At 69.6% G+C, this 57,671-nt stretch carries 42 protein-coding genes, 2 pseudogenes and 1 riboswitch (1 of these 45 only partly in view); of the genes and pseudogenes, 17 read left to right on the top strand and 27 right to left on the bottom strand.

The features are described from left to right. The first annotated feature begins 272 nt into the window (after positions 1-272). Positions 273-3,059 (top strand): LuxR family transcriptional regulator, encoded by a 2,787-nt coding sequence (locus LCL61_RS30915; protein ID WP_340683036.1) that lies wholly within the window; start codon positions 273-275, stop codon positions 3,057-3,059. Positions 3,060-3,066: 7 nt separating this feature from the next. On the opposite strand, the gene LCL61_RS30920 is transcribed toward LCL61_RS30915, so the two are convergent. The 7 genes from LCL61_RS30920 to LCL61_RS30950 all read right to left on the bottom strand — a co-directional run bounded on the left by LCL61_RS30920 (position 3,067) and on the right by LCL61_RS30950 (position 15,150). After that, positions 3,067-5,790 (bottom strand): AAA family ATPase, encoded by a 2,724-nt coding sequence (locus LCL61_RS30920; protein WP_340683037.1) that lies wholly within the window; start codon positions 5,788-5,790, stop codon positions 3,067-3,069. 9 nt (positions 5,791-5,799) lie between these two features. Then, positions 5,800-8,538, bottom strand: a complete 2,739-nt coding sequence (locus LCL61_RS30925) for an AAA family ATPase (protein WP_340683038.1) — start codon at positions 8,536-8,538, stop codon at positions 5,800-5,802. After that, positions 8,535-11,231, bottom strand: coding sequence for an AAA family ATPase (locus tag LCL61_RS30930; RefSeq protein ID WP_340683039.1), 2,697 nt, complete (start codon positions 11,229-11,231; stop codon positions 8,535-8,537). The genes LCL61_RS30925 and LCL61_RS30930 overlap by 4 nt, the downstream gene beginning before the upstream one ends. 472 nt (positions 11,232-11,703) lie before the next feature. After that, positions 11,704-12,369: a helix-turn-helix transcriptional regulator gene (locus LCL61_RS30935; RefSeq protein ID WP_340683040.1), complete on the bottom strand. Its 666-nt coding sequence runs from the start codon at positions 12,367-12,369 to the stop codon at positions 11,704-11,706. Positions 12,370-12,869: 500 nt separating this feature from the next. Continuing rightward, a complete protein-coding gene (locus tag LCL61_RS30940) occupies positions 12,870-13,205 on the bottom strand; it encodes a hypothetical protein (RefSeq protein ID WP_340683041.1) in 336 nt (111 codons plus the stop codon). Between the two features lie 410 nt (positions 13,206-13,615). Continuing rightward, positions 13,616-14,401 (bottom strand): SDR family oxidoreductase, encoded by a 786-nt coding sequence (locus LCL61_RS30945; protein WP_340683042.1) that lies wholly within the window; start codon positions 14,399-14,401, stop codon positions 13,616-13,618. Next, a complete protein-coding gene (locus tag LCL61_RS30950) occupies positions 14,398-15,150 on the bottom strand; it encodes an SDR family oxidoreductase (RefSeq protein ID WP_340683043.1) in 753 nt (250 codons plus the stop codon). The genes LCL61_RS30945 and LCL61_RS30950 overlap by 4 nt, the downstream gene beginning before the upstream one ends. Before the next feature lie 124 nt (positions 15,151-15,274). On the opposite strand from LCL61_RS30950, the gene LCL61_RS30955 reads away from it, so the two are divergent. Together LCL61_RS30955 and LCL61_RS30960 are read left to right on the top strand one after the other, a co-directional pair. Then, positions 15,275-15,889, top strand: coding sequence for a TetR/AcrR family transcriptional regulator (locus tag LCL61_RS30955; protein WP_340683044.1), 615 nt, complete (start codon positions 15,275-15,277; stop codon positions 15,887-15,889). A gap of 158 nt (positions 15,890-16,047) precedes the next feature. Further along, entirely contained in the window at positions 16,048-17,421 is a 1,374-nt protein-coding gene (locus tag LCL61_RS30960; protein WP_340683045.1) for an MFS transporter, read from the top strand. On the opposite strand, the gene LCL61_RS30965 is transcribed toward LCL61_RS30960, so the two are convergent. Beyond that, positions 17,380-18,339 (bottom strand): YafY family protein, encoded by a 960-nt coding sequence (locus tag LCL61_RS30965; RefSeq protein WP_340683046.1) that lies wholly within the window; start codon positions 18,337-18,339, stop codon positions 17,380-17,382. The two genes, LCL61_RS30960 and LCL61_RS30965, sit on opposite strands and share 42 nt — an antisense overlap. A 139-nt stretch (positions 18,340-18,478) precedes the next feature. On the opposite strand from LCL61_RS30965, the gene LCL61_RS30970 reads away from it, so the two are divergent. Next, a complete protein-coding gene (locus LCL61_RS30970) occupies positions 18,479-18,916 on the top strand; it encodes a nucleoside deaminase (protein WP_340688717.1) in 438 nt (145 codons plus the stop codon). Here LCL61_RS30970 and LCL61_RS30975 read toward each other — a convergent pair. Beyond that, positions 18,913-20,172, bottom strand: a complete 1,260-nt coding sequence (locus tag LCL61_RS30975) for a GGDEF domain-containing protein (RefSeq protein WP_340683047.1) — start codon at positions 20,170-20,172, stop codon at positions 18,913-18,915. The genes LCL61_RS30970 and LCL61_RS30975 overlap by 4 nt on opposite strands. A gap of 223 nt (positions 20,173-20,395) precedes the next feature. Here LCL61_RS30975 and LCL61_RS30980 point away from each other — a divergent pair, with 223 nt between their 5' ends. Beyond that, positions 20,396-21,346 carry a chitinase gene (locus tag LCL61_RS30980; protein ID WP_340683048.1) on the top strand — a complete coding sequence of 317 codons (951 nt, stop codon included), beginning with the start codon at positions 20,396-20,398 and terminating at the stop codon, positions 21,344-21,346. 504 nt (positions 21,347-21,850) lie between these two features. On the opposite strand, the gene LCL61_RS30985 is transcribed toward LCL61_RS30980, so the two are convergent. From LCL61_RS30985 to LCL61_RS31045, 13 genes and pseudogenes are all read right to left on the bottom strand, one after another. Beyond that, on the bottom strand, positions 21,851-23,389 hold the full coding sequence (locus LCL61_RS30985) for an amino acid ABC transporter substrate-binding protein (RefSeq protein ID WP_340683049.1): 1,539 nt from the start codon (positions 23,387-23,389) through the stop codon (positions 21,851-21,853). Between the two features lie 49 nt (positions 23,390-23,438). Beyond that, positions 23,439-25,463 (bottom strand): hypothetical protein, encoded by a 2,025-nt coding sequence (locus tag LCL61_RS30990; RefSeq protein ID WP_340683050.1) that lies wholly within the window; start codon positions 25,461-25,463, stop codon positions 23,439-23,441. A gap of 182 nt (positions 25,464-25,645) precedes the next feature. Beyond that, complete coding sequence (locus tag LCL61_RS30995) at positions 25,646-26,161, bottom strand: hypothetical protein (RefSeq protein WP_340683051.1); 516 nt, start codon at positions 26,159-26,161, stop codon at positions 25,646-25,648. 123 nt (positions 26,162-26,284) lie between these two features. Continuing rightward, positions 26,285-26,554 (bottom strand): hypothetical protein, encoded by a 270-nt coding sequence (locus tag LCL61_RS31000; RefSeq protein WP_126731876.1) that lies wholly within the window; start codon positions 26,552-26,554, stop codon positions 26,285-26,287. An 87-nt stretch (positions 26,555-26,641) separates the two neighbouring features. Next, positions 26,642-27,274 (bottom strand): TetR/AcrR family transcriptional regulator, encoded by a 633-nt coding sequence (locus LCL61_RS31005; RefSeq protein ID WP_340683052.1) that lies wholly within the window; start codon positions 27,272-27,274, stop codon positions 26,642-26,644. Beyond that, positions 27,271-28,122 (bottom strand): NAD(P)-dependent oxidoreductase, encoded by an 852-nt coding sequence (locus tag LCL61_RS31010; RefSeq protein WP_340683053.1) that lies wholly within the window; start codon positions 28,120-28,122, stop codon positions 27,271-27,273. The genes LCL61_RS31005 and LCL61_RS31010 overlap by 4 nt, the downstream gene beginning before the upstream one ends. Positions 28,123-28,190: 68 nt before the next feature. Continuing rightward, entirely contained in the window at positions 28,191-29,357 is a 1,167-nt protein-coding gene (locus tag LCL61_RS31015) for an acyl-CoA dehydrogenase (protein ID WP_340683054.1), read from the bottom strand. Continuing rightward, positions 29,354-31,306: a biotin carboxylase N-terminal domain-containing protein gene (locus tag LCL61_RS31020; RefSeq protein ID WP_340683055.1), complete on the bottom strand. Its 1,953-nt coding sequence runs from the start codon at positions 31,304-31,306 to the stop codon at positions 29,354-29,356. Before LCL61_RS31020 ends, LCL61_RS31015 begins: the two co-directional genes overlap by 4 nt. A gap of 5 nt (positions 31,307-31,311) precedes the next feature. After that, a complete protein-coding gene (locus tag LCL61_RS31025) occupies positions 31,312-32,910 on the bottom strand; it encodes an acyl-CoA carboxylase subunit beta (protein ID WP_340683056.1) in 1,599 nt (532 codons plus the stop codon). Beyond that, positions 32,907-34,055 carry an acyl-CoA dehydrogenase family protein gene (locus tag LCL61_RS31030; protein ID WP_340683057.1) on the bottom strand — a complete coding sequence of 383 codons (1,149 nt, stop codon included), beginning with the start codon at positions 34,053-34,055 and terminating at the stop codon, positions 32,907-32,909. The genes LCL61_RS31025 and LCL61_RS31030 overlap by 4 nt, the downstream gene beginning before the upstream one ends. Continuing rightward, on the bottom strand, positions 34,052-35,743 hold the full coding sequence (locus LCL61_RS31035) for an acyclic terpene utilization AtuA family protein (RefSeq protein WP_340683058.1): 1,692 nt from the start codon (positions 35,741-35,743) through the stop codon (positions 34,052-34,054). Before LCL61_RS31035 ends, LCL61_RS31030 begins: the two co-directional genes overlap by 4 nt. Next, the gene (locus LCL61_RS31040; protein ID WP_340683059.1) at positions 35,740-36,534 is read right to left on the bottom strand and encodes a TIGR03084 family metal-binding protein; all 795 of its coding nucleotides are present in this window, start codon (positions 36,532-36,534) and stop codon (positions 35,740-35,742) included. The genes LCL61_RS31035 and LCL61_RS31040 overlap by 4 nt, the downstream gene beginning before the upstream one ends. A 281-nt stretch (positions 36,535-36,815) precedes the next feature. Beyond that, positions 36,816-37,670 (bottom strand): annotated as a pseudogene (locus LCL61_RS31045) (NAD(P)-dependent oxidoreductase). A gap of 50 nt (positions 37,671-37,720) precedes the next feature. Between LCL61_RS31045 and LCL61_RS31050 the strand changes: the two are divergent. The 10 genes from LCL61_RS31050 to LCL61_RS31095 all read left to right on the top strand — a co-directional run bounded on the left by LCL61_RS31050 (position 37,721) and on the right by LCL61_RS31095 (position 51,299). Next, positions 37,721-38,113: a MerR family transcriptional regulator gene (locus LCL61_RS31050; RefSeq protein ID WP_340688718.1), complete on the top strand. Its 393-nt coding sequence runs from the start codon at positions 37,721-37,723 to the stop codon at positions 38,111-38,113. After that, positions 38,110-38,589: a tetratricopeptide repeat protein gene (locus tag LCL61_RS31055; protein WP_340683060.1), complete on the top strand. Its 480-nt coding sequence runs from the start codon at positions 38,110-38,112 to the stop codon at positions 38,587-38,589. Before LCL61_RS31050 ends, LCL61_RS31055 begins: the two co-directional genes overlap by 4 nt. Before the next feature lie 41 nt (positions 38,590-38,630). Continuing rightward, positions 38,631-39,470 carry an enoyl-CoA hydratase-related protein gene (locus tag LCL61_RS31060; RefSeq protein WP_340683061.1) on the top strand — a complete coding sequence of 280 codons (840 nt, stop codon included), beginning with the start codon at positions 38,631-38,633 and terminating at the stop codon, positions 39,468-39,470. Then, on the top strand, positions 39,467-40,075 hold the full coding sequence (locus LCL61_RS31065; RefSeq protein WP_340688719.1) for an acetoacetate decarboxylase family protein: 609 nt from the start codon (positions 39,467-39,469) through the stop codon (positions 40,073-40,075). The genes LCL61_RS31060 and LCL61_RS31065 overlap by 4 nt, the downstream gene beginning before the upstream one ends. A gap of 222 nt (positions 40,076-40,297) precedes the next feature. Continuing rightward, positions 40,298-43,282, top strand: a complete 2,985-nt coding sequence (locus tag LCL61_RS31070; protein ID WP_340683062.1) for a ribonucleoside-diphosphate reductase subunit alpha — start codon at positions 40,298-40,300, stop codon at positions 43,280-43,282. A gap of 74 nt (positions 43,283-43,356) precedes the next feature. Continuing rightward, positions 43,357-44,433, top strand: coding sequence for a ribonucleotide-diphosphate reductase subunit beta (locus LCL61_RS31075; RefSeq protein WP_340683063.1), 1,077 nt, complete (start codon positions 43,357-43,359; stop codon positions 44,431-44,433). A gap of 147 nt (positions 44,434-44,580) precedes the next feature. Continuing rightward, a riboswitch (cobalamin riboswitch) is annotated at positions 44,581-44,803 on the top strand. Positions 44,804-44,902: 99 nt separating this feature from the next. Next, positions 44,903-47,176, top strand: coding sequence for a 5-methyltetrahydropteroyltriglutamate--homocysteine S-methyltransferase (gene metE, locus LCL61_RS31080; protein ID WP_340683064.1), 2,274 nt, complete (start codon positions 44,903-44,905; stop codon positions 47,174-47,176). A 138-nt stretch (positions 47,177-47,314) separates the two neighbouring features. Beyond that, positions 47,315-48,760 carry a cytochrome P450 gene (locus tag LCL61_RS31085; RefSeq protein ID WP_340683065.1) on the top strand — a complete coding sequence of 482 codons (1,446 nt, stop codon included), beginning with the start codon at positions 47,315-47,317 and terminating at the stop codon, positions 48,758-48,760. Between the two features lie 209 nt (positions 48,761-48,969). Further along, complete coding sequence (locus LCL61_RS31090; RefSeq protein ID WP_340683066.1) at positions 48,970-50,817, top strand: putative bifunctional diguanylate cyclase/phosphodiesterase; 1,848 nt, start codon at positions 48,970-48,972, stop codon at positions 50,815-50,817. 17 nt (positions 50,818-50,834) lie between these two features. Further along, on the top strand, positions 50,835-51,299 hold the full coding sequence (locus LCL61_RS31095; RefSeq protein WP_034311845.1) for a peroxiredoxin: 465 nt from the start codon (positions 50,835-50,837) through the stop codon (positions 51,297-51,299). On the opposite strand, the gene LCL61_RS31100 is transcribed toward LCL61_RS31095, so the two are convergent. The 4 genes from LCL61_RS31100 to LCL61_RS31115 form a co-directional block, all read right to left on the bottom strand. Further along, entirely contained in the window at positions 51,286-51,816 is a 531-nt protein-coding gene (locus LCL61_RS31100) for a GNAT family N-acetyltransferase (RefSeq protein WP_340683067.1), read from the bottom strand. The two genes, LCL61_RS31095 and LCL61_RS31100, sit on opposite strands and share 14 nt — an antisense overlap. Before the next feature lie 61 nt (positions 51,817-51,877). Continuing rightward, a complete protein-coding gene (locus LCL61_RS31105) occupies positions 51,878-53,092 on the bottom strand; it encodes an LCP family protein (protein ID WP_340683068.1) in 1,215 nt (404 codons plus the stop codon). A 94-nt stretch (positions 53,093-53,186) separates the two neighbouring features. Next, a complete protein-coding gene (locus LCL61_RS31110; protein WP_340683069.1) occupies positions 53,187-54,449 on the bottom strand; it encodes a cyclopropane-fatty-acyl-phospholipid synthase family protein in 1,263 nt (420 codons plus the stop codon). Positions 54,450-54,470: 21 nt separating this feature from the next. Then, complete coding sequence (locus LCL61_RS31115; RefSeq protein ID WP_340683070.1) at positions 54,471-55,166, bottom strand: alpha/beta hydrolase; 696 nt, start codon at positions 55,164-55,166, stop codon at positions 54,471-54,473. A gap of 131 nt (positions 55,167-55,297) precedes the next feature. Between LCL61_RS31115 and LCL61_RS31120 the strand changes: the two genes are divergently transcribed. After that, positions 55,298-56,026 (top strand): SIS domain-containing protein, encoded by a 729-nt coding sequence (locus LCL61_RS31120; RefSeq protein WP_340683071.1) that lies wholly within the window; start codon positions 55,298-55,300, stop codon positions 56,024-56,026. A 92-nt stretch (positions 56,027-56,118) separates the two neighbouring features. After that, positions 56,119-56,588: pseudogene (locus LCL61_RS31125) on the top strand (serine hydrolase domain-containing protein); the annotation flags it as partial. A 207-nt stretch (positions 56,589-56,795) separates the two neighbouring features. Here LCL61_RS31125 and LCL61_RS31130 read toward each other — a convergent pair. Beyond that, positions 56,796-57,671, bottom strand: the 3' end of a protein-coding gene (locus tag LCL61_RS31130) for an ABC transporter ATP-binding protein (RefSeq protein ID WP_340683073.1). Its footprint extends 990 nt past the window's final position; the window shows 876 of its 1,866 coding nt (coding positions 991-1,866); its start codon lies beyond the right edge, outside the window; it ends in the stop codon at positions 56,796-56,798.

A 57,671-nucleotide genomic window follows, 5' to 3' on the forward strand; every position in this document is an offset into this window, starting at 1 on the left:
TCTCTTCCCTACTCTCAAGGTAGGGAAGGAGGCCTTCACGGACCTGGCTGCGACCTCCGCAGTACACCCAGCCCCCTCATGACGAAGTGACGTTCCCTTCCGCACTGCCACGGACCGTCCCGAAGAGCGGCCGACCGTGGTCCGCCGGGGCAACTATGCTGGCCGAAGGTGCCCCGGCCGCTTGACCTCCCGACCGAACGGTCCTCCTTGCGCCATGCTCGGAGCGACCGTCGCCCGGCCGCGCCGTGGTCCCGCGACGGCCGAGGAGGGAAATGGGAGCGACGGCCGTCACGAGCGCCGGACCGGAGGACGCGCAGGCCGCGTTGGACCGGGTGCTCACCGGGCCCGGCGCGATCTGGGTGGTGCACGGGCCTTCGGGCAGTGGCCGCAGCACCGTTCTCTCCGGTCTCGCCCAGCGCGGCCGCCGCTCCGGTGCCGCCGTGCTGGCCGTGCCCGCCGGCCTTGAGCCCAGGACCGTCCTCCTCCGGCTGACGACCCAGCTGGCCGAGCTGATCACCGTCCTCGACCGCCCCGAGCTGGTCAGCATGCTCAGCGCGGTCGCCTGGCTGCGAACCCGGCTCGAATCGGGTTCCGGCGCCGGACCGCAGACGACGGCCCACGATCTGGTCACCGTCCTCGCCACGCTCGCCCCGCGCGGCCGCATCGTGCTGCTGTTCGACGACTTCGACCTGCTGCCGCCGGAGCTCGCCACCGTGCTCACCCTGGTCGCCGAGGGCGCCCGCGCCACCGGGGCGGTCACCGTCGCGACCGTGACCGGCCGGGGCAGGCGGGACGGTCCGGTCGGCAAGGTGTTCGCCGTGGCCGACTGCACGATCGGTCTCCGGCCGCTGACCGCCGCGGAGACGACGGCACTGCTGCCCGGCTGGACGACCCGTGCCGGGCGGATCGCGAGCGATCCCGCGCTCGTCACGGCGGTGCGCGCCGCGCTCGGACCGCTGTTCGGCAATCCCGGCACGGTCGGCGCGACGGTCGCGGGCCTGCGCGCCACCGGCAGGCTGGCGGTCATCGACGAGCACGTGTGCCTGATCGGCGCGGGAACGCCGATCGTGCTGCCCGGCGGGCATCCCGAGACGCTCCGCCTGCGACGGCTCGGGCCGCGCGCCCGGCGGCTGGCCGCCATCATCGCGGTGCTGGGCGAACAAAGCGCCGTCACCCTCGAAAGACTGCCTTGGCTGGCCTCCGCGGCGGGAATGACGCCGTCCATCGTGGGACAGGCCCTCGACGATCTGGTCCGGGCCGGGATCCTTCGCACCGGCACCGGCACCGGCAGCGGCACCGGTACCGGTACCGACAGCGCGATCGAGTTCGCCGTCCCCGCCCTGGCCGACAGGCTCCGGCTGGAGCACGGCGCGCGCTGGCGCACCGTGCTGCACCGGCGGATCGTCCGGGAGCGGCGATCCGCCGAGATCGCCCCGCATCTCGCGGAGCTTCCGCCGTCGCCGCCGGATCCCGAGGCCGCGAGCCCGCTGCTGGAAGCTGCGGCGAACGCCGACCTGCCAACGGCCCGCCGTTACCGGAGGGCGGCGCTGCGGCTGCTCGCGCCGGCCGACGCCCGCTTCCCCGAAACGCTCCGTGCGCTGCTCGCGGACAGCCTCGCGGCCGGTGAGTACGGCACGCTGGCCGACGACCTCGCCACCGTCGTCGCACCGCGACTCGCCGACGCCGAGCCGTCCGCACGGCTGTCCGTCACCGCGCTGCTGTGCTGGCTGGGTGCTCTCGCCCACGATCAGCGGCTCGCCGAACTCGACGTCGTACGATCGCTGGCCGTCGAGGTCGCCCGCGCCCTCGGCTCGGCTCACGAATGCCACCGCCTGCTGGACGCGGTCAACCGGGCCGACCGGCCGGTGGCCGCCGAGGCGGTCCGGGCGCTCGCGCGTGCCTGCGGCGCCGAGGACGACCGTCTGTTCGCCCTCGGCGCCGGGATCCTGCTCGGCTCGTTGCCCGGCGACGGTGGCAGGCCTGCCGAAGAATGGCTGGTATCGACGGAGATGCCGCCGCACGAGGACGTCGCCGAGGCCGCCGAGGTCCTCGACACGGTCAGCGTGCTGAAGGTCCTGCTGCGCGGCCGGTACCAGCCGCCCTCGACCGGGTTCTCGTGCGACTGGCACGCCGTCCGGCAGGCCTACCGCGAAGGCGAGTGGGACACGGCGCTGTCGCTGGCGCGGCGACTCGAAGGCGACCGCCTGTGGTGGGATCCACCCCGTCGCCACCGGTTCGCGAGTGTGTTCGCCGCGGAGATCTGCGCCCAGCGCGATCAGCCGGAACGAGCGGCGGATTGGTTGCGCCGCTTGCCTTTCCGGACGTCCGTCGACGCCTGTGCCGCCTGGGTCCGCTGCCGGCTGCGCCAAACCGAAGGACGGCACGACGAGGCGGTGGAGCGCGGCTGGCGGGATTACCTCGACTGCCGCGAACGCGGCGTGCGCGCGGGTATGGAACGGCTTCTCGCGCGGCTCCTGTACGGCGCGCGGCGTCAAGGTGACACCGAGACCGTGACCCGTCTGCTGGCCGAATTGGAGAACCTCGCGACCCGATGCCCGACCGCGTCGGTCCAGGAGGCGGCCCTGGTGTGCGGCGGTCTCGTGCGCGGGGACAGGGAATCGGTGCACGCGGGGGTCAAACTGGCCCGGCAGTCCGGCGACGTGTTCCGGATCGCCGAGGCGTGCACGGCGTTCGGCGAGGTGAGCCCGGTTCCCGCGCCGTCGCTGCTGGAAGCGCGCCGGACGCTGGAGCGGCTCGGCGCGGTCGCCGAGCTGGCGTCCGTTTCGGCGCTGCTCGACCGGCACCGCATCGCCGTCTCGCCGGAGCAGGCGGACCGGACCGACCGGGCGGCGCTGGATCCCTTGGAGCGCCACATCGTCGGCCTGATCGCGAGCGGCCACACGAACCGGCAGATCGCGGCCGCGCTGCAGGTCAGCGAGAAACGCGTCGAAGCGCGGCTGACGTCGCTGTTCGAGCGCACCGGCAGTCATTCCCGTGTGGAGCTGGCCGCGGCGTGGCTGCAGGGCCGCCTCGACACGGCGGCGCCCACCGGATCCTGACCGGCATTCACCCCGCCCGGTGGCCCCGCATCGCCGCGGCCAGCTGGGCGCGGCCGGTGATGCCCAGCTTGCGGTACGAACTGGTGAGGTGCTTCTCCACCGCGCGCACCGTGACCTCCAGCAGTTCCGCGATGTCGCGGTTGCGGCGCCCGGACACCGCCAGTTCCACGACGCGCTGCTCGGTCGCGGTCAGCAGGCCGTCCGCCTGATCCGGCGGCTCCCCGGATCCGGTCAGCCAGCTCGCGCCGCATCCGGCCGCCAGGCTCCGGCCCTCCCGCAGCCATTCGCGGGCGTCGGGCCCGGTGGCCCGTTCGCCGAGCAGGACCAGGGTGCGGGCGAGTTCGAGACGATCTCCCGAGCGGGACAGGGTTTCCGCGGCTTCGCGCAGCACCGGGACGGCGTCCTCGTCCCGATCGAGCAGCGTCGCGCGGATCCGCAACGCCCGGCCGACCGAAGACGGCGCGCCCCACGACAACGCCCGCTCGACCTCGCCCTGCGCGACGGCTTCGGCCCGCTTCGGGTCGTCTGTCGCCGCGAGCAGCAGCGCGATCTGGCCGCGCAGCGGCAGCAGCACCCGGTTCCCGAACCGTTCCAGCTGGTGCACGCAGTCGAGGAAGTACTCGGCGGCCGCGGTGTGATTGGCCTCGGTCAGCGCCAGGGTGCCGTAGGCCAAGGACCGCAGCCACGGATCGTGGTCGGCCTCCAGGTTGTCGACGAGCAGCCGCGCGAGCGCCGGATCTCGTTGCTCCATCGCGATTTCGGCCAGCACCCGCATCGCCGTCATGGTGATCCCGACCCGGCTGGGGCCCGCCGAGGCGAGCACCGCCTGCGCGCGGTCGCGGGCGACGCCGAGCAGCCCCGTGGCGGAGGCCACCAGCGCCTGCCCCGCCCAGGCGACCAGCGTCGGGAGGTCGGGGTCGGCGGCGGGGCCGCACGCCGCCGCGAGCCAGGAGTCCACTCCCTCCAGCGAATCCGCCGCCGCCAGCACCAGCACGGTGAGCGGGAACGTGGTGTACATCTGGTCCGGTGAACCGGGTTCCCGCGCCAGCACCTGCCTGGCGAGGTCCACAATGGACTCCCGGGGCGCGACACCCGCGACGGTCATCAGGTACAGCAGGACCGCGACCAGTTCCCGCTGGGCCGAAGACTCCTGCGCGGGTGCGGGACCGAGTTCGGCCAGCCGGTCCGCCGCCGCGTCCCCGGCACCGGGCACTCCTCGTTCGAGGTAGCGAAGCCGGGCTTCCATGCGCAACGCCGCTTCGGCCGCGGCCGGGCCCGGGACCTCCCGCAGTTCCACGAGCACCTGCCGGAGGCGGCGGACATCCGCGGCGAAACGGAGTCCGGCCACCACCGGGAGCAGGCCGAGCGCGAAGGCGCGATCGACCGGATCCCGCATCAGGCCCAATGCCTGATGCAGATGCCGGTGGGCGGCGGGCAGGTCGTAGCCGCGTTCGACGGCGGCGAGATCGACGAGCAGTTCCGCGCGATCGGCGCCCGGATGCGCCAGCGCGTGCCGCAGGTACTGGGCGGCCGTCCGGGGCGACGAGTTCGCCAGCGCGGCACTGGCCGCGGTCCGCAGGACGTCCGCGGCCCACGGCTCGGGTTCGGCGACCGTCGCGAGCAGCTGGCGGCCGATCTGCTCGACCGGCCTTCCGTTGCGGTACAGGACGTTCGCGGCCCGCAGGTGCAACCGGTCCTGTTCATCGGCGCTCAGCTGATCGGCGACGAGATCACCGGCCATCCCGCCGGCGAACCGCAGCAGCCCGTCGGCGGGGGTCTCGACGATGCCCAGCCTCCGCAGCGCCCGCAGCGCCGCGTCGAAGTCCGGGGAATCGAGTCCCGCGAGTTCGGCGAGGACGCCGGCCTCGGTCTCCTCGCCGAGCGCGGCCATCGCCTTGGCCACCGCGCGGACGTCGTCCGGCTGGGCGCGCAGGCAGCGGGTCAGCCGGGCCGCCGCGGGCGAAGGGCGCAACGCGGCGAGTTCGGCCGCGGCCGAGACGACCGGACGCAGACCGTGCCCGAGCATCGTGTTGACCAGCGCGTCCAGCAACATCGGCGAACCACCCGTGCGGGCGAGGCAGGCGTCCGCGAACTCGGCGTCGGGTTCGGCTCCGCAGCGGGCGGTCAGGTAGGCCCGGACGCCGGCGGCCGAGAGCGGGGTGGCGTGGATCGTGCGCGCCGCGGTGCGGGCGATGTCCTTGACCACGATGTCGTCCGCGGAGTCGTCGCCCTCCAGCAGAGTCGCGACGACGAGGACCCGCAGCCTGCTCATCCGTTTGGCCAGATAGGCGAGCCAGCGCGCCGACGCCGCGTCCGCCCATTGGAGATCGTCCACGAGCAGGGCCACCGGGCCGGTGTCGCGCACCATTTCGGTGAACAGTTCCAGCAGTTCGTGCAGCACGAGATGGACGCGGCGCGCGTCGGGCGGGCCGTCGGGGAATTCGCTGTCGGCCCGGACCGCGGTGAGCAGTTCCCCGCGACGGCCCGCCTCCAGCAAGGGTTCCAGCAGCAGCCAGACGACGCCGTGGGCGACTCCGCGCTCCAGCGGTGTCGCCGCCGCCCGGACCACGCGCACTCCCCGCGCGGCGGCCTCCTCCCCCGCCGCGTGCAGCAGGGCGGACCGACCCGCCCCCAGGCCGCCGCGGACGACGACGAACTCGCCCGCCCCGGCACGGGCCTCGGCGACCGCCCCGGCGATCGCGGCCAGCTGATCCGCTCGCTCGATCATCATGACGGCGGCTCAGAGCTCCTTGTCCAGCGCGTCGAACAGCTCGCGCAACTCGGCCCGCCCGGTCACCTCGAGCTGCCGGTAGATCGCGGTGAGCCGCAGCTCGACGGCGCGTTTGCTCACGCCCAGTTCTTCAGCCAGTTCGGCGTTGGAGGCATTCGCGAGCACGCGGCGGACGAGGTCGGTCGCACCGGGCGAGAGCGCCCGCCAGCGCCGGGACGCCGTGCGGTAGGACCGCCGCGGCCGGTCGGACAGCCGTTTCCCGAGGTCCGCGATCCGGGACGTGGCCCACGCGAGCTGATACGCGGTGGCCAGCCGTTCGGCTTCGCGCAGCAGCCGCGGCACGCCGCTGGTCTGGCCGCGGTTGAGCTGGGCGGCCGCGAGCAGCAGGACCGCCTCGACGTAGAGCACCCTGGCCGGCGACTGCTGGAGCGCGTTGACCGCCTGGGTCAGCCGGAACACCGCGTCCTCGGAGCGGACCGCGACACCCGCCCCCAGATGGGTCCGCCCGATCGCGGTGCGCGTGCCCCAGTTCTGCGCCAGCCGCCATTCCTCGCTGATCATCGCGGCCGCGGTGTGCTCGTCGCCGAGCGCCTGCGCCGCGATGGCGACATGCGAACGCCACGGCACCAGGCCCGGGTTCAGCCAGCCCGCCGCGTTCATCCGCCTGCCGCATTCCTGGAACAGGCCCAGCGCCCGGCGGTGGCGTTTCAGGTCCAGTTCCAGGAGCCCGCGCGTGAAAAGCAGATAGGGCGCGGAGTACAGCGGCCCGCCGTCGCCCGCGGCGTCGACGGCGCGCTGGGCGGCTTCGAGATCCCCGCGGGTGAGGGCCGCCGCGATCTGGATCGTGCTCAGCGACGTGGCGACCGTCGATGGCCAGCCGTCCGGTGGGCCGGCGGCGGCGGCTTCGGCGAGCGCGTCCTCGGCGGCCTGCACGCGACCGCGCTGCAGATGGATCCAGGCCTTGCCGGTGAGCCCGAGGGCCACCGGCACGCCCGCCCCGGCCGCGCTCGCGTCCGCGATCATCTCCTCGTACACCGAAAGCGCTTCCAGGACGTCGTCGGTCTGGGTGAAGGTGATGGCCAGCGCCAGCCGCGGCGAGTAGAGGGTGATGGGTTCGCGGGACGGATCCGCCGCGCGCCGGGCCAGCCGCCGGGCGGCTTTGCCGTCGCGGCAGGCGATCGTGGCCAGCCAGGACGCGGCGGCCGCCTGCGCGGGGGTCAGTGCCGCCGGGTCGAGATCCGGCAGTGCGGGGATGCCGAGATGGACGGCGCCCGCGCCGCTCCCGTCGGCCAGCCAGTACAACGCCGCCAGATCCGCGCGGTCCCGATCGACGACCGCGGCCTCGCTCAGGAGGGCCAGCTCGCGCAAGGCGTCTTCCCTGGCGCCTCGCTGCATCATCAGGTCCACAGCGGACAGTCGCGTTCGGACGGTGTCGTCACCGGAAACCCTGGTCGCCCTCGCCAGCCGCAGCCCTCCGGTGAACGGGCACGACGACGCCTCGACGGTCTCGAGTTCCAGCCGCAGCCGCGCCGACATCCCCGGCGGCGCCGGTTCGGCCAGCGCTCTCCGGTAGTAGCGCGCCGCTTCGGCGTGATCCCCGGCTTCGCGGCGGCGCAACGCCGCGGCGTGCAGCGTCTCCAAGGCCCAGGCCTCGCCGACCGGTTGCGAGCCGAGCAGCAGCCCGGCGACGACCTCCTCCGGGGCGGCCCGGCGATGCCCGAGTTCGGCGGCCCGGCGGCGCGTCCCCGCCCGCTCGTCCGCTTCGGTCTCGGCGAGCACCCAGGTGGCCACCTGCGGGTTCATCGGCTCGGCGGGATCGGTCCCGATCAGGCCGGAGTCCGCCAGCACCCGCAGCGCCCGGCCCAGCGGCATCCCGAGCGGCCCGGCGAGCGGCCGCAGGTATGCCTCGTCGAGGGTGCCGATCGCGGCGATCGTCCGGACCAGCGCGGCGAGATCGGACGGCAGCCGGGCGAGCAGGTCGAGCACGGTGTCGCGGCGCACGTCCGCGGTGACGGCGGTGATCTCCGGACCGGCGGACGACCGGGCGAGCACCTCCGCGAGCAGGGCGGGATTCCCCCGCGTGGCCGCGTAGACCTCGGCCACCGGCGGCCGCGGCGCGGGGACCGCGTGCACCAGCCGCCGGACCGCCGCCTCACTCAAGGGCCGTAACCGGACGACATGCCGGTTCTCCCACGGAAGACCGCCGAGCGACAAGGGATCCGCTTCGTCGGCGTCCTGCGGGCCGGAGTGCGCGGCGATGAGCAGCACGGGGGCGTTGCCCCGGCGTCGCTGCAAGGCGGCCAGCCAGGCTTCGGACTGCTCGTCGGCCAGGATGAGATCGTCGACGACCAGCAGGACCGGGCAGCGCCGGGCCGACTCCAGCAGCCGCTGGCAGAGCAGTTCGTGCAGGACCTGCACGTCGGTGCCGTCCGAGAGCGCGGCATGCAGCCACGGGACGTCCGCGAGTTCCGGGATCGGTGCCAGCAACTGGGAAAGGAGCCCGTACGGCAGCTGCGCCTCGGTGGCCGAGCCGCACGCGGTGAACACCTGCAGTCCCCGCTCGGCGGCCAGGGACGCGACCTGGTCCAGCAGCGCCGTGCGCCCGCTGCCCGCCGGGCCGAGCACGGCCGCGGAGCCGCCGTGGCCGTGCTCGAGATCCCCGATCAGGCGAGTGAGCAGACGCAGTTCGGTCTCGCGTTCGACGAGTTCGTCCGCACCGTCGGCTTCGAGCCGCCGGACGGCGCTCACCGGGCACCTTCGAGGACGGCCGGACGCTCTTCGGTCTCCTCCAGCACCACGGCCAGTTCGGTCCGCCCGCTGATCCGCAGCTTCCGGTACACGCTCGTCAGATGTGTCTCGATGGTCCGGACGGTGACGAAGAGCCGTTCCGCGATGACCCGGTTGCTGATCCCGCGTCCGGCGAGCCGGGCGATATGCCGTTCCGCGGGACTCAGTGAGGCGAACGGGGACATCTCGCCCGGGATCCCCGCGTCGGCGGCGGTCCGCTGGGCGCGGCGGAGCAGGAACCGGTCCCCTGTCCGCAGGCTCAGCTCGGCGCAGCGCCGCAACCGGGTGCGCGCGGCGACGGTGTCCCCCGCTTCGACGAGCGCACGGCCGAGGTGGTACTCCGCCAGCGCCTCCTCCAGCCGGGCGGGTGAACCGGCCAGGATGCCCGCCGCCTCTTCGATCAACGCGATCCGGTCGGGGCCGCGGGTGGCGACCGCGGTCGCGAGCCGGGCCATCCCGACCGCCCTCGGGGTGCCCCACCGCAGTGCCGGTCCGGTTCCTTCGGCCGCGAGGTCCGCGGCGGCCTCGAAACGTCCCTCGTCGGCCAGCATGCAGGCGGCCTCGAACCACCACGGCGCCAGCAGGGGGTTGGCGATGCCGACGTCCGCGAGGCTCTCCCCGCAGCGGTTGAAGAGCTTCAGCGCGGCCTCGCGGTCTCCCGCCGCCCAATGCACCCGCGCGTCGACGAGCTGGAACCACGGGCGCATCACCGTGTGCTCCCACAATTGCGGAGAATCCGCTTCCCGCAACAACTTCATCGCCTTCGCGGTCTCGCCCTGCTGCGCCGCGACGGTCGCGTACGCGATCCGCGGGACGACACCGCCGGTCCGGCCTTCGGCGCGACGGCTGAGCGCGTAGGCCTGTCCGGCGTCGGCCGACGCGGTGGCGAGGTCACCGCACCAGTGCCCGAGCAGGCCGCGGAAGGCGAGATATTCGCTGCGCTGGGCCGGCACGAGTTCGATGGCCCTGGTCAGTTCGTCCCTCGCGACGTCGATCTCGTCCGCGAGCAGCAGGGCCAGCACGGCGGAGCTGACGGCCGAATCGTCGGTGGTCGGGGTGTACCCGCGGATCGCGCGCATCGCCCATTCGGCTGCTTCACGCGGCCGGGTGCCGTCGAGTGCGGCGACGACGGCACAGACGGCCAGATGCCTGGCGTCGACGACCGCGTTGTTCGACCGCGGCTGGATCCGGGTGTCGAGTTTCGCCAGGCTGTCGCGGTCTTCGATGCCCACCAGGCACAACAGTCCTTCGAGCTGCCCGCGCAGCTGCTGGTCCATCTCGCCGCCGAGCACGGTCAGCACCCGGTCCAGCACGGTGACGGCGGTCCCGCAGCGGCGGGCGACGAGCGCCGCGCGGCCCAGTTTCACCGCGGCCCTGGCCTGGTCCACCGGATCCTGTTGCAGTTCGAGCGCGCGGCGCAGGAGGTCGAATCCGCTGTCCGGTTCCAGCAGCGCGACCGTCTCGGCGAGTTGAACGGCCAGCCCGGCGTCGGAAGGCCGGGCGGCCGCGGCGGGCCGGAGATAGCGCAGCGCGTCCCAGGGCGCGCCCCGGTCGCAGGCGCAGGTCGCGGCGTCACGCAGCAGGTCGACCATCCAGGTGTCGAGCTCGGCGAGTTCGAGCAGGTGTTCCGCCACCTCCTCCGGTGATCCGGCCGCGTCGCTCAGCAGGATCGCCGCGGTCCGCCGCCACCGGCCCAGTTCGGCGGGTTCGAGAGCGTCGAGCAGTCCTTCCCGCACCGGATCGTGCCGGAAGGAAAGCCCTTCCGCGGCGAGGATGTGCCTGCCCCGGAGCAGCTCGACGGCGGTGCCGGCGGTGCGGGCGGGCACTTTGGCCAGACGGGCGACCAGTGACAGGTCCTGCCCGCCGAGCACCGCGATGGCGGTGGCGACCGCCTTGGCGTAGTCGGGGACGCCGGCGAACAGGGAGCGGATCAGCGCCGCCCCCGCCGCGGCCCCGGCCACGGGAGCGATCCCGGACGCCACCTTGCCCAGTTCGTCGAGCATCTCCCGCAGGAGCAACGGATTCCCGCCGGACTGCTCGACGCAGTGCCGTACGAACGGCTCACCCGGGTCCGACCCGACGGCCTCGCGCGCGAGCGAGGCGACCGCCTCGGCGGGCAGCGGGCCGAGGTCGAGCGCTTCGGTGCCGTACCAGGATTCGAGATCCGCCAGGCGTTCCGCCGCGCCGTCCGGCCCGTCGGCGGCCGACCGGACCAGGATCATCCGCACCGGCAGCCTGGTGGAATGCCGGGCGATCAGGCTCAGCCACCGCACGACCGCTTCGTCACACCAGTGCACGTCGTCGACGGCGAACACGATCGCGGGCCGTCCGGCCGCCCATTCGGCGAAAGCCTCGTACCAGGCGGCGAAGTCGTCCGGGTCCGGGACGCGGGCGCCCGCGCGGCGCAGCTCCGCGAGTAGTTCCCCCGCGACCGCGGCCCCGTCACCCGGAACACCGGTGCCCCGGCAGACGACGGTGTCCGTGAGAGCCGCCAGCGCGGTGTCCAGCAGGCTGGACTTGCCGATACCCGCTTGCCCCCGCACGACGATGACGGAGCCTTCACCGGGCGCACCGGGACTCAGCCGAGCGGCGAGCCAACGGAGCTCGTCGTCACGTCCGGCCAGCGCGCGTCCGGGTCTGTTGGCGTCCCTCATCTCCCGCCTCCCTATCGTCCCATCGGGGCCGTTGCCGTCACACAGAGCGAACAATCGCTTACGTGCTTCCATCTCATCGTGTGATCGTCTTACCGAATAGAGCGTGCAACCTCGATAAGGGTTATCCCTCACTACGGGGACGGCGGGCGCTCAAATGAGCATGACACCCATCAACGGCGGGATTTCGAGCGCGAAGCGGCGCGGGTCGGCGCGCGGACCCGGGGCGATCAAGACCGACAGAAGTCACGACAGAGGGAAACAAGGCATGAACCAGCGACACCATCAAAGTGACCGCCCGGCTGCCAGCTGACTCGCTCGACAGGCTGTCATCCGCTCAAACGAGCGAAATCACCGCGCGGGTCATTACGAATTCTGCCGAAATACGTGCAAACGAAGTGGCCGTTCACTGGGACCGCACCGTGATCGCACGAGCACGTCACGCGATGGCCACCCGCGCGCCAGATCCCGGCGATCAGCTCGCGCGCCGGGACTCCGGCACCCGCGGCGGCCAGGCCGTCGAGTCCAGCAGGCCGGTGGCGAAGGCGCGCGAAACCAGTTCGACCCGGTTGCGCGCCTTGAACTTCCGCTGGAGGCGGGCGACGTGATAGTCGATGCCCTGCCGGCTCAGGTAGAACTTGTCGGCCATCTCCAGACTGGACAGGCCGCTGGCGATCCCCTGAAGGATCTTCGCCTCGATGTCGGTGACCGAGCCGAGGTGTTCGGCGCGGGCGACGGCGGGCGCCGCCTCCGGGAGCATGGTCAGCAGGATCGCCGTACCCGGCGCCCGCATCCGGCCCGCCATGATGGTCAGCCTGTCGGAGCCGCCGGAACCGAGCCCGGTGACACTGCCGCGGAACCGCTGTTCCCAGCCTTCGGCAACCCGGTTCAGCCGGTCGCGTAAATGGTCCGGACCAGTGGTGACCAGCTCGGGGAACGATTCGCCGAGCACGTCGGCGGGACGGCGGCCGAGCAGGCGGAAGAACGCGGCGTTGCCGCTGCCGAGTCGCAAGCCGGCACTGAGCGCCGCGAGCGGCATGTCGGCGACTTCCACGAATTCGCTGATGGTTCCGGGTCGTACGGTACGACCCGCGTCGAAAGCGCGCGTGCCGATCGGGGAAATCGTTCGGATGCCGGCCATGGAAAGCCCCCTTCTGCCTGAGCCAAATGTGTCCACCAAAGCCGTCCCTGCCCAAGACTCGGCAAACACTACGAAGCGGCGATCCACGGGGTCAACGAATTCCGGAGCAGTTCGTGGCCACCGAACCCACCGTGCGGACGGGCCGCACCGAAGGTTCGGTATCGGGGCCTCAGCTGGAGGATCCTCAGCTCAGCGGCCGGTTCGGTGACCGAACCTCGCACCGAGGGGGAGGCGAAGCGAATTCCACGTGAAGAAACTCTCGCGTTTTCGCTCCGTCACGATAGCACCGAATCCGCCGATCCTTAACATTGATTTAAGGTGGGCCCGGATCGCGATTCGCGAAGCGGGTGGCCCGATGATCGGTACACGGCCGTGGCCGCCTGTCGATCGACCGAATGGCCTTCAGCGAAGAAAACGATCGGCCGACCGGAACCGTCTATCCATTGTAGACACAGAGCCGCCACGGGCGTGGTGACACCCGGGGCGGCTCCGCTGGAGAATCAGACGGTTTCGCGCGTGGTCACCGCGTCCTTCTCGGCGGCCAGCGCGGTGCAGGTGCGCACCCAAAGTTCCCAGCCACGCAGCGCCTGGTTGCAGTTCCAGCCGGTCCAGCGGCCCGCCTGCGCGCCCTCGTTGCCGGCGCGGTTGCAGGCGGTTTTGCTGCTCCAGCCCTCACTCACCTTGCGATACGGCGTGCAGGAAGCCGCCGCGACGCCACCCGGCGCCCCGGCCGCGCACGGTTCCGCGGTGCTCGCCATCGCCGATCCCGCGGTCAGCACCGACCCGGCGAGGGTGGCGGCGAGAACGGCACCACGGAGCACGAAGCGTTTGTTCATCGAGTATTCCTTACCGCGAGCAAGACCCCTGCCCACAGTGGCCGATCCGCCGACGAAGATCAACCGCCTTGTGCCGGGCGAGTCACCGTGGTCGTGAGTGGCGATTCGGGTTCTCTTGAAGGGAAGGGCAAACGTGGCGTGATCGACTCCCTGTCACGCGGGCCGTCTTCGCCGACTTCGTGATGAGATCGCCGCCCTGGACGACAGGGTTCCGGACTGACTTGCCGGGGTCGTGAGTGGCAAAGACGGTCAGAGGGGTGTCTTTGTGTCCCTTGAGACAGCGGGGTCACGATCAGCCCGGCAGGCCGGGCCTCCAGCACGCAGCACGCCACATCCGACCTTCCCCTCAAAGAACCCGAATCGCCACTCACGACCACCCGGACCTGCGCAGCTTCCGCAGCCGGGAGAGGTCATTCGCCGGTGACCTGCTCCACCTTGCGCTGCAGCTTGTTCATCCCGCCGAGCCAGCGGTCGGTCTGCGTGGCCCGCGCGGCGTAGTAGTCCGCGACCTCGGGGTGCGGCAGCACCAGGAACCGGTCGGCGGCGATGGCTTCGAACAGCGCGTCCGCTACCTGCTCAGGATGGATCGCCGACGCGCCCATCAGCAGTTCGCCCGCCGGGCCGGTGTTCTCCAGCATCGCCGTCCGCACGCCCTGCGGGCAAATGGCCTGCACGGTGAGCCCGCGGTGCCGATAGGTCGCCGACAGCCATTCGGCGAAGGCGAGCGCGCCGTGTTTGGTCACCGAGTAGGACGCCGAACCGAGACTGGTCAGCAATCCCGCCGCCGACACCGTCGAGATGAAGTGGCCGCGGCCGCGTTCGAGCCACGGCGGCAGGAGCAGCCGCGCCGCGCGCACGTGTGCCATGACGTTGACGTCCCAGATCCGCGCCCAGTCCTCCTCGGGCGCGTCCACGCCGCCCATCGGCGCGATCCCGGCGTTGGCGCAGAAGACGTCGATCTCGCCGAGGGTTTCGCGCGCCGCTTCGATCAGGGACGCGACACCCGCTTCGCTCGCGGCGTCACCGGCGACGGCGGTCCCGCCGATCTCCTTCGCGACCTCGGCCGCGGCCTCCCCGTTCAGATCACCGACGACGACCCGGGCGCCCTCGGCGGCGAACCGGCGGGCGAGGACGGCCCCGATGCCGCCGCCCCCGCCGGTGACGACGACCCCGGAACCGGTGAACGACGCGGTCACAGGCCACCCGCCAGCGTGACGCCGCCATCGAGGACCACCGTCTGCCCGGTGATCCAGCCCGCCTCTTCCGACAGCAGGAACGACACGGCGCTCGCGATGTCCGCCGGAACTCCGAGGCGCTTCATCGGGTACGACTCGGAGACCTCTTCTTCGCGGCCTTCGTACAGCGCGGTCGCGAACTTGGTCTTGACCACGGCCGGCGCGACGGCGTTCACGCGGATCTTCGGGCCCAGTTCGAAGCCGAGCTCCTTGGTGAGCCGGATCAGCGCGGCCTTGCTGACGCCGTACATGCCGATCCCTGGTGAAGCGCCGAGCCCGGCGATGGACGCGACGTTCACCACCGCGCCGCCGTGCTCCCCCATCCACGCGTCCCGTGCCCGGCGGGTCCACGAAAGCGGCGCGAGCACGTTGACGGCGAAGATCTTCGCGGCTGCCCCGGGGTCGATGTCCAGGGTCGGCCCGAACACCGGGTTGATACCGGTGTTGTTGACCAGCATGTCGAGCCTGCCGAAGGTTTCGATGGTCTTGGCGACGGCCTCGTCCTGGTGCGCCTCGTCGTCGGCTTTCCCCGGAACGGCGATGGCGACCGCCTCGCCGCCCAGTTCGGCCACCGCTTCGGCCAGCGGCTCCGGCTTGCGCGCGGTGATGCACACCTTCGCGCCACGCTCGACCAGTTCCTTGGCGATTCCGAGGCCGATCCCCCGGCTGGCGCCGGTGACGATCGCGACGCGATCCTTGAACGAGTTCACTCTTCGATCTCCTCTGTGTTCACTGGCGCGACGCAATCACTAAGCGAGCGCTCACTTACAATGGGAAGGTCCGGAGACGGTGTCAAGCCCGCCATCCGGAACGAGCGTCTGGGAGGATCTGCGGATGACCATGTCGCTGTCGGCCGAGTTGTGGCCCGACGTCCAGCCGGAGACGGCACGGCGGCTGATGCTGGCGGGGGTCGAATCCTTCGCGCGCCGCGGCTATCACGCGACCACCACCCGGGACATCGCCTCGGCGGCGGGGATGAGCCCCGCGGCGCTGTACGTGCACTTCCCGTCCAAGGCCGCCCTGCTGTTCGCGATCTCGAAGTACGGCCACGAGCAAACGCTCTCCCTGGTCGAGAGTGTCGTGGCTCGGGAGACCGACCCGGTCGTGCGGATCCGGCTGCTGGTCGAGGACTTCGTGGCATGGCACGCGCGGAGGCATACCGTGGCCCGCGTCGTGCAGTACGAACTGCACGCGCTGCCCGACGAGGAGTTCGAGATCGTCGCGAAACTGCGCCGCCGCATCGAGCAGGTCGTGCGCGAGGTCATCACCGAAGGCGCCGCGGCGGGCGTGTTCACCGTCGGCGACCCGCACACCGCCGCCCGCGCCGTGCTCTCGCTCGGCGTCGACGTCTCCCGCTGGTACAGCGAGCGAACGCGCCAGACCCCCAAGAAGCTGGGCCAGGAGTACAGCGAGCTGGTGCTGCGCATGCTCGGCACGAAACTCTCCTGACCAGTACTGATCGACCCTTCCCGGCGATACCGCCACCAGAGTGACATACCAACTGGTCGGTATCTAGAATTACCCGTTGAGACGTTGACCACATACTAAGCGGTTGTTAACTTGCCCGGACTGCATCGCCGCAGCAGCGCCGAGCGAAGGGCATCCAGATGGCCGACACCGCACCGAACGCCCCTGAAACCGCCGCCGAACCGACGATCACCGTGTCCCAGCGCAGGAGGGCCGCGACCGCGGCGGCACTCGCCTCCTCGGTCGAGTGGTACGACTACTTCGTCTTCGGGATCGCGGCCGCCCTGGTCTTCGGGAAGACCTTCTTCCCCACCAGCAACGCGGCGGCCGGCGTCCTCGCCTCGTTCGCGACCTTCGCGGTCGGCTTCCTCGCCCGGCCGCTCGGCGGGATCATCGCGGGCAGCCTCGGCGACAAACGCGGCCGGAAACCCGTGCTGGTACTGGCGATCGCGCTGATGGGCGCGGCGACCACGCTGATCGGCCTGCTGCCGACCTACGACACGATCGGCATCGCCGCACCGATCCTCCTGGTCCTGCTCCGGCTCGTGCAGGGGGTCGCCGTCGGCGCCCAGTGGGGTGGCGCGATGCTGCTCGCCACCGAGTACGCGCCGCCCGGCAAACGCGGTCTCTACGGCAGCCTCGTGCAGCTCGGCGTCCCGATCGGGGTGGTGCTGGCGAACACGGTGTTCCTGGTCGCCGCCCAGGTCGCGCCGCCGTCGGATTTCCTCGTCTGGGCGTGGCGGATCCCGTTCCTGGTGGGTGTCCTCGTGCTCGGGCTGGCCTGGTACATGCACGTCAAGATCGACGAAACCCCCGAATACCGTCGTGCGGAAGCGAAACTCGCCGCCGAGGAACGCGGCCGCGCCAAGTCGCCGCTGCGCGACATCCTGCGCGACCACAAGGGCACGGTGCTGCTGGCGGGCGGCTCGTTCATGGTCAACACCGCCACCTTCTACATCCTGCTGAACGGTGTCCTCGACTACGCCACCCGTCACCTGGGGATGTCGCGGACCACCGTGCTCGTCGCGACCCTGCTGATCAGCACGCTGCAGCTGGCGATCATCCCGCTGGCGGCGAAACTGTCCGACCGGATCGGCAGGCTCAAGATCTACACCTTCGGCGCGGTGGGGGTCGCGCTCTGGGCGATCCCGATGTTCCTGTTGATCGACACGGCCTCGCTGCCGCTGTTCGTCGTCGCCTCGTTCGTCGGGTCGCTGTTCCTCGGCATCATGTACGGCCCGCAGGCGGCGCTGTTCGCCGAGCTGTTCACGGCCGAGATGCGCTACACCGGCGCCTCGCTCGGCTACCAGATCAGCGCGGTCGTCGGCGGCGGGCTGGCGCCGTTCATCATGGTGCTGCTGCTGGAATCCACCGGGACCTCGATGTCGGTCTCGCTCTACATCATCGTGCTGGCCCTGATCTCGCTCGGCTCGATCGGTCTGCTCGCCAAACGCGCACGGTCCACTTCGGACTCAGACGACCGCGCGCGCGAAGCGGTCGGCGACCAGCCGTAGCCGCTCCTTGACCTCGTCCGGCGCCTCCTCCACAACGAAGTCGACGTCCCAATGGGCGAGGTAGTAGGGCATCACGGAAAGGTCGTTGGAACCGACCCGGACCCGGCAGGTGCGCTCGTCGATGGCCTCGATCGTCCCGGTGGTCGGGGACACGTATTCGGCGAGCGCGTCCGCCGAGGCGTTCACCCGCAGCACCATCTGGTGCGGATACGGCGAAGACGTGATCCCGCGGGAGACGTACGCCGCGAGGTCCTCGGCGGGCGGTTCCCTCGGCGTGAACCGGAAACTCGTGTCCGGGACGCCGTCGATGCGGTCGACACGGAAGGTCCGCCAGTCGTCCCGGTCGAGGTCGAACGCGACCAGGTACCACCGGCGCCCGGTGTGCACCAGGCGCAACGGCTCGATGTAACGCTCGCTGACGTCACCGTTGTGGCTGCGGTAGCCGAACCGCAGCCGCTGATGGTCACGGCACGCGGACGCGATGACCGTCAGCGCCGCCGCGTCGATGACCGGGACGACGCCGCCGAGCGGGATCATCGCCGTGTTCAGCGCGGTGATCCGATGCCGCAGCCGCGCGGGCAGCACCTGCTCCAGTTTCGTGAGCGCGCGCACCGAGGTCTCCTCGATCCCCGAGACCGTCCCGTTCGCGGCCGTGCGGAGCCCGACGGCGACCGCGACGGCCTCGTCGTCGTCCAGCAGCAGCGGCGGCAACGCGGCCCCCGCGCCGAGCCGGTAGCCGCCCGCGACGCCGGGAGTGGCGTGCACCGGGTAGCCCAGTTCGCGCAGCCGCTCGACGTCGCGCCGGACCGTTCGGACGTCCACCTGCAGCCGGTCGGCCAGATCGGCGCCCGGCCAGTCGCGGCGCGCCTGCAACAAGGAGAGCAGCCTCAGCAGCCGTGCCGACGTGCCCGTGGTCATCGGTTCGCTCGCTTCATGGGAGGAGTGTCGCAGATATTCAGGACAGTTCCGGTCCGCATTGGGCTCGTGAGTGGTAATGACGGTTAGAACCTAGCCACTCACGAGCCGTAAGGTGACCCAGGTGATCGATCCCGCGCGAATGCTGTCCGTCGCCCGTGAAGAGGCCGAACTCGGCAAGTCCGAGGGCGGGGTCCCGATCGGTGCCGCCCTCTTCGACACCGGCGGCGTCCTGCTCGGCCGCGGCCACAACCGCCGGGTCCAGGACGGCGACCCGTCGATGCACGCCGAGACCTCGGCCTTCCGGAACGCGGGCAGGCGGCCGCACTACCGGGACACGATCATGGTCACCACGCTGTCCCCCTGCTGGTACTGCAGCGGGCTGGTGCGCCAGTTCGGCATCGGCCGGGTCGTCATCGGCGAGGCCACCACGTTCGAAGGCGGCCACGGCTGGCTCGAGGAACACGGCGTCGAGATCACCCTGCTCGACGATCCGGCGTGCACCGCGCTGATGACCGAGTTCATCCGGGATCACCCGGACCTGTGGTTCGAAGACATCGGCGTCCCGGCCGAGGACTAGGTTTCGGCCTCGAAGACGACGGTCCGGTTGCGCCCGGCTCCCTTCGCCGCGCGCAGCGCCTGGTCCGCCGCGCCGACGAGCCGGTCGAGCGTCTCGCCGCAGGTGGGATGCGACGACACTCCGATCGAGACGGTCGTCCCCGCGAACGTCCCACCCAGTGAGACGAACGTCGAGGAGATCCGCAGCCGGATGCGTTCGGCGATCGCGTGCGCGTCGAACCGGCTCGTGCCGGGCAGCAGGACCACGAATTCCTCGCCGCCGAACCGGCCGACCAGGTCAGCGGCACGGACCTCGGCGCGCAAGGTGTCCGCCACGGCCCGCAGGACGTCGTCCCCGACGTGCCTGCCGTGCCGGTCGTTGAGCCGGGCGAAATGGTCGAGATCGAGCATCAGCAGCGAAAGATCGGCGCCACGGCCGCGAAGCAGCTCGAACTGGGTGCGGGCACCGTCCAACCAGGACGACGCGGTGAGCAGTCCCGTGCCGGAGTCCGTGCCCGCGTGACCACGCAGCGCACGCATCGTCCCCGCCCGGTGAAGTACCACGAGCGCGCCCGCGAGTACCACGGTGACGAACGGCCAGTCCGCCGCCGACCACGCGAGCAACAGTCCGAACGCGACCATCGCCGCGTCGAAGGCGAATCCCGACGGTTCCGCCCCGAATTCGGCCGCCGGTGCGGCCAAGGCCGCGTCGACGGACAGGAAAACCAGACCGGTCGCGAAGACCAGGGCGAAACTTTCGAAATCCCTTGCCGCGCCGATGAACGGCGGCGCACCCAGCAGTACCGGGGTGATCGAGGCGCCGAGCGCCGAAAGCATGGTCGCGGACGCCGCGAACACCTGCCGGTGCGGGATCCCGCGCCGGATCCGGAACCAGCGATATCCCGCCGAGGCGACGACGAGCACCGCCGCCAGAGCGGGCGGCAGCAGGAGCGCACCCGCGAAAATCCACGCCGCGTCCAGTCCGGCGCCGAGCCGGGTGTCCGCGCGGGACCGCTCGACGGGGCGCGAAAGCTCCGCGCTGAGGACCATTCCGGTTAACAGAGCGGAAAACGGAAGAAACGACGACGGCGCGGGCGGCCGCAGGACGAAGAGGTAGGTGGTGGCGGCGATGGCGGCGAAGTCGACGAGGAGCAGGTACCCGATCAGGCCTCGCCTGGGTAATTCCCACAGGCTCCACGACCCCAGTACCCGCCGCGGCGCGGCGAGCCGGTCTCTCCGGTCGCGGCTTCCGGTCGCCATCAGCGAGTCCCCCACCATTTCGGCAAACTAGCCGGTAATCGCGATGGTGTCGATCCGCTTTCCGGGTCATGCCCCCCTACTAAGGTCGGTCGTTTCCGGCGGGTATTCCGGTGAATTCTTGACAGTCCTCAATGGTCTAGTCCACCGTGAGTAGGCGCACCCTCCCGGTTGATACGCCGCGTCAAGACGGAGGTGCTCCACACCTGCGCGCCTCGCCGCGCGCGTACCAGTTGGAGGACCGATGAAATCCTTACGACGCTGGGCAACACTGGCCACCACCGTCGGCGCCGCTCTCGCCACGGCCGCCGGCCTCGCCCCCGTCGCCTCGGCGGCCCCGGATCCGGTGCTCGCCTCGCCCTATCTGTACCAGTGGTCGGGACAGACGGACCCGATCGCCGCCATGAACGCCACCGGCGTCAAGGCCTTCACCCTCGCGTTCATCCTCTCCGACGGCGGATGCAATCCGAAATGGGACGGCAGCCGTTCCCTCACCGGCTCCGACGTCACGATGATCAACAACATCCGGGCCAACGGCGGTGACGTCATCCCGTCGTTCGGTGGCTGGTCGGGCACGAAGCTCGGCCCGAAGTGCGGCACTCCCGCGGCACTCGCCGGTGCGTATCAGAAGGTCATCGACGCCTACAAACTCAAGGCGATCGACCTCGACGTCGAGAACACCGACGAGTTCGAGAACTACACCGTCCAGGATCGGATCCTGAACGCCGTCAAGATCACGAAGCAGAAGAACCCCGGCCTGCGCGTGGTCATCACCATCCCGACCGAGGTCGGCGGCCCCAACGCGCACGGCAAGCGGCTGATCAACCAGTCGAAAGTGCTCGGCGCGGGGGTCGACGCGTGGTCGGTCATGCCGTTCGACTTCTCCAGCGGCGGTGACATGGCCGGCAAGACACGCAGTGCCGTGGACGGGCTGAAGAATGTCGTGAAGTCCACTTTCGGCCTGAGTGACGACGCGGCCTACCGGCGCAGCGGGCTTTCGTCGATGAACGGGAAGACCGATGTGGCGGGCGAGACCGTCAGCGTCGCCGACTTCCGCGCGATCCGCGACTACGCGGCGAGCAAACACCTCGCCCGGCTGTCGTTCTGGGCCGTGAATCGCGACTGCGACAACTGCGCGGGAATCTCGCAGGGCAAGTACGACTACACCAAGATCGTGGCGGGTTACACCGGCTGACTTCCGTTCCCCACCGGTGTCAGTCCGTGAAGGCCTCCTTCCCTACCTTGAGAGTCCGGGTCCCGGCGAAGTCGCACAAACGCTGGCCGGTGCCGTTCTTGGTGATTCGAGGTGGACCTCCCGAACGGGGCCGATGACAGAGCCCTGAACGGACGATGTCCACAAAGGACACCAGAAGACAGATAAATGTCCGTTTGATGCCTATCTGTGCGATTTTGGCCGGGGTCGTGAGTGATAAAGACGGTTCTAACCCTCCTCATCACTCACGACCCCTTCGCAAAACGCCCGAATCAGGCACAGTCACCCCGAAAGCGCCCCTGCGGACAGTCGAGAAGTGTCAGGCCACCGTGACGGGCCCTCCGCCACCCACTTGGGCAGCGTGAACACGACTTTGCCTGGACCCTGACCCTGAAAGCAGGGAAGGAGGCCTCCACTACGCGTGGCGTAACGCCAGTACGCGTCGCGAAGGCCCTACCCCTCAAGAGAACTCGGAACCGGAGCGAGTCAGCGACCGCAGTCCGGCGCCGTGTTCAGCGGCCGTCCGCGCGACCACACGAGGTCGACCGGATGCACCGAACCGTCCGGATCGATCGACAGGATCGGCAACGCCTTGTCGAGCTGGTTCCCCGTCGCCTGGTCGAACGCGATGAAGCCGGTCGCGCCGGGCACCGGGGAGTTGCAGTCGATGCTGCGCAACACGTTCGCCACCGAGACCGGATCCGCCGACACGTTCTGCACGGCCGCTTCGACGGCCGCGGCGACCGCGTCGTGTTCGATCATCGCGGCGCCGTCCCACAATTCCCCCTTGGGAAAACCGTGGGTACCGGTGAATTCCGCGACGAAGTTGTCGTAGTTCTTCTTGTACGTGGGATGCGCCGGATCGACGGTGAACATATCCCACTGGTCGGGATAAGCGAGCGCCGTGTAGCGGAGCCGGACACTGATGTCCTTGTTCAGCTCCAAGGGTTTCCCGGCTAGCGTGCTCGCGTCGTCCCCGGTCATCACGGTCACCGTGTCGAGGCCCTCGCAGGCGCCGTCGCCCGCCAGCGCCGCCACGAGGGCGCCGAGATCGAGCCCGCGGCCGGCGAAGTAGATCAAATCGGGTTTCGCACCGCAGATGTCGTTGTGCCATCTGCTGAACAGCCCCCGCAGGTACGCCTCGCGCGAAGTGTCGGCGAGCGGTTTGACGTCATAGGTCTTGGTGAACACGACCGGGACCTTCGACGAGTTCTGGAACGCCTCGGCGAGCGTGGTCGCGTAGGTGTCCTCCTTGCTGACTCCCTGGATCATCATCACGCGCCGGAATCCGTGCGCGGCGATGTATCCGGCCGCGGCGCGGGCCTCGTCGGTGTTGGTCGGGCCCACGCGGAAGAAGTTGTCGATCCGCGCGCCCTTCGGGTCGGTGTTCATGTTGTCCGCGGTGACGGTCGCGCCGATCGTGGCGATACCGTGCCTGGACAGTTCGGCCACCAGCGCCCGGCTGTTCTCCGAGCTGGTACCGACGTCGGTGACCGCCACGATGCGCTGGGCGGCGGCCGCGGCGACGATCTCCTCGGCGACGACGCGCCAGTGATCGGCGTTGCTCCCGTAATTGGCCAGCAGGAGCTTGATCCCCGGCGGCCCGTTCTTCGGCCACGCCGCGGTGATCGCACCCTGGACCTCCCGCCGCACGAACGGGAACGGCTGGCTGTCGACCTTCGGATCGGGCGCGAGGTTCTCCAGCACCACGATGGTCTTGAAGTTGTCCCCCGCCATCTCGTTGCGGCTCTTGATGAACTTCTCCAGCGGGTCGAGCGGATCGTCGTCCCGCATCGGGCCGGAGTCGAGGTTCAGCCCGACGCAGACGTAAGACGACCCGACCGACTCCTCGTCCGCGTCCACCGCCCGCAGCCCGGAACCGCAGGACTCCCACGGTCTGAACCCCGCCAGCAACGCCCCTGCCAGCACGACCACGGCCAGGATCAGCAGCAGCCGATGGCGGCGCGCCCAGCCGCGTGGCCGGACCGGCGGTCCCGTCACCGCACGTTCACGGGCCTCGGACATGCGTGTTCTCAACGAATCGAGCCAGGACATCACAGAGTTCCGTTCCGGGTCAGGGGAATTCGCCGCGGCGGGCGGCTTCCTTCGCCGACACGAGCGCGCCGACGTCGGGCTGATGCGAGGTGGTGGCCAGCGCGGCGAAGGCGTTCGCGATCACCTGGTGCTGGTCCTGCCCGCGCACGGCGAACGGGTTGGCGGTCAGCCAGCCCGCCGCGATGAGCCGGGCGACGTTGTTCCGGATCTCGGACCGGTCGTTCGGGCACCGCGCGTTGTCCAGATTGACGAGTTCTTCGTACAGCTCCGCGTGATCCCGCTCGGGCGGCAGATCGTCCGGCGCGTTCAGGACCAGCTCGAGTTTCGCGATCCACTCCGCGTGCGGGATCCGGTTGAACTCGCGTTCGAAGAAGGTGACCACCTCGCCGATGTCGCCCAGCGCGAGGTTGCAGTAGGCCAGGCGCACCGGATCCTGCGCGGTGTCCGGATCGTCGCGCAGGGCCTTGAACTGGTCGGTGTAGGTCGGCCCGTCGCCGTCACCGCGCCGGGCCAGCGCGGACACCAGGTTCGCGGCGATCCAGGGATGCAGGGCCGCCTGGTCGTCCGTGGAACCCGGCGAGTTCCGCGCCCTCACCCACAACGAGGTGCGCAGTTCGGTCAGGATCCGCCCGACGTGCGGCTGGTCGATCCGGCTCTGCGCGGCGTCCGGGATCAGCCAGGGCGCGGTCGCGAACGGGGCCGCGGTCACGAAGTCGTCGACGTGGACGTCGTCGAGGTGCTCGGTCAAAGCGAGCTCGGTCAGCCTGCGGTAGCAGGGATCCTGTTCGTCACGAGGATCGGTGGTGAGCAGATCGCGGTCGCCTTCGCGCGCGTCGCTCGCCCGCAACCGCCCCGCGAGCTGTTCGACCGCCGACGGCAGTCCGCCGGTCGCCCGGTGCGCGAGCGTGACCTTGGGCGTGCGCGCGCCGGAATCGAGGATACGCGCGATCCGCCCGATCGACTGGGGCGAGATCCGGACCGGGTAGTAGGGCGAGTCGAGCGCCCCGTTGGCCGGGTTCGCCCAGTCGTCGTACGAGGCCTCCTCGCAGTCCGCGATCGTCCGGACGGCGGGCGGGGCGCCGGACGCGGGTTTCCACGGCGCCAACCAGGCGGTTCCCCAGTCGTCGTGCCACCGCCCGCTGGTGGCGATCACCAGCAGCGCGTCGTGGGCTTCGCGGTCGTTCGGATGCTGGACGGCGTAGCGCTCTCGCGCGGCGATGAGGTCGGCGAGGAACTCGGTGCCGCCGGCGTGGTCGACGTCGTCCAGCACCACCACCCAGTTGTGCCAGTGCCTGCGCTGCGGCGAGATGTCGCAGGTGCAGGGGCTCTTCTCCTCCGGCTTGGCCATCCGCGGATGGTTCTCCCGGACGTCGCCGAGGAACGCCGCCATCAGCCACTCGTTGACCGCCTTGGCGTCGCGGGCGCTGCCGTGCGCGAGCCGGTTGAGTTCGAGCAGCGCGTCGAACGGCGATCTCCCCTCGGCGTTGGGGAAGTCCGCGAGCGACCGCAGCGCTTTGCCGAGCCGCGGCCGGATGTTCCGGACCAGATGCGGGAACGTCTGGCGGAACAAGTCCGCATACGGGGGCTCGACGAGGCCGGTCGCCTTCGCCGTCTCGGTCAGCGTGTCGAGCGCTCTGTCCAGCGCCGGTGTCCAGATGATTCCGTGAAAACTGTTGAGCAGCGATTTCAGTTGCACGAGGTCTTCGTCGCGATTTCGGCCGGAAAGCTCCGCCTGAACTGCGATCAACGCGATCGTGAACCGAACGAACTGCGGTTTCGGCCGATTTCGCCATTTACTCGACAATCCATAGGCCAGTTTCGTGAGCACGTCGATGGTGCCCGCCCTGCCGCCCTGCCCGAAATCGAATCCGGCGTGCACGACACCCCAGCCCAGGTCACGGCGGATCGCTTCCAGTGCTGTGGTCTTCCCCGAACCGACCGGCCCGAGGAGCAGCGTCACCGGCTGCGGGCGGGACGGATTCCCCGTCTCGCGGTTGAGCAGCATTCTCCGGGCGAGCTGCACCGCGGGAGAATGTCGGTCCACACTCATTTTTCCTGTTCAGCCCCTAGTCATGCTCCGGGAGGAATGGAGAGTGCGAACCATCGTAGGTACCCGGCCGGAGCCGGGACACCGGAAAAGGGGCACCGGACACGAACGGACGAAATCAGGGATGAATCGTAATTCTTGTTCGACAGCGCGCGACGCCGTCGATCACCCGATCGGCGCTATCTACCCCATTGCGGCCAGCGGCCGCCGCCGGGGTATCCGCCGTGATTCCAGTCGTAATACCACTCGCGGTGACCGGCACGCGGATCCGGCCGTTCCTCGGGCCGCGGCGTGGGCGTCGGGGACGGCGTCTCCGAGCCGTGCATCGACGCGGTCATCGGCGGCGGAGGGGCGACACTGCCACCCGACGGCCCCGACGGGACAGGTGAGGACACCGCGTCGTCCGGGACCTCGACGGCCTGCGGGGCGATGGTCAGCGACGGCGGCGAGAGCGGCATCCCGGGGACGACCTCGGCCTGGTCGCTCGGGGTGAGCAGCGCGGCCAGCAGCCCGCCGACGACGAGACCGCCCGCCGAAAGCGCCGAGATCCGCCGGATCCTCCCGCTCCCGGGAGCGGCGTCCGGAGCCCGGTGCTTCGGCCCGCGCGGCTCCCGGCGACGAGGTGCAGCGCCGGCTTTCCGCATCAACTCGCTGAGGGCGTCCCCGCCGGAATCGTGGCGAGCCGTGCGTGCCATCGGCACCTCCCTACCCGGTCCGCCGCTCGACGGCGACGGCCTCATCCCGGGGTGGATCCTAGGAACGCGGGAGGTGGTTGTAAACGGTCGTCGTCCACTGCGGACAGACGATGCGGTGAAAGGTCAGGCTGCCGCGGTGACCGCGATGGCGGCTTCGCCCGCCTCGGTCAGCTCGGCGGGCACCCGGCCGGTGACCGCGGCGGGGCCGGTGGACTCGCCGGGGCGGATGTACCCGCCGCGGGCGAGCGCGTGCGCGGTCATCTGATCGCAACAGGCGAACCCGTCGATGAAGAGATCCGGCTCGCAGCTGCACGACATCTGGGCACGGCGCGCCGCGACCGCTCGCAGCATCGCCATCGCGCGATGGGACAGTTCGACCTCTGAACCGGACACCGGACTGGACCTCTCTCGATCAGCCACCTGAATCAGCAGCACTCACACCGTGTTATCGGCCGCTGCTCCATCAGTGTTAACAAGATCTCAGACGTTGTCGGTGACTTCTCGGTTCCGTGAGATCTTCGCCGACGCCAGTGGTGGCTCCAGTACCCGTGCCCACTGGGCGACGATCTGCTTGCGCCGCTTCGTGTCGTCGGTCAGCAGGTTCGCCAGCCCCAGGCCGCGGGCAAGATCGAGAGTGGCCTGGACCAGCTCGCGAACGCCCTGGTGGGACTCGTCGACGCCGAGCAGCTCGACGGTCACCCGGTGCGCTTCCCGCCCGACCCGCGCCTCCAGCGGCACCAGGGTCGCGCGCAGGGACTCGTCGGTCGACGCCGCGACCCAGAGGTGGAGCGCGGCGCGGAACAGCGGCCCGCTGTAGAGGTTGAGCACCATGTCGACGGCCCGCTCGATCCGCGACCGCCCCGACGGCAGTTCCGCGGCGCGGGCGCGCAGTTCCACGATCTGGATCTCGCCGACATGCTCGACCGCGGCCGCGACCAGGTCCTCCCTGGTCGGGAAGTGGTGCTGGGCGGCGCCGCGCGAGACACCGGCGCGTTCGGCGATCAGCGCGACGGTGGTCCCGTGCCAGCCCAGCTCCCCGATCGTCTCGACGGCGGCCTCGACCAGCCGCCGCCGGGTCGTCCGGCTGCGCTCTTGCTGTGGTTCGCGGATCATGGCCCTGATTCTGGGGTACGGCTTTCGACCCAGAAATCGAGCTGCAGGTCTTCCTCGCGTCCGCCGACGCGGTACTTCGAGAAGTCCGTGACCCCTGCGGCGGCCAGCACCTCGTCGTCGAGGTAGAAGTTCCCCGTCGCCTCGGTGCTCGGCTTGGTCAGGATCGCGTGCGCCGCGTCCGCCATGATCTCCGGCGTCCGCGACTTCGCCGCCAGTTCCGCGCCGACGACGTTGCGGATCGCCGCGGTGTCGATCGTCGTCCGCGGCCACAGCGAGTTCGCCGCGATCCCGTACCGCCGCAGTTCCGCGGCGAGCCCGACCGTCACCAGGCTCATCGAGTACTTCGCGATGCTGTACGCGAGGTGCCCGGCGCGGAACCACTTCTCGTCGAGGCTGATCGGTGGGGACAGCGTCAGGATGTGCGCGTTCTCCGCCTGCTTCAGGTGCGGGATGGCGAGTTTCGACAGCAGGAAAGACCCGCGCGCATTGATGTCCTGCATCAGGTCGTAGCGCTTCATGCTGACCGACTCGGTCGGGGTCAGGTCGATCGCGCTGGCGTTGTTCAGCACGATGTCGATCCCGCCGAACTGCTCAGCCGTCCGCGCGATCGCGGCCTCGACCGACGTGTCGTCGCGGACGTCGCCGACGATCGGCAGTGCCTGCCCGCCGGCGTCCTCGATCGCCTTGGCGGCGGTGTAGAGCGTGCCCGGCAGCTTCGGATGCGGCTCGGCGGTCTTCGCGAGCAGGGCGATGTTCGCTCCGTCGCGGGCGGCGCGCACCGCGATGGCCTCGCCGATCCCGCGGCTGCCGCCGGAGATGATGATCGTCTTGCCGTGGAGAGTGGGCATGGAGCTCGCCTTCCGTAGTGGGCTCGTGAGTGGTTAGGACGGTTAGAACCGTCCTAACCACTCACGAGTCAGTAGGACCGGGGCAGGCCCAGGCTGTGCTGGCCGACGAAGTTGAGCACCATCTCGCGGCTCACCGGCGCGATCCGGCCCAGCCGGACGGCCGTGACCAGCGTGCCCAGCCCGTATTCGCTGGCGAGACCGTTGCCGCCGTGGGTCTGCACGGCCTGGTCGACCGCGCGGATGGCGACCTCGGCGGCGGCGTACTTCGCCATGTTCGCCGACTCGCCCGCGCCGAAGTCGTCACCGGAGTCGTAGAGCGACGCGGCCTTCTGCGTCATGAGCTTCGCCAGTTCCAGCTCGATCTTGATCTCGGCCAGCGGATGCGCGAGCCCCTGGTGGGTGCCGATCGGCGCGCCCCACACCTTGCGCTCGTTGGCGTAGGCGACGGCCTTGCCCAGCGCGTACCTCGCGATGCCGAGCGAGAACGACGCGCCCATGATGCGTTCGGGGTTGAGCCCGGCGAAGAGCTGCGCGATCGCCGCGTCCTCCTCGCCGACCAGCGCGTCGGCCGGCAGGTGGACGTCGTCGAGGAACAGGCCGAACTGCTTCTCCGGCGAGACGATGTCCATCTCGATCTGTTTGTACTCGAAACCGGGTGTGTCGGTCGGGACGGTGAACAGCGCGGGCTTGAGCTTGCCGGTCTTCGCGTCTTCGGTGCGGCCGACGACCAGGACGGCGTCCGCCTCGTCGACACCGGAGATGTAGACCTTCCGTCCACTGAGGACCCAGCCGTCGCCGTCGCGTTTCGCGGTGGTGGTGATCTTGTGCGAGTTCGACCCGGCGTCCGGTTCGGTGATCGCGAAGACCATCCGCCCGCTGCCGTCGGCGATGCCGGGCAGCCAGCGCTTCTTCTGTTCCTCGGTGCCGAACCGCGAGATCACCGTGCCGCAGATCGCCGGCGAGACGACCATGAGCAGCAGCGGGCAGCCCGCCGCGGCGAGTTCTTCGAGCACCGCGGCGAGATCCGCGATCCCCGCTCCCCCGCCGCCGTACTCCTCGGGCAGGTTCACGCCGAGGTAGCCGAGCCGTCCGGCCTCGGCCCACAGCTCGTCGGTCTTGAGCCCGGCACGGGCCTGTTTCGCGTAGTACTCGTGCCCGTACTTCTTGCCGAGTTCGGCGACCGCGGCCCGCAGCGCGACGCGCTCCTCGGGCTCGGTGAAGTTCATCGCGTTCATTCGTCGTCTCCTACCACCGCGAGGATCGTGCCCACTTCGACCTGTTGTCCGACCACCACCGGGAGTTCCGTCACGACGCCGTCGGCCGGCGCCGCGATCCGGTGTTCCATCTTCATCGCTTCGAGCCACAGCAACGGATCGCCGGTCTTGACGGTGTCGCCCGCCTCGACCGCGAGCCGGACCACCGTGCCCGGCATCGGCGCCACCAGCGATCCGGCGGCGAGCGCCGCGTCGGGATCCGTGTACCTCGGCACCACACCCAGTTCGACGGCGCCTTCCGGCGAATCGACGTACACCGTGTCGCCGTACCGGGCGACGGCGAACTTCCGCCGCACCCCGGAGACCTCCAGGACCACGTCGCCGCTCTCGGCGGAAACCAGTTCGACACCTTCGAAACCGTCGGCGCGCAGACCGTCCCGGCCGAGGCTGTAGCCGACTTCGATCTCGACGTCGCCGTGACGGAAACGTTTGCGCTGTCCCTGGGACCGGACGTTGCGCCAGCCGCTCGGCAGCCGACTCTGGACCCGGGCCTCCGAGCGGTTCGTGGCAGCACCGGCCAAAGCCGCGGCCAGCGCGGAAATCCGTACGGTGTCCACAGTGGCCAGTGGACGGGCCAGGGCTTCGAGTCCGTGCCGGTCGAAGAACGCCGTGTCGGTCTCGCCGGCGAGGAAGGCCTCGTGGCGCAGGACGTTCACCAGCAGATCGCGGTTGGTCACCACGCCGTGGATCTGGGCCCCGGCCAAGGCGCCGGCCAGTGCCCGCGCCGCGCTCCGGCGATCCGGGGCGTAGGCGATGACCTTGGCGAGCATCGGGTCGTAGTGCACGCCGACGGTCTGGCCGCTGACGAAACCGGAGTCCAGCCGGACACCCGGACCGACTTCGAACTCCCGCTGCGCGGCGGGCAGCTCGAAGCGGTGCAAGGTGCCGCTCTGTGGCTGCCAGCCCGCGGCCGGGTCCTCGGCGTAGAGCCGGACCTCGATCGCGTGGCCCCTGGTCTCCGGCTCCTCGATCGGGAGATGCTCGCCCTCGGCGATCCGCAGTTGCAGTGAGACGAGGTCGAGTCCGGTCGTGGCCTCGGTGACCGGATGCTCCACCTGGAGCCGGGTGTTCATCTCCAGGAAGTAGAAGCGCCCGTCCGGTCCGGCGAGGAACTCGACCGTCCCGGCGCCGACGTAATCGATCGCCTGCGCGGCTTTGCGCGCGGCGTCGAACAACGCCTCCCGCATGGCTTCGTCGACGAACGGCGACGGCGCCTCTTCGACGACCTTCTGGTGACGGCGCTGGATCGAGCACTCCCGCTCCCCCACCGCCCACACCGTGCCGTGGGTGTCGGCGAGCACCTGGACCTCGATGTGACGGCCGGTTTCCAGGTACCGCTCGCAGAACACGGTCGGGTCGCCGAACGCCGACGCGGCCTCCGCGCTCGCGCCTTCGACGGCCTCGGCGAGTTCGCCGAGCGTGCGCACGACACGCATACCGCGTCCGCCACCCCCGGCAGAAGCCTTGACCAGCAACGGAAGGTCGGCTTCGGTGACCTCGGCCGGGTCCAATTCGGACAGGATCGGGACCCCGGCCTCGGCCATCATCCGCTTGGACTCGACCTTGGAGCCCATGCTCTCGATGGCCTCCGGCGGCGGGCCGACCCAGGTGAGCCCGGCGTCGATCACGGCGCGGGCGAAGGCGGCGTTCTCGGACAGGAACCCGTAGCCGGGGTGGATCGCGTCGGCACCGGTCTCCACGGCTGCCTTGATCAGCAGCTCGGCCCGCAGGTACGTGTCGGCGGGCGCGTTGCCCGGAAGACGGACGGCGATATCCGCCTCGGCCGTGTGCGGCGCGTCGGCGTCCGCGTCAGAGAACACCGCGACCGTGCCGATCCCGGCGTCGCGGCAGGTGCGGAACACGCGGCGGGCGATCTCACCGCGGTTGGCGACCAGAAGTTTCTCGATCATGCCGCTCACATCCTGAAGACGCCGAAGCCCTCGGCGCCCTTCACTGGTCCATTGTGGATCACGGACAGGCTGAGCCCGAGCACCGTTCGGGTGTCGCGGGGATCGATGATCCCGTCGTCGTAGAGCATCCCGGAGAGGAACATCGGCATCGACTCCGCCTCGATCTGCCCCTCCACCATGGCGCGCATGGCGGCGTCGTGCTCCTCGTTGTACTCCTGACCGCGCGACGCGGCGGCGGCACGGGCCACGATGGACAGCACACCCGCCAGCTGCTGCGGCCCCATGACCGCGGATTTCGCGCTGGGCCAAGCGAAAAGGAACCGGGGATCGTAAGCCCGGCCGCACATGCCGTAGTGCCCGGCGCCGTACGAGGCACCCATGAGCACCGACAGATGCGGGACCTTCGAGTTCGACACGGCGTTGATCATCATCGCGCCGTGTTTGATGATGCCGCTTTGCTCGTACTCCTTGCCGACCATGTAGCCGGTGGTGTTGTGCAGGAAGACCAGCGGCGTGTCGATCTGGTTGGCCAGCTGGATGAACTGCGCGGCCTTCTGCGACTCCTCGCCGAACAGCACACCTTGCGCGTTGGCCAGGATACCGACCGGGTAGCCGTGGATACTCGCCCAGCCGGTGGCGAGACTGCTGCCGTACAAGGGTTTGAACTCGTCGAAGTCCGAACCGTCGGCGACCCTGGCGATCACCTCGCGCGGGTCGAACGGCACCTTGAGGTCCGTGGGCACGATGCCGAGCAGGTCTTCCGCGGAGTACAACGGCTCCGCGTAGTCCGGCTTGGGCGTCGGGCCCTGTTTGGTCCAGTTGAGCCGTTTGACGATGCTGCGGCCGAGCCGGATCGCGTCCTCTTCGTCGGCCGCGAGATAGTCGGCGAGACCGGAGGTGCGGGCGTGCATCTCGGCGCCGCCGAGCGATTCGTCGTCGGAGTCCTCGCCGGTGGCCATCTTGACCAGCGGCGGCCCGCCGAGGAACACCTTCGCCCGTTCCTTGACCATCACGACGTAGTCCGACATGCCGGGCAGGTACGCGCCACCCGCGGTCGAGTTGCCGAACACCAGCGCGATCGTGGGCACCTTCGCCGCCGAAGACCGCGTGAGGTCACGGAAGATCCGGCCGCCGGGGATGAAGATCTCCTTCTGCGTCGGCAGATCGGCCCCGCCGGACTCGACGAGGTTGATCACCGGCAGCCGGTTCTGCGCGGCGATGTCCGCGGCGCGGTAGCTCTTCTTGGCCGTCCACGGGTTGCTCGCCCCGCCTTTGACCGTCGGGTCGCTCGCCGAGATCATGCACTCGACGCCTTCGACCACGCCGATGCCGGTGATCACGCTGGCGCCGACCTGGTAGTCCGAACCCCAGGCCGCCAGCGGCGACAGCTCCAGGAACGGCGAATCCTCGTCGAGGAGGAGCTCGATCCGCTCACGGGCCAGCAGCTTGCCGCGTTTGCGGTGCCGGGCGACGTACTTCTCGCCGCCGCCCGCGATCGCCTTGGCGTGCTCGCCGTCGATCTCGGCGAGTTTGCCGAGCATGGATTCGCGGTTCTCCGCGAACTCCTCGCTCCGCGTGTCCACAGTGGACCTGATCGTGCTCATGCGGTGTATCCCAATCGCTTCGCGGCCAAGCCGGTGAGGATCTCGTTGGTCCCGCCGCCGATACCGAGGATGCGCACGTCACGGTAGTGACGCTCCACTTCGGACTCCCGCATGTAGCCGAGTCCGCCGTGCAGCTGCACGGCCTCGTTGACCACCCATTCGGCGGTCTCGACGGCGGTGTTCTTCGCGAAACAGGCTTCGGCGATGACCTCTTCGCCCGCGACGTGCCGCTGGGCGACCTGCCGGGTGTAGGTACGGGCGACGTCGATCTTGCGGGCCATCTCGGTCAGCTTGTGCTGCACCAGCTGGCGGGAGATCAGTGGACGGCCGAAGGTCTCGCGCAGGCGGCACCAGTCCAGCGTCAGGTCCAGAGCCCGCTGCGCGTGCGCGTAACCCTGCACCGCCAGCGAGACCCGCTCGGTGACGAACTGGGTGGCGACCTGCGCGAACCCGCTGTTCTCGGCGCCGATCAGGTTCTCCGCGGGCACCCGGACATCCACATAGGACAGCTCGGCGGTGTCCGAGCAGAGCCAGCCCATCTTCTCCAGCTTGCGGGAGACGGTGAAGCCCGGCGTGCCGCGTTCGACCACGATGAGCGAGATCCCGTGGGCGCCGGCTTCGCCGGTGCGGACCACGGTGGTCACGAAGTCGGCGCGGCAGCCCGAGGTGATGAAGGTCTTGGCCCCGTTGATGACGTACTCGTCGCCCTCGCGCACCGCAGTGGTGCGAATCCCGGCGACGTCGGAGCCGCCGTCGGGCTCGGTGACCGCGAGCGAGCCGATCTTGTGGCCTTCCAGGGTCGGCCGGACCCAGCGTTCGATCTGCACCGGATCCCCGGCCGCCGCGATATGCGGGACGGCGATGCCGCAAGTGAACAGCGAAGCGAACAGCCCACCGGAACCGCCCGCGTAGTGCAGTTCCTCGGCGATGACGACGGCGTCGAGATAGTCACCACCCCCGCCGCCGACCTCCTCGGGGAAGCCGACACCGAGCAGCCCGAGTTCCCCGGCCTTGCGGTGCAGGTCGCGGGGCAGTTCGCCCTCGCGTTCCCACTCTTCGAGGTGGGGCAGGATCTCGGTTTCGGCGAACCGCCGCACGGTCTTGCGCAGTTCGGCGCGTTCCGGCGTGGAGAAGGGGTCGGTCACAGGAGGGCCTCCGGGATGTCGATCTCGCGGGAGCGCAGCCATTCCCCGAGCGCCTTCGCCTGCGGGTCGAACCGCGCCTGCGACGCGACGCCCTCGCCGAGGATGCCTTCGACGACGAAGTTGAGCGCCCGCAGGTTCGGCAGGAGATGCCGCCGGACCTCGAGGTCCGCGGTCTCCGGGAGCAGCAGTTTGAACTCGGTGACGGTGAGCCGGTGCGCGAGCCAGCGCCACGCCTCGTCGGAGCGTGCCCAGACACCGACGTTCGCGTTGCCGCCCTTGTCGCCGCTGCGGGCGCCGACCACCTTGCCGAGCGGTGCCCGCCGGACCTGCGCCTGGGTGAACGGCGCCGGCAGCCGGTCCTCGTCCACATCGGACAGTGGCAGGGTTTCGGCGGCGGGCGCGATGTCGCGACGCGTCCCGTCCGGCAGGACGGCCACGTGCGGGACTTCGTGCGCGTCGACGAAAGCGGGCCGGTACACGCCGTAGGGCGAGGCGGCCGCGGGCGGCGCGGTGACGTGGAAGCCCGGGTAGCTCGCCAACGCGAGTTCGATCGCCGCGCCGCTGAACGCGCGCCCGGCGACCTCCGGGTCGGCGTCCTTCACCGCGACGTGCAGCAGCGCGCTCGCCTGCTGCTCGGTTTCGGCGTCGGGCCGGTCGGTGCGGGCCAAGGTCCACTGGACGTCTGCCGGCGGCTTGGCCTTGAGCGCGCCTTCGAGTTGTTCCTTGACCAGAGCGGCTTTCGCCTCGATGTCGAGTCCGGTGAGGACGAACGTCGTCTCGTTCCGGAAACCGCCGAGCCCGTTCAGGCAGACCTTGAGCGCCGGAGGCGGCGGCTCGCCTGTCACGCCGCTGATCCGGACGCGGTCCGGGCCGTCCTCGGTCAGCGTCAGCGTGTCGAACCGCGCGGTGACGTCCGGCCCGGCATAGCGGGCGCCGGTGATCTCGTAGAGCAGTTGCGCGGTCACGGTTCCGGCGTTCACGACACCGCCGGTGCCGGGGTGTTTGGTGATCACGCTGGAGCCGTCGGCGGAGATCTCGGCGATCGGGAACCCGGGAACGCCGATCTCGTGCTCGGTGAAGAAGGCGTAGTTGCCGCCGGTGGCCTGCGTGCCGCATTCGATCACGTGCCCGGCGGCGACCGCGCCCGCCAGCGCGTCGTAGTCGTCGCGGGCCCAGCCGAAGTGCGCGGCGGCCGGGCCGACGATCACCGACGCGTCGGTGACGCGGCCGGTCACCACGATGTCGGCGCCCGCGTTCAGGCATTCCGCGATCCCCCACGCGCCGAGATACGCGTTGGCGGTCAGGGTCTTGCCGAAGCCGAGTTCTTCCGCGCGCTGGATGAGGTCGTCGCCCTCGACGTGCGCGATCGCGACGTCGACGCCGAGTTTCACGGCCAGTTCGCGAAGGGCCTCCGCGAGACCCGCGGAATTGAGCCCGCCGGCGTTGGCGACGATCTTGACGCCCTTTTCCTTCGCCAGCGCGAGATTCTGCTCCATCTGGCGCAGGAAGGTCTTGGCGTACCCGCGGTTCGGGTCCTTCATCCGGTCCCGGCCGAGGATGAGCATGGTCAGCTCGGCGAGGTAGTCGCCGGTCAGCACGTCGAGCGGGCCGCCGGTGAGCATCTCGTGGACCGCGGAGAACCGGTCGCCGTAGAACCCGGACGCGTTGCCGATCCTGATCGGGGTCATGCGAACTGCCCCGGTTTCCGCCCGGCACCGGGCGGCCCGGCGAAGGCCTGCGCGATCCCGAGCCATTCTTCGACGTCCTTGCCGGTGGCGACCAGGTCGGTGTCGGCGGGGTGACGGCGCTGGGTGATGACGAGGCAGAAGCCGACGGCGCTGCCGGTGAGCCGCTGCCCCGCGTCCTCGGGGCCGAACGCCCAAGTGGTGCCGTCGGGCGCGGTCAGCTCGACGCGGAATTCCTCGCTGGGCGGGGACAGCGAGTTGAGCTTGTAGGCGAAGTCGCGAGTGCGGGTGCCGAAGCGGGCGATGTGCCAGATCCGCGCGGTGTTCTCCCGCTCGACGCCGAGCGCGTCGTAGATGTCCTGGCCATGTGCCCAGGTCTCCATGAGGCGCGCCGTCACCATGGACGCGGCGCTCATCGGCGGGCCGTACCACGGGACCTTCTGCCCGTCGGGGACCGCGGCGAGCGCGTCAGCGAGTTTCGCGCGGCCGGCGCGCCACTCCGCCAGCAGCTCACGCGGCGGCGTCTTCGCGCCCTCCGCCGCGCCGTCGTCGACGTAGGATTCGCCCGTCGCGAGCAGCCCTTCGATCTCGGCCTGCCACTCGGCCTCGGATCCGCGCGCCGCGATCAGCGCCTTCTTGTCCGTCCAGGCCAGATGAGCGATCTGATGGGCGATCGTCCAGCCTTCGGCCGGGGTCCGCCGCGCCCAGTCCGACGCGGGCAGATCCGCCACCACGTCGTCGATGGCCTGCGATTCCGCCGCGAGATCCCCAAGGATCACGCCCAGGTCAGCCATGCCCGCCTCCTCGCGTCTCCCTCAGGCTGGCACCCCGCGCCGGAAAAATCAAGCACGCCTGATTGTTTTGTGGAGACGAACGGAACCGCGAGGTCAACCGGAGATGATGTCCAGCGCGACGGAACGGCCCCGGCCAGCGAACGGATTCCCTCGTCCGCCGCCGCCTTCACCTGCTTCGACGTCGCCCGTTCAGGACCGAGGAGCGCCGTGACGGAGTGAAGGCCTCCTTCCCTACCGTCAGGGTAGGCAAGGAGGCCTTCACGGACCGGCGTGCGAGCCGCCTACTTCCCCGCCCGCTCGAATTCCCGGATCAGCACCGGGTACTGCTCCCCGCCGTGCCCGCCGGCGATCGCCCGGTCGGCCATCGCCTTGAACAGCTTCGGCAGTTCTGCGTTCACCCCCAGCGCTTCGCATTCCTCGACCAGATGCGCCATTGCCCGTGCATCGGTTTCCAAGGCCGACACCTCCGCGGGGAAGGAATCCTTGTCGACCTGTTCGGCGTACCCGGGCAGCCAGCCCGCGACCCCGACGGCGATCTGCTGCGCGAAGGGCGCGTACGTCGCGGCGTCGACACCGGCCGTCTTGAGCATCGCCGTGCCCTGAAGCCACGCGTTCAGGACGCTCCACATCATCGTCAGGCCGGCGACGTCGTACAGGGACGCGAGTCCGGGGTCCTCGCCGAGGTGGCTGATCGTGCCGAGAGCGCCGAGCCCGAAGTCCGGCCGCGGCCCGCTCAGCAGGATCACCGCGTCGGCGGTCCCGATCGTCGACGGGATGGCCATGATCGCGCCGTCCACGTACCGGGCGCCCTGTTTTTCCACCCAGGCGGCGGTTTCCCGCGCCTAGGCGGAGTCGCCCGAGGTCAGGTTGACCAGTGTCGTGCCCGCCAGTGCGGCGTCGCCGAGCAGCGCACGCACGGCGGAGTAGTCGGTGAGGCACAGGATCGTCACGGTGCCGAGCGCGTCGCCGATCGTGGGCGCGAGCCGGGCGCCTTCGGCCACGAGCGCGTCCGCCTTGGCGGCCGTCCGGTTCCACACGGTCGTGGGATGCCCCGCCTTCAGGAACGCGCGGGCGAGCGCGGTGCCCATGAGACCGAGGCCGACGACCGATACCGGGGTGTTCTCGTTGTCTGTCATGGCACGATCGTCAACGTTGATACCGGTATGAAGGTCAAGTGGGGAAAGCGATGAAGATCGGTGAACTGAGTCACCGGACGGGCGTCAACGCCCACCAGTTGCGCTACTACGAGGCACAAGGCCTCCTGGAGGCGAGCCGCGGCGCGAACGGTTACCGCGAATACGACGAGACGGCTTTGCTGCGGGTGAAGCAGATCCGCCATCTGCTCGCCGCCGGCCTGTCGTCCGAAGACATCGCGTACCTGCTCCCCTGCGCGATCGGCGAGGAACCCGAGCTGATCGGCTGCCCCGAGTTGCTGGCCGCGATGCGCGAGCGGCTCGGACGCCTGGACGAGCAGCTGGCCAAGCTGACGCGATCGCGCGACGCGCTGGCCGAGTACATCTTGGTGGCCGAGCGGGTCGGCGGCGAGACCTATCCGCCTTTCGACGGCGCCGCCGCGTGAACGAGGCACACGAAGCGACCCGGCTGCGGGAGCAAGGCACCGACGAGGCGCGCCTGCGGCTGATCGAGCTGGCCGGGCGGCACCCGCGGGACGCCGTGATCGCCTACCAGACGGCCTGGGCCCACGATTCCGCCGGACTGGAGGCCGAAGCGGCCCCGTTCTACGAAGAGGCGCTCGCGGGCGACGGTCTGTCCACAGAGGACAGACACGGCGTGTTCGTCGGGCTCGGCAGCACCTATCGCGTCCTCGGCCGGTACGACGAGTCGCTCGCGACCTTGCGGCGCGGCCTCGGCGAGTTCCCGGACGACGCGACGCTGAGGACGTTCCTCGCGATGACGCTCTACAACGTCGGCGAGGCGCGCGAGGCGGCGGGAACCTTGTTGAAGGTGCTCGCGGCGACCAGCGCGGACGACGGCGTCCAGCGGTACCGGCGAGCGGTCGAGTACTACGCGGACCATCTGGACGACGTCGAATGAGCCTTATTGACACCTTGTCAACGTAGCCTTACTTTCACGTCATGAGCGCGTACGCCGAAATCACCTACGAGGTCGAAGACCGCATCGCGACGGTCACGCTCAACCGGCCCGAAGCCCGCAACGGCTACACCATTCGCATGGCCGACGAACTCGGCGACGCGATGGACCGGGCCGACCGCGACGAAGAGGTCCGGGTGGTGATCCTGACCGGCAACGGCAAGGATTTCTCGGTGGGCGCCGATCTCACGCAGGGCGGTTTCGACTTCGATCCGGAGACCGGGCCGGACGCGGCGTGGCAGGAACCGGCGGGCCGCTGCTCGAAGCGGATCTTCACGATGAACAAGCCGGTGATCGCGGCCCTGCGGGGCGCGGCCGTCGGCGGCGGCGTCACGATCACGCTGTCGTGCGACTACCGGCTGGCGTCCACGGATTCCCGGTTCGGTTTCGTCTTCGTCCGCCGCGGGATCTACCCCGAAGGCGCGTCCGCGTGGTTCCTCCCGCGGCTCGTCGGGATGGGCACGGCACTCGACTGGATGATCAGCGGCCGCGTCTTCGGCGCCGAGGAAGCGAAAACCGCCGGGCTGGTCCACAGTGTTCATGAGCCCGAGGAAGTGCTCGGCAAGGCACGCGAACTGGCTCTCGAGATCGCCACGACCACGTCGCCGGTGTCGGTCGCGGTGACCCGGCAGCTGTTGTACCGCATGGCCAGCGCGGAATCGCCGTTCCCCGTGCACGAACTGGACTCCAAGCTGATCGGCGGCCTGGGCTCCAGTCCGGACGCCGTCGAAGGCGTCGTGTCCTTCCTGCAGAAACGACCACCGGAGTTCTCCATGCGTGTAGACACCGACCAGCCCGCCTACCTGCCGTGGCGGAACTCGTGAACGCCTATCCCCCCGAGCCTTGGAACCTGGCGGGGCAGGCGTATCTGTCGATCTGGCGTGTCCCAGTGAGCGAACTGCCCGAACTGCCCGGCGGCGCCGAGCCGATCACGCTGGGCGTCCGCGCCCAGGTGTTCACCGCGTGGATCGACTACCAGGAGCCCGGGCAGCTTCAGTACCACGAGCTGCTGGCGACCGTCGCGGTCCGCGGCGAACGCCTCTCCAGCTCCATCACCGACATCTGGGTCGACAGCGAGGTCTCCCTCGCCGGCGGACGCGCGCTGTGGGGCATCCCCAAGGATCTCGCCGCGCTCGACTTCGCCCATGGGCGGACCTTCACCGCCTCGGCGGCCACCCACGAAGACTGGATCGCGACGGCGGCCTTCACCGCCCGCCCGGGCCTCCCGGTGCGGATGCCCGCGGCCTTCGACGTCGTCCAAATGCTGGACGGCCGTCTCAAAAGAAGCCCCGTCCGAGCGACGGCGAACCCGCGTCCCGCGGCCGCGGATTGGCGGATCAACGAGTCCGGCCCGCTCGGCTTCCTTGCCGGTCAGCGGCCCGCGCTGAGCGCCTGCCTGCGCGACTTCAAGATCGTCTTCGGCGGCTGACCAGCCGCACAGCGTGATCGTCTAACCCGCCAGGGTGAGCCGACGACACGCCACCCATTGGGGCACGTGCAGCCTCCGACCCCTACATGTAGTCTCTGGGAACCGGTACCGCCCAGCGACGGGGAGACCGCTCGGGAGCGGTTGCCGGACAGCTTTGTGAACGTGCAGCGCACGGCCTTGTGCGGCCTTGCGGTGCTTCAACGCGCCCTTTGGAGACTACGCATGTCAGTGGAAATCGGTCAGCGGCCACCTTCGTCCTCGGACACCACGCCCGCGACCGTGCGAGTCATCCGGCGGGACGGCAGCGTGTCCCCCTTCGACGCGAACAAGATCTCGGTCGCCGTGACCAAGGCCTTCCTCGCCGTCGAGGGCGGTGACGCGGCCGCCTCGTCGCGGATCCACCACCTGGTCAAGGAACTGACCGAGCAGATCGAGACCACCCTGCTCCGCCACGCCGGTCCTGAGACCGCGCTGCACATCGAGCAGATCCAGGACATCGTCGAGCTCGCACTGATGCGCGGCGAGCACCACAAGGTCGCCCGCGCGTACGTCCTGTACCGCGAAGAGCGCGCGAAGGCCCGTGAGGCCGAGAAGCCCGCGTCATCCGACGTCGCCATCAGCGTCAAGGCCGCCGACGGCTCGCTTCGCCCGCTCGACTGGGCCCGCGTCTCGCACGTGGTCGGCGAGGCCGTCGCCGGCCTCGAGGACGTTTCGGCCGAGCCGGTCCTGGCCGAGGCCAAGCGCAACCTCTACGACGGCATCAGCGCCGACGAACTCGCCCTCGCCCAGATCATGGCCGCGCGCGTGCTCGTCGAGCAGGAGCCCAACTACTCCTACGTCAGTGCCCGGCTGCTCGCGGACAAGCTCCGCGGCGAGGCGCTCAGCTACCTCGCGGGAGTGCCGCAGCAGGCCAGCCAAGACGAGATGACCGCGAGGTACCCGCAGTACTTCCGGGACTACCTCAAGCGCGCCATCGAGCTGGAGCTGGTCAACCCCGAGCTGCAGACCTTCGACCTGGACAAGATCACCGCGGCCATCCGCGCCGAGCGTGATCTCGACTTCGGCTTCCTCGGCCTCCAGACCCTGTACGACCGGTACTTCCAGCACCACGACGGCGTCCGCTTCGAGCTGCCGCAGGCGTTCTTCATGCGAGTCGCGATGGGTCTGGCGATCCGCGAGGACGACCGTGAGGCTCGTGCCATCGAGTTCTACGAGCTGCTTTCGACGTTCCACTTCATGGCGTCCACCCCGACGCTGTTCAACTCGGGCACCACGCGCCCGCAGCTGTCGTCCTGCTTCCTGACCACTGTGGACGACGACCTGGACTCGATCTTCCAGGCGTACAAGAACAACGCGCTGCTGGCGAAGTACTCGGGCGGTCTCGGCAACGACTGGACCCCGGTCCGCGGCCTCGGCGCGCACATCAAGGGCACCAACGGCCAGTCGCAGGGTGTCGTGCCGTTCCTCAAGATCGCCAACGACACCGCGGTCGCGGTGAACCAGGGTGGCAAGCGCAAGGGCGCGGCCTGCGCGTACCTCGAGACCTGGCACGTGGACATCGAGGAATTCCTCGACCTGCGCAAGAACACCGGTGACGACCGTCGCCGCACGCACGACATGAACACCGCGAACTGGGTGCCGGACGAGTTCCTGCGCCGCGTCGAGGCCGACGCGCAGTGGACGCTGTTCTCGCCGAACGAGACCCCGGACCTGCACGACCTCTACGGCAACGCGTTCGCCGAGCGCTACCGCGAGTACGAGGCCGCCGCCGAGCGTGGCGAGCTGAAGGTGTTCCGCAAGGTCCGCGCGGTCGACCTGTGGCGCCGCATGCTGACCATGCTGTTCGAGACCGGCCACCCGTGGATCACCTTCAAGGACCCGTGCAACCTGCGTTCGCCGCAGCAGCACGTGGGTGTCGTGCACTCGTCCAACCTGTGCACCGAGATCACCCTGAACACCACCACCGACGAGGTCGCGGTCTGCAACCTCGGCTCGGTGAACCTGCTCAAGCACGTCACCCCCGAGGGCTTGGACACCAAGCGCCTCGAGAAGACCGTGCGCACCGCGGTCCGCATGCTCGACAACGTGATCGACATCAACTTCTACACGATCCCGGAGGCGCGCCGCTCCAACCTGCGTCACCGCCCGATCGGGCTGGGCCTGATGGGCTTCCAGGACGCGCTGTTCGAGATCGGTGTCCCGCTGTCCTCGGACGAGGCCGTCCAGTTCGCGGACACCAGCATGGAGCACATCAGCTACTACGCGATCTCGGCCTCGACCGACCTCGCCGAGGAGCGCGGCCAGTACCAGACGTTCGAGGGTTCCTTGTGGAGCAAGGGAATCCTGCCGATCGACTCGATGCAGCTGCTGATCGACGCGCGGCAGGGCGACGCGCTCGACGTCGACACCTCGTCCACTTTGGACTGGGCGCCGCTGCGCGAGCGGGTCAAGACCGTCGGCATGCGCAACTCCAACGTGATGGCGATCGCGCCGACCGCGACGATCTCCAACATCTGCGGGGTCGGGCAGTCGATCGAGCCGCTGTTCCAGAACCTGTTCGTCAAGTCGAACATGTCCGGTGACTTCACCGTGGTGAACCCGCACCTGGTCCGCTCGCTCAAGGAGCGCGGGCTGTGGGACGAGGTCATGGTGTCGGACCTGAAGTACTTCGACGGCAGCCTCGGCCAGATCGACCGCGTGCCGGACGACCTGAAGGCGCTGTACGCGACCGCGTTCGAGATCGAGTCGAAGTGGCTGGTGGACGCCGGTTCGCGGCGCCAGAAGTGGATCGACCAGGCTCAGTCGCTGAACCTGTACATCGCGGCGCCCAGCGGCCGCAAGCTCGACGAGCTGTACCGCTACGCCTGGCACAAGGGCCTCAAGACCACGTATTACCTGCGGGCGCGGTCCGCGACGCACGTGGAGAAGAGCACCCTGCGCGGCACCGACGGCAAGCTGAACGCGGTCTCGGCCACCCCGGCCCCCGCCGCACCCGCTTCGCCGAAGCCCGCCGCTCCGGCCCCGGCTCCCGCCGCTTCGCCCGCCCCGTCGGCTTCCGCCGCGGTCCCGGCCGTGCCGGTCACCGCGCCCGCACCGGCCGCCAAGCCGGAGCCGAAGGAGATGCCGAAGGTCTCGGACGTCGACTTCGTCGCCGCCGACGGCGCCGCCTGCCGGATCGACGACCCCGACTGCGAAGCCTGCCAGTAACGACATCCTCGTGAGTGGTAAGGGCGGTTAGAACCGTCCTTACCACTCACGACGCCTCTTGGAGTGTGCCCTTCATGACCACCTTTGACGCCTCCACCGACGCCACGGGCCTCGGTGAGATCGAAGTCGGCGCCGCCCGCATCAACGTCGACGACAAGCGGATGATCAACGCCCGCGCCGACGTCAACCAGCTGCTGCCGATGAAGTACACCTGGGCGTGGGAGAAGTACCTCGCCGGCTGCAACAACCACTGGATGCCGACCGAGGTCGCCATGCAGGCCGACATCGCGCTGTGGAAGTCGCCCGACGGCCTCACCGAGGACGAGCGCACCATGCTCAAGCGCAACCTCGGCTTCTTCGCCACCGCGGAATCGCTGGTGGCCAACAACATCGTGCTCGCGGTGTACCGGCAGATCACCAACCCCGAATGCCGCCAGTACCTGCTGCGCCAGGCGTTCGAGGAGGCCGTGCACACGCACACCTTCCAGTACATCTGCGAGAGCCTCGGCCTGGTCGAGGGCGAGCTGTTCAACATGTACCGCGAGGTCCCGTCCATCTCGGACAAGGACGCGTGGGCGCTGAAGTACACGCAGAACCTGGAGAACCCGGACTTCGAGACCGGGACGCCGGAGGCCGACCAGGCCTTCCTGCGTGACCTCGTCGCGTTCTACGTGATCTTCGAGGGCATGTGGTTCTACACCGGCTTCGCGCAGATCCTGTCGCTCGGCCGCCGGAACAAGATGGTCGGCATCGCCGAGCAGTACCAGTACATCCTGCGCGACGAGTCGATCCACCTGAACTTCGGCATCGACTGCATCAACCAGATCAAGATCGAGAACCCGCACCTGTGGACCGAGGAGTTCCAGGCCGAGGTCCGCACCATGCTGACCGAGGCGTGCGAACTCGAGGTCGCCTACGCCCGCGACACCATGCCGCGCGGCATGCTCGGACTCTCGGCCGAGCTGATCGAGCAGTACATGCACTTCATCACCGACCGGCGAGCGCAGCAGATCGGCCTCGCGCCGATCTTCGGCGAGACCGAGAACCCGTTCCCGTGGATGTCGGAGGCGATGGACCTCAAGAAGGAGAAGAACTTCTTCGAGACCCGCGTCATCGAGTACCAGTCCGGTGGTGCCCTCGACTGGGACTGACCCCCCGTCCGTAGTACATGAAGGCCCCCTTCCTTGCGCCTAGGTACAGGAAGGNCGTACTCCCACGGCAGGAACTGCTTCATCAGCGACACCCTTCCTTGCGCCTAGGTACAGGAAGGGGGCCTTCATGTACTTCCACTTCGCGGTACGCTCCGAAGTGCTACTGGTTCGCCCGGCCTCCCCGGCCGGTCGAGGTAACAGGGAACCCGGTGCGAATCCGGGACTGCCCCGCAGCGGTATGTGGGAACGAAAGCCGTCACCGTGCGAGACACGGTAAAGCACTGGGACATGGCGCCCCGGGAAGCGACGGCCGGTAGGAACGAGCGAGTCGCCCACGAGTCCGAAGACCTGCCCGTGGTACGCGCGCCGACGGCGTGCGTGAGTCCGGGCCTCGTGGGATGGGCACGACCGAACGGCGGTCACTCCTGCGCGCTCCGGGCTCTCACGACAAGCTCGCGAGGAGAGAGCTGTGACCGAAATCGGCACGACAGTGCTGGGCTACCCCCGGATCGGACCGGACAGGGAACTCAAGCGTTCACTCGAACGCTACTGGGCGGGCAAAATCGACGAGGCCGAACTACTGGGCATCGGCCGCGCGCTGCGCACCAGGACCTGGCGGGAACTCAAGGACGCGGGACTGAAATCCGTCCCCTCCAACACCTTCTCCCACTATGACCAGGTGCTCGACACCACCGAGCTGTTCGGAGCGCTGCCGGAGCGCTTCACGACGCTCGGTCTCTCGCCGCTCGACACCTACTTCGCCGCCGCACGCGGGGTGCAGGACGCGCCGGCGATGGAGATGACGAAGTGGTTCGACACGAACTACCACTACCTCGTCCCCGAACTCGGCCCGGATACGACGTTCTCGCTCACCGGCACCAAACCGCTCGACGAATACCGCGAAGCCCGTGCGGTCGGTGTCGAGACCCGGCCGGTGCTGGTGGGCCCGGTGACGTTCCTGCTGCTCGCGAAGCCGGCCGAGACCGCTCCGGAGGACTTCCGACCGCTGGACCTGCTCGACAACCTCCTCGACGGCTACGCCGAGCTGCTGCGCCGTCTGCACGACGAAGGCGTCGAGTGGGTTCAGTTCGACGAACCCGCCTTCGCCGCGGACCGCACCGAGAGGGAGCTCAACGCACTCATCCGCGCCTACCACCGGCTCGCGAAGGAGCCCGCGCGGCCCAAGATCCTGGTCGCCGGGTACTTCGGCGGTCTCGGCCGCGGCTTGGGGGTGCTCGCGCGCTCTCCGATCGACGCCATCGCGGTCGACCTCGTCACCGATGAGTCCTTTGTGGACGCCGTCGCCGCCGAACCCGCCTTGCGGGACAAGGAAGTGCTGGCCGGTGTCGTGGACGGGCGCAACGTCTGGCGCACGGATCCGACCCGCGCGCTCAGCCGAGCGGCGATGCTGCTGGGTATCGCGAAAGCGGTCAGCGTGTCGACGTCCTGCTCATTGCTTCACGTGCCCTACGACGTCGAGCGGGAGGACGGACTGCACCCGCGTCTGAAAGGCTGGCTCGCCTTCGCCAGGCAGAAGGTCGACGAGGTCGTCTTGCTCGGGCGCGCGCTGAAGGAAGAGGGCGTCGACCTCTCCGCCGCCCGTGCCGCGGCCACGGATCGCGCGACGGCGGCCGACCTGGCCGACAGCGGGGTCCGCGCCCGGCTGGAGGCACTGCGGCCGGAGGACACCGTCCGCTCCCCCTACGCCCGGCGCGCGGCGGCTCAGCAGGCCGCGCTGAAGCTGCCGCCGTTGCCGAGCACGACGATCGGCTCGTTCCCGCAGACCACCGACGTCCGCAAGGCGCGGGCCGCGCACAAGGCGGGTTCGCTGGACGACGCGGGCTACGAAGCCGCGATGAAGGCGGAGATCGAGCGCGTCGTCCGGCTGCAGGAGGACCTCGGCCTGGACGTGCTGGTGCACGGCGAACCCGAGCGCAACGACATGGTGCAGTACTTCGCCGAGCGGCTGGCCGGGTTCGCGGCCACCGACTTCGGCTGGGTACAGTCCTACGGTTCGCGCTGCGTCCGGCCGCCGATCCTGTACGGCGACGTCTCCCGGCCGGAGCCGATGACCGTCGAGTGGGCGCGCTACGCGCAGGGCCTGACCGGCAAACCCGTCAAAGGCATGCTGACCGGACCCGTGACGATCCTGGCGTGGTCGTTCGTCCGCGACGATCAGCCGCTGGGCGAGACCGCCCGTCAGGTGGCGCTGGCCATCCGCGATGAGGTGCACGACCTGCAGGAGGCGGGCATCCGCGTCATCCAGGTGGACGAGCCGGCGCTGCGGGAGCTGCTCCCCCTGCGCGCGACGGCGCACGAGGCGTACTTCGCGTGGGCGGTTTCGTCGTTCCGGCTGGCGACTTCCGGAATCGACGACGCCACTCAGATCCACACGCACATGTGCTACTCGGAGTTCGGTGAGGTGGTCGAGGCGATCGACGCGCTCGACGCCGACGTCACCAGCATCGAGGCCGCGCGGTCGAAGATGGAGGTCGTCACCGACCTCGCCGCGGCGGGCTTCGGCCGCGGCGTCGGGCCTGGCGTCTACGACATCCATTCGCCGCGCGTCCCCGCGGTCGACGAGGTCAGCGGGCTGCTGCGGACCGCCGTCGGCGCCGTGCCCGCCGAGCGGATCTGGGTCAACCCGGACTGCGGTCTGAAGACCCGCGGGTACGCCGAGGTCGAACCGGCCCTGCGGAACCTGGTCGCGGCCGCCCGCGTGGTCCGCTCCGAACTGGCCTGACCGGTCCGTGAAGGCCTCCTTCCCTACCCTCAAGGTAGTGAAGGAGGCCTTCACGGAACTTCCACCGGGGTATTGTCAGGACGTCAATAAGGGTGCGATGGTGGAACGGTAACCGATCTCAGCGGGGAGATGGTCGCCATGGCGAACGCCGTCGAAAAGGTCACCGGGGCACTGCGCGAGCGGGTCCCGCCGCTTACCTCGATCCCCCTCCCGCGTTCGGTCGACCAGCGCTGGCTCGGCGCGACCTGGCCGGTCCGCGAGCTCGCGCCCGCCCCGCCGGGCCTCAAACCCGTCCTCGGCGACGAAGGCCCGCCGGTCATCGGGCATGCCCTGGACTTCATGCGCTTCGGCATCGAGTTCGGTCTCAAACGCTACGAGACCTACGGACCGGTGTCGTGGATGGGCGCGTTCGGGCGCCGCATCGTCGCGCTCACCGGCCCGGAGGCCACCCAGATCGCGTTGGTGAACAAGGACAAGGCCTTCTCCCAGGAGGGCTGGAAGTTCTTCATCGAGCAGTTCTTCGACCGCGGTCTGATGCTGCTCGACTTCGGCGAGCACCATCTGCACCGGCGGATCATGCAGGCGGCGTTCACCCGGCAACGGCTCACCGGTTACGTCGACCAGATGGGACCGGCCCTGCGTAAGGGCGTCGCCGCGTGGGCCGACCGGCAGAACCCGCGGATCTACTGGTACCTCAAGCAGCTCACGCTCGACGTCGCGACGCGCGTGTTCATGGGCATGAGTTCCGGCGACGACGCGGCCGCGATCAACCGCGCGTTCGTGAACTCCGTGCGCGCGGGCACGGCCATCGTGCGGTTCCCCGTTCCCGGCGGCCGCTGGGCGGCGGGTTTGCACGGCCGCAAAGTCCTCGAACGCTACTTTTCGGCGAACCTGCCGGCGAAACGGGCCGGCGACGGCGACGACCTCTTCACCGCGTTGTGCCACGCCACCACCGAAGACGGTGACCGCTTCACCGACTCCGACGTCGTCAACCACATGATCTTCCTGATGATGGCCGCGCACGACACCTCGACGATCACCAGCGCCGCCGCCGTCTACCACCTCGCCAAGAATCCCGAGTGGCAGGAACGCGCGCGCCGGGAATCGCTCGCGCTCGGCGGCGACGTGCCGGACATCGAGGCGCTGGAGACCCTGACGACGCTGGATCTGGTGATCAAGGAAGCCCTGCGGCTGGTGGCCCCGGTTCCTTCCCTGACCAGGAAGACCGTGAAGGACACCGAGGTTCTCGGGCATTTCATTCCCGAAGGGACACTCGTCGGGATTTCCCCCACCGTCAACCACTTCTCGCCGGAGCACTGGACCGACCCCATGCGGTTCGACCCGGACCGCTTCGGCGAGGACCGCCGCGAGGACAAGTCGCATCGCTACGCGTGGATGCCGTTCGGCGGCGGGGCGCACAAGTGCATCGGCCTGCATTTCGGGACATTCGAGGTGAAGGCGCTGCTGCACGAGATGCTGCGGGCGTATCGGTGGTCGGTACCGGAGAACTACACCGCACGCTGGGACTACGTCTCGCTGCCCGTACCGGCGGACGGACTGCCGATCCGCCTGACACCCCGCTGAAGCCGGACCAATCGGTCAACCACGAACGAGTACTCTTGGTAACTTCCGGTCACCACTCGTGTAGCAGCGATCACCCTTTCAGCCGGTAGACACCCCGGATCGCGCATGATGCCGTGGCACTACACCCGGTCGGCCCATACCTAGTGTGGGTCCGTGGGCTCGGACACCCGGTCTGAGCTGGCCATCAACCGAGCATGAAGAGGTGAAGTGTGCCCGAACCTGGTTCCGCGCCAGGGTTGGTGGACGTCGCTCGGAGATGGGCCGAGACGCTCGCTGACACTAAAGGAGTATCGCTTCCCAAGGAGCAACTCGAACAGCTGCTGCTCGGTGTCGCCCAGGACGCCGTCTTGGCCGAGCCCGACCATCAGCCCGCCGTGTTGCGCTTCTCCAAGCTCTATTCCGCCTCTCCCATCGGGATCGCCCTCGCGGACGCCAACGGCACCATCGTGGAGGCGAACGCCGCGCTCGGCCGTCTCCTCGGCTGCCGCCCCTCCGCGCTGCGCGGGCGGGAGATCCCCGATCTCGGCTCCGCCGAACACGACGTCGCCCGCCTGCGGAACGCGCTCGCGCAGCTCATGACGCACGGCCAGCCGACACAGCAGGAACGCCTGCTGCTGGATCACAGCGAGGAAGGCTCGCTCTGGGTCGACGTGACTCTCACCGATCTCCCGGGTGACCGGCCCGGTTCGACCTATCCGGTGCTGATGGTCTCCGACGCCAACGAGATCCACCTGCTGCAGGAACGGCTGCTGCACCAGAACGTGCACGACGCGCTGACCGGCCTGCCCAACGCCACCGCGTTCGACAACGCCCTCGAAACCGCGCTGGCCGGGTCCGGCGGCGAGCAGGTCGCACTCGTTTATCTCGACGTCGACGGCTTCAAGGTGATCAACGACGGTCTCGGGGCCGGCGTGGGCGATCAGGTGCTGCGCGGGGTCGCGAAGAAGCTCACGTCCGTCTTCACCGGCAGGCACAACGGTTCGGTCGCCCGGCTGTCCGGCGACGGGTTCGCCGTCCTGCTGCGCGGCGACTTCACCCCGCCCGAGGTGATCACGCTGGTCGAGCAGGCCTTGGAGGAGCTGGTCGAGCCGATCTACCTCGGCGGGCACGGTATCGGGGTCAGCGCGAGCGCGGGCATCGTCGTCCGCCCGGTCGCCGACGGCGGCCCCGAAGACCTGCTTCGCGCCGCGGAAATCGCCCTGCACCGCGCCAAGGAGGCGGGCAAGGCGCAGTGGATGCTGTTCGATCCGGAACTCGACGCGCGTGACCGGGGCCGCTACCAGCTCGGCGCGGTCATCGCGGGCGCGCTGGAGAACGGTGAGTTCTCGCTGATCTACCAGCCGACGGTGAAGCTCGCGAATCCCGACCAGCTGGCCGCGGTCAACGCCGGATTGCGCTGGAGCCACCCGGAGAAGGGTGAACTGGACTCGGACGATTTCTATCCGCTCGCGCAGATCACCGGGATGACCATCCCGCTCGGCCGGTGGCTGCTGGCCGAATCGCTCGCCGCCACCGCGAGATGGCGGAACAGGTTCGGCGAGGCCGCTCCCGACGTCTGCGTGCGGCTGCCGAACCGGCTGGCCATCGAGCCCGATCTGGTCCTGTTGGTCAAGGAACAGCTCGACCGGCACAACCTGCCCGCCCAGGCGCTGCGGCTGTGCACGGACCGCGAGTCCGTGCTCGACTCGAGCGGCGAGGTGCTGGACTCCTTCGCCGTGCTGGCCGATCTGGGCGCCCAGCTGGTGCTGACCATCTCCGGTTCGGACGATCTGGAGCTGATCCCGCGCCACGGGCTGCCGGTCCGCCACGTGATCCTGTCCGGCGCGGTCGTCGACGCGCTGGCCGACGGCGAGGACGAGGCCGACGTCCGCCACCTGTGCCAGCTGGTCGCCAGGGCCAAGGAGCTGAACCTGCGCATCGGCGCGGAGGGCGTCCGGAGTCCCGAACAGGCCGAACGGCTGCGGCGGTACGGCGTGCTCGCGGCGCGTGGTTCGTTCGTGGCGGATTCCGCGACCGGGGACGAGGTCGACGAGCTGATCGAACGGCACGCCCCCTGACGTGACAGGATCGGTCCATGGACCAAGGTGACATCGCCCCGGACTTCACTCTGCCCGACGACAAGGGCGAGGAGCGCACGCTGTCGGACTTCCTCTCGTCCGGCCCGGTCGTGCTGTTCTTCTACCCCGCCGCGATGACCAGCGGCTGCACCGCGGAAAGCTGTCACTTCCGCGACCTGGCCGCCGAATTCGCCGAAGTGGGCGCGCACCGCGTCGGCATCAGCCCGGACGCCGTCGCCAAACAGCAGGAGTTCTCGGCCAAACACGGCTTCGACTACCCCTTGCTGTCCGATGTGGACGGTGTGGTGGCGAAACAGTTCGGCGTATGGCGCAAATTCAGCCCGCTGCACGCCAAACGGCACACCTTCGTCATCGACACCGACCGCAAGGTGCTCGAAGTGATCAAGAGCGAGCTGAAGTTCACCGTGCACGCCGACAAGGCGCTCGCGGCCTTGCGCGAGCGCAAGACTAAGGACGCTTGAGCCGCCAGATCCGGTTGACGCCCGCGCAGGCGGGGGCGAGCGGCGGTTCGGCGGCCTCGTCGCCGGTCATCGTGAAGCCCAGCCGCGCGGGCACGGCACCGCTCGCGAGGTTCTTCTCGTCGTGCCGGATCTCGACCTCCGGCGCGCCGAGCCGGAAAGCCTCGTCGGCCAAGAGCTTCGCGGCCCTGGTCGCGAAATCGCGACCGGTGTGGTGCCTGCCGAGCCAGTAGCCGATCTCGATCCGGTCCGGATGCGTGATCATGCCCGCGCCGCCGACGAGGTCTTCCCCGCTGAGGATCGCGAAGTCGTAGGTCTTGCCGTCGGCCCAGTTCGCCGCGGTCCGCTCCAGGAAGTCGGCGGCTTCACGACGGCCGTAACCGTAGGTGGCCCAGATCATCCAGGCGCCGAGATGCCCGGCGGAGTCGCCCGCGACGGCGGCGAGGGTTTCGAGCTGCTCCGGCTTCCAGCGGCGCAGCGTGACGCCGTCGTCGGCGAGGGTTTCGGCGGGCGCTTCCATCAGGCTCCTCGTGAGTGGTAAGGACGGTTAGAACCGTCCTTACCACTCACCAGGCCGACGATCAGGTCAAAATCGCGCTGTCCGGGATCACCGTGTCGTTCTTCAACGCGTCGAACAGCAGCTTCGACTTCGTCTTGTCCCAGTTCTCCGCCGAACCGCTGGTCACCGGCACCGTCGTGGTGACGACACCGCCCGAGGAGATCCCGCGCATCGCCAGCGCCAGCCCCACCAGGTTGTGCACGTGGTCGCCCGAATCCATCGTCAGCGCGTCCGGCGCCGTCGACAGCAGCGGGAAAAGCGAGAACGGGTTCAGCAATGTGCCGGGGCTGCCGATCTCGCTGACCATCGCGCCGATGAACTTCCGCTGGTTGGCCACGCGGTCGAGGTCCGAACGCGGGGTGGCCTCGCTGTGCCGCATGCGGACGAACCCGAGCGCCTGCGGACCCTGGAGGTCCTGGCAGCCCGCGGGGATCTTGATCTTGGTGAGGGTGTCCTCCATCGGCTTCTCGACGCACATGTGGACCCCGCCGATCGCGTCGACGATCTTCGCGAAGCCACCGAAGCCGATCTCGGCGTAGTGGTCGATGCGCAGGCCCGTGGCGCCCTCGACGGTCTGCGCGAGCAGCGTCGGGCCGCCGATCGAGAACGCCGCGTTGATCTTGTTCTTGCCGTGCCCCGGGATGGTCACCTGCGAGTCGCGCGGAAGGCTCAGCAGCGTCGGTTTGGTGCTGTTGTCAGGGACGTGCGCGATCATGATGGTGTCGGTGCGCTTGCCGCCGCCTGCGGCCTTGCTGTCCCCGGTGACCAGCTTCTCCTGCTCTTCGGGGGTCAGCCCGTCGCGGCTGTCGGAGCCCACGATCAGCCAGTTGGTGCCTTCGGCCGCGACGGGGCGACCGGAGTAGTCGGCCAGCGCGTCGACGCGGTTGATGGAGAACTCCAGGTACACCCACACGCCGGCGAGGAACACCACGAACACGGTCAGCAGGGTGAGCAGCACCTTGCCGAAGCCCCAGCGCTTACGTCGCCGCGGCGGCCGCGCACCGTCGTCGGCCGGGCGGCCAGGAGGGGGCTGCGGCGGGCCTGGACGGCGTGGTGGCGGACCGGCGGGCCGTTCCTGGCCGCCGTGTCCCATGGGCCTCGTCCGCTCGTCGTACGGGCTGCTCCCCCGGCCCGGCAGCGGCATCATCTGCGCGGGCTGATGCCGCCGGGGGCGGCCGGACGGCGGCCGTTGCGGCGGCGGCATCCGTCGCCCTCGGTCGTCGCCTCCATACGTCATGCCGAATCACCCGTCCCGGTCTCGCGTGTAGGGCCCAGTCAACCGCAGACCCTAGGTGAAGGACGTCCGGCACCCCGCATCGGTTGGGTGGAGCTCACCGTCCGTTTTCGGCGAATCCGAACTGGTGGACCTTGAGATACCCCGAACGGAACCCCGCTTCGGAGTACGCCAGGTAGAACTCCCACATCCGCTTGAAGACGTCGTCGAAGCCCAGTTCGGTGATTTCGTCCCACCGCTGGGTGAAATTCTCCCGCCACAGCCGCAACGTGCGGGCGTAGTCCTGGCCGAACTCGCGTACTCCCTCCAGTTTCAGCCTGGTGTGCGCCAGCATGCCCTGCTCGACCGACGTCGTGGACGGGATGAGCCCACCGGGGAAGATGTACTTGTGCACCCAGGTGTAGGACCGGGCCGCGGCGAGCATGCGTTCGTGGTCCATGGTGATGGCCTGGAGCCCCAGCCTTCCGCCCGGCTTCAGCCGCTTCCCGATGGTCTCGAAGAACGTCGGCCAGTACGCTTCCCCGACCGCTTCGATCATCTCGACGCTGACCACGGCGTCGTACTCGCCGGTCGAGTCGCGGTAGTCGCACAGCCGGACATCGACGCGGTCGGCGAAGCCCGCCGCCGCGATGCGCTCGGTCGCCAGCTTCGCCTGCTCCTCGGAAATGGTCAGCGAGGTGACCGTGGCCCCGCGCGCGGCGGCGCGGATCGAGAGTTCGCCCCAGCCGGTGCCGATCTCGAGCACGGTGCTGCCTTGGCGGACCCCGGCGTAGTCGAGGACGCTGTCGATCTTGCGGTGCTGGGCGGCGGTGAGGTCGTCGTCCGGGCCGAACAACGCCGACGAGTACATCATCGACGGGTCCAGGAACGCGCCGAACAGGTCGTTGGACAGGTCGTAGTGGCGATGGATGTTCGCCCGCGCACCCTCGACGGTGTTCTCCTCGCCTGCCGGGTGGCCGCGGTCGACGAAGCGGCGGAACCGTTGCAGCAGCGGCGGGATGAGCGTCGCCATCCGCTCCGCGAACGGGGTCAGCACCTCGGCGAGCGCGTCGCTCGTCCAGTCGCCGACCATGTAGGCCTCACCGAAGCCGATCTTCGCGTCCACGCCGAGGCGGTGGAAGAAGGCGGCGGGGCGGTTGAGCCGCATCTCGGGCGCGTCCGGCCCGCCGGCGCCGAGCTGCGAGCCGTCGGGCATGCACACGCGGACGTTCAGCGGGCGCACCGCCTGCCGGAACAACTGCTCGGCGATCCGCGCCCGGAACGGGGAATGCGGCGGGGTGGCCAGTCCGGGCCACCGGTTTTCGTCAGGGATGGGCAGGCCGGACGAACCGGCCGTCCGATCGACGCTCGACGTGGACATGAGTACTCCCTCCCGCCCGGTCTAGACCGGGATCCGCAGCCGTTCCGAGCTCGGCCGCCCCCAGGCGCCGCTCAGCGTTTCGTCAGTTCCCCCGGCTTCGATCAGCTCGAGTGTGAAAGCGCGTACGAGACGGTTCCAGACGCGAGACCTTCGTAGCATCGCGTGCCCTTCGCCGCCTATTTCAAACCGCGCGGATCGAGACGTCACCTTTTCGGCGCGTTCCGCGAAAGCGTGTGATGCCACCGGATCGGTCATCCGGTCCTTGGTCCCGTGCGCGATGAGCACGGCACGGCCGCCGACGGCGCCGATGGGTTCACCCGGTGGTGTCCACGGTGCCAGCGCGCAGACGCCGATGACGGCCGGATCGTCGGCGACGCGCAGGGCGACCCGCCCGCCCATCGAATGGCCGACGAGGATCACCGGAACCCCCGGATGGTCATCGCGGACGCGTTCCAGTGCCCAGCGCGCGTCGGCGAGCGCGTCGGTGCCGTGGTCGTTCCAGCCGTAGATCCGGTTGCGCAGGAGCCTCACCTCGACCCCGTGCGCCCGGCCCGCCCGATGGACGTCCCTCGCCAGCGGCACCATCCGCTGGTACGCCAGCCGCCACGGCGCGACGCGGGCATGACTGTGCTCCGCGCCGCCGTGCAGGACCAGCACCACGCCTTTCACCCGGCCGCGTACTCGCCAAGTCCGCACCGCGGGATCAGCCTCGCTCACCCTGGACCCTCCAGTCTCCGAAACCCCGGCCGCAGTGATCGGGTCAACCTCGATCATGACCCGATGTATTCCACTTCGGCCATTGGTCCACGCGATACATTCGTCGCTGATCTCCAGACGGAAGGGCGGATGTGGTGAGCACCACCGAACGTTGTGCGGACGTCGCCGAACGGCTCGCTGAGGCCGAACGGGGTAACGCCGAGCAGATCCGGAAATCGGCCGAGCTGATCCTCGGGGTCATCCGGGCGGACGCCCTGGTGTTCACCGCCGGGGCCGGGCATTCACTGGCCGCGGTCGCCGAGACCTTCTACCGGGCGGGCGGGCTCGCCTGCGTGTACCCGGTCTACCACCCCGAACTGCTGCCGCTGCACGGCGCGCAGCACAGCACCAAGACCGAGCGCCGCTCCGGGCTGGCCGAAGAGGTGCTGGCCGAGCGCGCGCCGGGCCCGGACGACGTGCTGGTGGTGTTCTCGACCTCGGGGGTCAACCCGTACCCGGTCGAACTGGCCGCCGGGGCCCGGAAGCGCGGGGCGTCGGTCATCGCGGTGAGTTCGGCCGCGTCGGTGGCCAAGGCGCCCAAACGCGCGGCCACGACGCTGATCGAAGAGGCGAGCATCGTGCTCGACTCCCACGTGCGTCCCGGTGACGCGAGCTACCCGCCGGACGCGCCGCGGACCGCGCCGCTGTCCACGGTGATCAACGCGTTCCTGTGGAACCTCGTGCTCGCCGAGGTCGTCGACCTCGGTGCGGCGCAGGGCGTCGACATCCCGCTGTGGCGCAGTTCCAACGTGGACGGTGGCGACGAGGCCAACGCCGCGCTGCTGGCCAAGTACGGCGCGCGGGTTCCCGCTCTCCGCTAGTTCTTTACCGCGCGGACGAGTTCCTTGACTCGTCCGCGCGGCGCTTCTACGGTCACATACCGACCGGTCGGTGTCCGCAGGAGGTCCGTGCCATGACCGAGATCCACGGCGAGTGCGCGGCGGGCTTCGAACCCGTCCGCGCCGCGTTCTCGGTGACGCGGCACGGCGAGACCGTGGTCGATCTCCGGACCGGACGACCCCGTGGCGGGCGGACACGCTCACCAACGTCTGGTCGACCACCAAGGACGTGACCGCGCTCTGCGCGCACCATCTCGCCGACGCCGGGCTGCTCGACCTCGACGCGCCGGTCGCGAAGTACTGGCCGGAGTTCGCGGCGGCGGGCAAGCGGGAGATCCCGGTGCGCTGGCTGCTCTCGCACCGCTCCGGCGTGACCGGGATCGGCCTCGACCGGCCGGTGACAGTGAAGGAACTGTACGACTGGGACCACATCACCGGACTGCTCGCCGCGCAGGCGCCGCTCTTCGAACCGGGCACCGCCAGCGGCTACCACGCGCTGTCGTTCGGGTTCCTCGTCGGCGAGGTGATCCGCCGGGTGAGTGGGCACGACGGCGCTGGTGAACGCGACCTTCCGCGCCCTGCGGTCGTGAGTGGCGATTCGGGTTCTAACCCCGCGGCGAGCTCGACCTCTACAACATGGGCTGGCAGCGGTACCTNCGGACACATGATCAGCCCCAGCCAAACCCAGTCAGCAGGTACCTAAGACACTCTTGGCCCTAACCCGAATCGCCACTCACGGCCCACCCGAGGGTCACGCGGCCGCGGGCTCCTCCGAGAACTGCGTCAGGTACAGCGCCGCGTAGCGCCCTTCCCGCGCGAGAAGCTCGTCGTGAGTTCCCCGCTCGACGATCTCCCCGTGCTCGATCACCAGGATCTGGTCGGCCGCCCGGACCGTCGACAACCGATGCGCGATGACCAGCGCGGTCCGTCCGTCGAGCGCGTCGGTCAGCGCCTCGCCCACGGCGGCCTCGGACTGCGAGTCCAGATGCGCGGTCGCCTCGTCGAGGACGACGACCCTCGGCTGCGCCAGCAGCAGCCGGGCGATGGTCAGCCGCTGCCGCTCCCCACCGGAGAGCCGGTAGCCCCGCTCCCCCACCACGGTCTCCAACCCGTCCGGCAGTTCCCGGATCAGCTCGGCCAGCCGCGCCTTCTCCAATGCGGACCAGATCTCGGCGTCGGTGACGCCGGGCCGCGCGTATTCGAGGTTCGACCGGATCGTGTCGTGGAAGAGATGCCCGTCCTGGGTCACCACGCCGACGGTTTCCCGCAGCGTGGCGAACCCGAGGTCCCGAACGTCCACATCGGACAGTTTGACCGATCCGGCGTCGACGTCGTAGAGACGCGGCAGCAGAGAGGCGATCGTCGACTTGCCCGCGCCCGACGAACCGACCAACGCCACCATCTGCCCCGGTTCGGCGCGGAAGCTGATGCCGTGCAACACCTCTTCACCGCCTCGGTGATCCAAAGTGGACACATCCTCCAGCGACGCCAGCGAGTACCGGTCCGCCGCGGGGTAGCCGAACCGGACGTCCGAGAACTCCACCGAAACCGGGCCTTCGGGCAGACTGCGCGGGGAAGGCTTCTCTTCGATCATCGGCTTGAGGTCGAGCACCTCGAAGACGCGCTC

It is taken from the genome of Amycolatopsis coloradensis, from assembly GCF_037997115.1.
GTDB lineage: Bacteria > Actinomycetota > Actinomycetes > Mycobacteriales > Pseudonocardiaceae > Amycolatopsis > Amycolatopsis coloradensis_A.

What these genes read in the sequence shown, in the direction of transcription:
- LCL61_RS30975 (WP_340683047.1), bottom strand. Translation starts at nt 20,172, where the DNA reads ATGGTGGGGGACTCGCTGATGGCGACCGGAAGCCGCGACCGGAGAGAC.
- LCL61_RS31095 (WP_034311845.1), top strand. Translation starts at nt 50,835, where the DNA reads ATGGACCAAGGTGACATCGCCCCGGACTTCACTCTGCCCGACGACAAG.
- LCL61_RS31035 (WP_340683058.1), bottom strand. Translation starts at nt 35,743, where the DNA reads ATGACCCCGATCAGGATCGGCAACGCGTCCGGGTTCTACGGCGACCGG.
- LCL61_RS31100 (WP_340683067.1), bottom strand. Translation starts at nt 51,816, where the DNA reads ATGGAAGCGCCCGCCGAAACCCTCGCCGACGACGGCGTCACGCTGCGC.
- LCL61_RS30985 (WP_340683049.1), bottom strand. Translation starts at nt 23,389, where the DNA reads ATGTCCGAGGCCCGTGAACGTGCGGTGACGGGACCGCCGGTCCGGCCA.
- LCL61_RS31070 (WP_340683062.1), top strand. Translation starts at nt 40,298, where the DNA reads ATGTCAGTGGAAATCGGTCAGCGGCCACCTTCGTCCTCGGACACCACG.
- LCL61_RS31025 (WP_340683056.1), bottom strand. Translation starts at nt 32,910, where the DNA reads ATGAGCACGATCAGGTCCACTGTGGACACGCGGAGCGAGGAGTTCGCG.
- LCL61_RS31085 (WP_340683065.1), top strand. Translation starts at nt 47,315, where the DNA reads ATGGCGAACGCCGTCGAAAAGGTCACCGGGGCACTGCGCGAGCGGGTC.
- LCL61_RS31005 (WP_340683052.1), bottom strand. Translation starts at nt 27,274, where the DNA reads ATGATCCGCGAACCACAGCAAGAGCGCAGCCGGACGACCCGGCGGCGG.
- LCL61_RS31010 (WP_340683053.1), bottom strand. Translation starts at nt 28,122, where the DNA reads ATGCCCACTCTCCACGGCAAGACGATCATCATCTCCGGCGGCAGCCGC.
- LCL61_RS30915 (WP_340683036.1), top strand. Translation starts at nt 273, where the DNA reads ATGGGAGCGACGGCCGTCACGAGCGCCGGACCGGAGGACGCGCAGGCC.
- LCL61_RS30970 (WP_340688717.1), top strand. Translation starts at nt 18,479, where the DNA reads ATGCTGTCCGTCGCCCGTGAAGAGGCCGAACTCGGCAAGTCCGAGGGC.
- LCL61_RS30955 (WP_340683044.1), top strand. Translation starts at nt 15,275, where the DNA reads ATGACCATGTCGCTGTCGGCCGAGTTGTGGCCCGACGTCCAGCCGGAG.
- LCL61_RS30935 (WP_340683040.1), bottom strand. Translation starts at nt 12,369, where the DNA reads ATGGCCGGCATCCGAACGATTTCCCCGATCGGCACGCGCGCTTTCGAC.
- LCL61_RS31105 (WP_340683068.1), bottom strand. Translation starts at nt 53,092, where the DNA reads ATGACGTATGGAGGCGACGACCGAGGGCGACGGATGCCGCCGCCGCAA.
- LCL61_RS30960 (WP_340683045.1), top strand. Translation starts at nt 16,048, where the DNA reads ATGGCCGACACCGCACCGAACGCCCCTGAAACCGCCGCCGAACCGACG.
- LCL61_RS31050 (WP_340688718.1), top strand. Translation starts at nt 37,721, where the DNA reads ATGAAGATCGGTGAACTGAGTCACCGGACGGGCGTCAACGCCCACCAG.
- LCL61_RS30980 (WP_340683048.1), top strand. Translation starts at nt 20,396, where the DNA reads ATGAAATCCTTACGACGCTGGGCAACACTGGCCACCACCGTCGGCGCC.
- LCL61_RS31075 (WP_340683063.1), top strand. Translation starts at nt 43,357, where the DNA reads ATGACCACCTTTGACGCCTCCACCGACGCCACGGGCCTCGGTGAGATC.
- LCL61_RS30920 (WP_340683037.1), bottom strand. Translation starts at nt 5,790, where the DNA reads ATGATGATCGAGCGAGCGGATCAGCTGGCCGCGATCGCCGGGGCGGTC.
- LCL61_RS31020 (WP_340683055.1), bottom strand. Translation starts at nt 31,306, where the DNA reads ATGATCGAGAAACTTCTGGTCGCCAACCGCGGTGAGATCGCCCGCCGC.
- LCL61_RS30965 (WP_340683046.1), bottom strand. Translation starts at nt 18,339, where the DNA reads ATGACCACGGGCACGTCGGCACGGCTGCTGAGGCTGCTCTCCTTGTTG.
- LCL61_RS30940 (WP_340683041.1), bottom strand. Translation starts at nt 13,205, where the DNA reads ATGAACAAACGCTTCGTGCTCCGTGGTGCCGTTCTCGCCGCCACCCTC.
- LCL61_RS31040 (WP_340683059.1), bottom strand. Translation starts at nt 36,534, where the DNA reads ATGGCTGACCTGGGCGTGATCCTTGGGGATCTCGCGGCGGAATCGCAG.
- LCL61_RS31015 (WP_340683054.1), bottom strand. Translation starts at nt 29,357, where the DNA reads ATGAACGCGATGAACTTCACCGAGCCCGAGGAGCGCGTCGCGCTGCGG.
- LCL61_RS30930 (WP_340683039.1), bottom strand. Translation starts at nt 11,231, where the DNA reads ATGAGGGACGCCAACAGACCCGGACGCGCGCTGGCCGGACGTGACGAC.
- LCL61_RS31060 (WP_340683061.1), top strand. Translation starts at nt 38,631, where the DNA reads ATGAGCGCGTACGCCGAAATCACCTACGAGGTCGAAGACCGCATCGCG.
- LCL61_RS30995 (WP_340683051.1), bottom strand. Translation starts at nt 26,161, where the DNA reads ATGGCACGCACGGCTCGCCACGATTCCGGCGGGGACGCCCTCAGCGAG.
- LCL61_RS31110 (WP_340683069.1), bottom strand. Translation starts at nt 54,449, where the DNA reads ATGTCCACGTCGAGCGTCGATCGGACGGCCGGTTCGTCCGGCCTGCCC.